The organism is Mesorhizobium sp. SP-1A, assembly GCF_032460275.1.
Taxonomy (GTDB): Bacteria; Pseudomonadota; Alphaproteobacteria; order Rhizobiales; family Rhizobiaceae; genus Mesorhizobium.
Genome location: NZ_JAVXZD010000004.1, coordinates 425,619 through 482,540 on the forward strand (window position 1 = coordinate 425,619; position 56,922 = coordinate 482,540).

Below are 56,922 nucleotides of genomic sequence, written 5' to 3' on the forward strand. Positions count from 1 at the left end.
CTCCAGACCGAGTTTCCCGACCTCAAGGTGTGGCTGACCTCCACAACCGAGCAATGGGCGGTCATCGCGGTGCAGGGTCCCAAGAGCCGTGACATCATCGCGCCGCTGGTCGAGGGCATCGATCTTTCCGACGCGGCGCTGCCGCATATGTCGGTGCGCGAAGGCAGGATCTGCGGCGTGCCGACCAGGCTGTTCCGCATGTCCTTCTCGGGCGAGCGTGGCTTCGAGGTCAACGTGCCGGCCGATCACGGGCAGGCGGTGTGGGAAGCGCTGTGGGCGGAGGGCCAGAAGCACGGCGCCTGCGCCTACGGCACGGAAACCATGCACGTGCTGCGCGCCGAAAAGGGCTACATCATCGTCGGCCAGGATACGGACGGCACGGTGACGATGAACGACGCCGGACTGGACTGGGCCGTGGGCAAGAAGAAGGCCGATTTCGTCGGCATTCGGGGCATGAAGCGGCCGGATCTCGTCGCCAAGGGCCGCAGGCAACTCGTCGGCCTGAAGACCCGGGACCCGAAGGTGGTTCTGGAAGAAGGCGCGCAGGTCGTGGAAGACCCGAAGCAGCCGGTCCCGATGAAGATGATCGGCCACGTCACCTCCAGCTATTGGTCGGAAAACTGCGGCCGTTCGATCGCCCTGGCGCTGGTGGCGGGCGGGCGCGACCGCATGGGCCAGACGCTGTACGTGCCGATGCCCGATGGCGTGATCGAGGTGGAGGTGACGGGCACGGTGTTCTTCGACGAGAAGGGGGAGCGTCTCAATGGCTAAGGCTGGGGTTAAGGCTGCCGTGACAGCCGTTTCGCAATCGACGGCCGAGCGCCGCCCGGCTTTGGCGGGGCGCGAAGCTTCCGCGACCGATGTGAAAGTGGCGGCGCTGCCGCCGGCCGAGCGCATCTCGCTGCGCGCGCCGGAGGAATCGGTCGCCTCGCTGTCGCGCGCGCTCGGCGTCACCCTGCCCAAGTCTCCGAAAACGTCGGCGACGAAGAATGGGCGCACGGCACTCTGGCTCGGTCCCGACGAATGGCTGGTCATCGACGAGGCCGGCGCCGACCCGCTTGGCGATTGCGCGAAGGCCAAGGGGCTGCATTCGGCGGTCGGCATCTCGCACCGCAACGTGGCGATTTCCGTGACCGGACCGGCGGCCGAGGCCTGTATAAGCGCCGGATGCCCGCAGGACCTGTCGCTGGCGGCGTTCCCGGTCGGCGCCTGTTCACGCACGGTGTTGGGCAAGGTCGAGATCGTGCTGCTGCGCACGGCGGAAGATGCTTTCCGGGTGGAGTGCTGGCGTTCCTTCTCGGACTATGTCTTTACTTTCCTGACGGAGGCCGCGCGGGACGCCGCAGCCTGACGCGGAACCTTCCCCGACCTGCGCCGTTGGCGCGTGGAGAACGAGGGAGACGTTTCATGGCAGGCCCATTCAAACCAGGCCTTTCCGAATCCGGCCAGAAAGCCAAGCCGAAGAAGTCGTCGGCCGTGCGTTCGCTGGAGCAGCAGCGGCACGCACAGGACATGGAAGAGGAACTGGACGAGGGGCTGGAGGACACTTTTCCGGCCAGCGATCCGGTTTCGGTCACCGGAACCGCCATCCCGGGCGGTCCGGCAAAGCCCGGCAAGTCAAAGACCGTAGCCGGGCAGAAGCCGAAGAAGCAGCCGAAATAGCGCCTCATCCTGCGGCCAACCGGGCGGAGACGAAGGCCGGACGTTGCACAGTCCGGCCCCGGGGATGGCCAGGCCGACATATAGGCGGCCCAAACGGCGCGCCGCATGCAGGCGCCGGTTCCGGCAATACCCGTCAGAAGCCGCTCGGCATGACCCAGGGATTGATGTCGATGCCGAGGCGTGGCTTGCCGGCGGCTTCCCGGTCGCCCGGCGCCTTTATGCCGGCCGGAGCGATGGTCCCGGTCGATTTGCAGTCGAGCTTGACGGAGTTGTGGGTGCAGGTGGCGGGGGCTTGCGCCTGAACCGCCTTTGCGTGTCCGCAGGCCGAGGCGCTGCCGGACAAAGCGGTCAATGCGGCGAGAGCAAGAGCGATCTTCCTCATGGGGAGTCTCCGTTGTGGAGTTTGGAAATACGCCGTACGCGTACGCAACTACGTCCATGTACGCCTTCATTTTGCGCCGCACAAGATGAAATCGTACATGTACGAGAATAATTCGGCGCCAGACCCGCGAGATCGTCCGTCAGCCGATCACCGCATTCTCGATCTGGTAGGCTGCTGATGCGAACAGCGCCGCAAGGGCTCCGCACCTCGGGGCGAGAACCGGCAATCCGATGCCTAAAAAATGGAGAAGTTTTGACGCATCCGGCGGTTGCGCACAATCGCTTCCAGGCTCAGCCAAAAGGCGGATGCGGAGTAGCGATGGGGGAATTGCGGGTGGTGCCGAAGGTTCTCAGCAGCGCGAAGATTGATCGGCCAGAGGCTGAACGTCCAGGCTGGACAGCGAGGCGAGGCTGAACTCGCACATTCTCCGCACAAAGGCTTCGACATCGCCGAACGGATAGTCCGGAAAGGTAATCAGCAGCGAGATCGTGCCGTGCCCGACCGTCCACAGCATCGTGGCGATGGCATGCGGATCGCCCTTCAGCTTGCCGGCGGCGACGCAGGCCTCGACGCGTTCGATCAGCGCCTTCATGGCAGGGTTGCCTTCCGGCGCCTCCGCGACGGTCGTTCCGGCCGGCGGCTTCGACTTCTCGGTCATGAAAACGATGCGGTACTCGTTCGGATTGCCGAGGCCGAAGGCGGCGTATTCCACCATCACCGCCTTCAGCGCCTCGATCGGATCGTCGGAGCGGTTTTCCTCGATGCGCCGGGCCAGCGTGCGGAAGGCGTCCTCGGCCAGCGCGACCAGGATCTCCTGCTTGTCGGCGAAATAGGAATAGACCGACATGGGCGCGTAGCCGACCCGGTTGGCCAGCTTGCGGATCGTCAGGCCCTCATAGCCCTCTTCCTGCACGAGCTTGTGCGCGGCGGCGATGAGTTCGGACCGCAACGCCGTCCTGTGCTGTTCTCGGCGAGCCTGCGCGGTGAGCGGCAATCCCGTCGCCTCCTGCTGTCCGGTTGTCGACAATATATACGCCGTACGGGACGCGGCAAGCCGTCTCGACCGCGCGGCGGATCAGGCGTCCTGCGCCTCAGGCTCGACGAAGGTCAGGGTGAGCCAGCGCGCGGTGAGCGCGGGCTTCGCCGATCCTTCGATCTCGATGGTGACGTCCTGCGTCATCTGCACCCAGCCGGAGGGGCGCGCCTTGACGTCGGCGAGCACGAAGCGGGCGCGAATGCGGGAGCCGGTCTTGACCGGGGCCAGGAAGCGGACCTGGTCGAAACCATGGTTGACGCCCATCTTTGCCTTCTCGATCGGCGGCAAGGTCTCGAAAGCCAATGTCGAAAGCAGCGACAGCGTGAGGAAGCCATGCGCGATGGTGCCGCCGAAAGGCGTTTCGCGCGCCGCGCGCTCCGGGTCGCAATGGATGAACTGGTGATCGTCTGTGGCATCGCCGAACAGGTCGATCATATGCTGGGTGACGGTGCGCCAGGGCGAGGCGCCGATCTCCTTGCCGGCATTCGCAAGCAATGTCTCGAGGCTGATGGGCTGCATTCGACTGTTCCCGCGTGAAACTGTGGCCGCATGTGGCTTAAGCGGCAACTATTGGATCGCGGGGCCCACGTCAAATCACTCGGCCGGCTCTACGTTGACGTAGGCTGCTTCCTCCAGTTCGCGCTTCAGCCTCGCTTCCTCGTGGACCTTCGGCGTGACGAAGCGGCCGAGCAGCAGATAGGCGACCGGGGTGAGGAACAGGGTCGAGACGGTCGCCAGCCCCAGCCCGCCGACGATCACCCAGCCGAGCGCGATGCGCGCTTCCGCGCCGGCGCCGCTCGCCAGAACCAGCGGCACGCCGCCGAGCACGGTGCAGATCATGGTCATCATGACCGGGCGCAGGCGGATGTTGGCGGCTTCCTCGATCGCCTCGCGCACGTCCATCCCGCGATCGCGCAACTGGTTGGCGAATTCCACGATCAGGATGCCGTTCTTGGCCATGACGCCGACCAGCAGCACAAGCCCGATCTGCGAATAGGCGTTCAGGCTGGTGCCTGTCAGGATCAGCGCGAAGATGGCGCAGGCCAGTCCCAGCGGCACGGTCGCCATGATGATGACGGCCGAGACGAAGCTCTCGAATTGCGCGGCCAGCACCAGCAGGATGATGACCAGCGCGAAGCCGAAGATGGTGACCATGCCGCTGTTGGTCTCGCCGAGCGTGGCGGCCTCGGCCAGCGGCACGACGCGCGCGCCGGGCGGCAGCAGCGGTGCCGCGATCTCCTGGGCGCGGGCCAGCGCGTTGCCGAGCGCGAACTCGCCGCCGAGATTGGTGGTGATGCCGACGGAGGGCTGCCGCTGCTCGCGCGTCAGCGAAGGCGGCACCGCCCGCTCGGTCAGCGTGGCGATGGTCGACATCGGCACGTAGCGGCCGTCCTGCGTCTTGAGGAAGACGTTTTCCAGATCGGTCGGGTCGTTGATCGGGTTGGTGGTGGAGACGAGCTTCACGCCATAGGCACGGTCGGCGATGTAGACGTCGCCGATGTCGTTTCCGTCCAGCATCGCCTGGAGAGTGTTTGCAAGACCGCTGATATCGATGCCGAGGTCCGAGGCGCGCTCGCGGTCGATGGCGACCGAAAGCTGCGGCTGGGTCGGGTCCACAGTCAGGCGCGGCTGGACGAAGCGCGGATCGTTGCGCATCTCGTCGATGATCTTGTCGGCGGCCTCGCCCAGCGCCTTGCGGTCGTTGCCCACCAGCGCGAATTGCAGGCCGTTGCCGGCGCCGCGGATGCCCAGGCTGTTGGGCTGGATCGGGAAGATGCGCAGGCTCGGTATGTCCTTCGCCATGTCCGCGATCTGGGCCATGATCTGTTGCTGGCTGCGGGTCCGGTTCTCCCACGGCGCCAGCGTCATCACCATGAAGCCGGTGTTGTAGGCGCCGTTGTTGCCGGCGCTTTCGAAGGTGCTCTCGATCTCGCCGGAATCGCGCAGCGGCTGGATCATCTGCTCGATGCGGCGCATCTGCGAGGCCGTGTAATCGAGGCTCACGCCCTGCGGCGCGTTGATGCGCAGCAGCACCGCCGAGCGGTCCTCGGTCGGCGTGAGTTCCTGGCGGATGCCGGTGAACATGGCGAAAGCCGTGCCGGCAAACAGCAACGCCACCAGCACCACGATCCAGGGCGCGCCCAGGCAGGCATGCAGGCAACGGCGATAGAGGCCGCCAAGGGTCGCGCCGATGCGGCGGCCGATGCCGTTTCCGCCCTCATGGTGGACGGTCGCGCCCGACAGCATGCGGGAGGCCAGCATTGGGCAGAGCGTCAACGCCACCACGCAGGACAACAGCACGGACATGGCCAGCACGAAGCCGAACTCACGGAACAGGCCGCCGGTCTGGCCCGGAAGGAAGGAGATCGGCACGAAGACGGCGGTAAGCGTCGCGGTGGTGGCGATGACGGCGAAGAACACCTCGTCGGTGCCCAGCACCGCGGCGGCCCGCGGGCCTATGCCCTCGTTGCGGCGGCGCACGACGTTTTCCAGCACCACGATGGCGTCGTCCACCACGAGGCCGGTGGCCAGCACCAGCGCCAGAAGCGTGAGGATGTTGATGGAGAAGCCGGCAAGCCAGATCGCCGCGATTGTGCCGATCATCGCCACCGGCATGGAAAGGCCGGGGATGAGCGTGGCGCGCCAGTCCAGCAGGAAGGCGTAGATGACGACGAGCACGATCGACACCGCCAGGACCAGCGCGATCTCGACCTCGTGGACGGCGCCGTTGATGAAGACGGCGTCGTCGCTGGTCACCTTGATCGACATGCCCTGCGGCAGTTCCTTCTGCAGCCGCTCGACCGCTGCGCGCACGCCGGTGGAAATGTCCAGCGTGTTGGATTCGGCCGCGCGCACGATGCCGATGCCGATGCCGGTCTTGCCGTCCGAGCGCAGCGTGGACTGGCCGATGTCGGGGCCCATGGTGACGGTGGCGACGTCGCGGATATGCGTGTCGCCGCCGATGACGATGTTCTCGAACGCCTCCGGGGTGTTCACGTCGGCGGTGGTGCGAACCACGAGGTTCTGGTTGGTGGTGTTGATCGAGCCCGCCGGCGTATCGAAGGCGACGGTGGCGAGCGCGTTGCGCAGGTCGGCCACGGTGTAGCCGAGGCTGGCCAGCCGCGCCTGGTTGACGTCGATGCGGAATATCTTCTCGCGGTCGCCGTAGACCTGCACGTCGGCGACGCCCGGCACCGAGGCCAGCGTGTCCTCGATCTGGTCCTCCACGACGGTCGTCATATCCTCCACCGCCATGGAATCGGAGGTCACGGCCAGCCGCATGACGGGGTCGGAATTGGCGTCTGCCTTGACGATGCGGGCAGGGTCGGCTTCGTCCGGCATTTGCGCGGTGACGCGGCCGACGGCGTCGCGCACGTCGGAGGCGGCGACATTGAGGTCCACGCCGTCGTTGAATTCGATGGTGACGCGGCTGCGGCCGTAGGATGAGGTGGAGGAGATCGACTTCACGCCGGAGACGCGGGCGACCGCGCCCTCGATGACGTCTGTGACCTCGCGGTCGACCGTCTCTGCGGCCGCGCCCTTGAAGTCGGTGCTGACGGTGATGACGGCACGGTCCACATCTGGCAGTTCGCGGATCTCGACGCCGTAGAAGGCCGCAAGGCCGGCCACGGCGATCAGCGTGTTCAGCACCAGGGCCAGGATCGGGCGGCGGATGAACAGGGCGGTGAAGCCGGCCTCGCCGTTCTTGCTGGTGTCGGTCATCGGGCCGGCCCGGTCACGAACCGGCAGGGGTGCCGGCGGGGCGGGCCGCGCCGGTGCGCGCGACCATCACGTCGCCGCCGTCACGCACGCTCTGCACGCCTTCCGTCACCACGATGTCGCCGCTGTCGATCTCGGCATCGACCAGAACCGTCTCGGTGTTGCGCTGGATGATGCGCACCGGCACGCGCCTGGCCTTGCCGTCCTCCACGGCCCAGACGAAGGCGCCGTCGCCGCCCCATTGCACCGCCAGCGGGCTGACGGCCGGATAGGTGTCGCCCGGGAACTTCATGACGATCTGGAACGACATGCCGGCGCGCAGCGAATCAGCGGGATTGGCGATGGTGGCCTGCACCCACAGCGTGCGGCTCTTGTCGTCGATGCGGTTGTCGATGGCCGTCACCGTGCCTTCGTAGGAATTCCTGGGGTTCGCGGTCGGCGTCGCGGTCAGCGTCGAACCGATGCGGATGGAAGACGCGAAACGCTCCGGCACCCAGAAATCGACCAGGATCGAGGAGCGGTCGTCCACGGTGGCGATGGAGGTCTGGGTGGTGACGTAGTTGCCGGCCTCGATCGGCAATATGCCGACCACGCCGGAAATCGGAGAGGTCACCGAACGCCTGTCGAGCGCCACTTGCGCGTCGTGCACCGAAAGCTCGGCGTTGCGCAGTTCCAGTTCGGCATCGGTGAGCTGCACGGCGGTCGCTGCGTTGGAGGAGCGGAGCGCGCGGATGCGGTCCACCTTGGCCTTGGCGTCGTCGCGCTGCGCCTTGGCGCGTTCGAGCGCGATCTCCTCGGTTTCGGAGTCCAGCCTGGCGATGACCTGGCCGGCCTTGATGCGCGCGCCGGACGCCACATCGAACTCGACCAGGCGGCCGGCCGTATAGGGATTGACCGACACGGTCGCCTTGGCGCGCCCGGTGCCGATGGCCTGCAGGCGGTCGTTGACGGTGGCGGAGGTCACGGGTGCCGCCACGACCGTAGCCTGGCGCGGGGCGGAACCAGCCTGCGCGGCGTTCCTGGCGTCGTCGGTCCGAGGCGTGGAAGCCACGGCCCAGTCGATGCCCCAGCGCTCGAGGATCTCGGGCGCGCCGGGGAAGAAGCGGACCCAGGCGGCGGTCGCTATCACCAGAACCACGGCGGCGATGAGAATTTGTTTCCAGGCGGCCATCGGCACTCCGGTCAGCGTAAAAGGTCGTCCACCGGAACCTCCCGTCCGGGGCAGGCGAAGCGACACCCTGACATGCACGAAACGGCGTCTTGTCCGGCCTATATGGCAACTTAGAGACGCCGACGCACATTAAATCTCGGTAAGGTTGCCTGCAAGCCGCTGGTTTATTTCCCGACCCGGCAAGCCGGCATGCGCGACTATCGCAGGTTCTCCATCTCGCGGATGCGTTCGGCGCTTTCGGTTTCCAGCCGCGAGGTGACGGCCCCGATCAGCGTCTCGGCGACCGCGAACAGGGCCGTCGAGGAATCCCAGGCCGAAGGCACCGCCGTGCGGCCGGCGATGACGTGGCGGGCGAAACGGGCGATCGGCGACAGCCACTGGTCGGTGAAGAGCACGATCTGCACGCCGCGCTCGTGCGCCTTCTCGGCAAAGCGCAGCAGGCTTTCCTGATAGCGGCGGATATCGAAGATCAGCAGCACGTCGCGCTTGCCCATGTCGATCAGACGGTCGCGCCACATGCTTTCCTGGCCGGCGAGATGGAACACGTTTGGCCGCACGATGGTCAGGTGCGCCGTCATGTAGCGCGCCAGCGGGTCGGTGAAGCGGCCGCCCATCAGGAGCATGTGGCCGCGGCGGTCGGCGAGTTTGTCGACGATCTCGGTGAACTGGCGCTCGGAGATATAGCGGAACGTCTCGCGCAGGTTCTCCATCGTCGCCTCCAGCATGGCCGGTACGGGACCGCCCGCAGGCGAGGGGGGATTGTGGGTGCGCGAGGCCGGCGACTGCAGTTGCGCGGCCAGTTCGTCCTGCAGGGCGGACTGGAAATCGGGATAGTTCTGGAAGCCGAGGCGGGCGACGAAGCGCAGGATCGTCGGCGAGGACACGCCCGCGGCCTGCGAGAATTCGGCCACCGTCTTCAGCCCGACCAGCGGGTAGTTGGCGACCAGCGCCTGGGCGGCGCGGCGCTCGCCCGTCGGCATGGTTTCGATCCGCTCGGCGATCAGTTCCGCAACGCTGGCGCTCATTGTTCCCCGCTCCCGCACGGCCGCTTGAGCGGCTCTTCAGAACACATTTGACAAACTCCGCGAAAATGTATGAAATCATCCAAACGAGCGCAATGAAACAAAATACGTATCAAAAGATACGCGCTCGAGGGGAAGGTTCGATGGGGGAACAGCGCCGGCCAGGCCATGTAGAGGCGGATTCCGTGAGGGTGACGAACCCCGGCGGAAAGGGCGCCTATGTGCTGACCTGCGACCACGCCTCGAATTTCCTGCCGCCTGAATATGGTACGCTCGGCTTGCCCGAGAGCGAACTGGGCCGTCATATCGCCTGGGACCCCGGCGCGCTGCCGGTTGCCCGCCGCATGGCGGAGATGCTCGACGCGGTCCTGATCGAGACCTGTCTGTCGCGCCTGGTGCTGGACTGCAACCGTGCGCTGGACGCGCCGGGCCTGATCCCGACGGTCAGCGAAACGACGCGGATTCCCGGCAATGCCGCCCTGTCGGCCGCCGAGCGCGAGGCGCGCATCGCCCGCTGCTGGCGGCCCTTCCACGAAGTCGTCGACAGTGTGATCCGCGACCGCCTTGCCGCCGGACTGGAGACGCGGCTGGTCTCCGTGCATTCCTTTACCCCTGTCTACAAGGATGTGGGGCGTCCCTGGCATGTCGGTATCATCCATGACGATGATGAACGGCTGGCGGCGCCGCTGGTTGCGGCGCTGAAGCGATCCGACGGCATCGTTGTGGGGGCCAACGAGCCCTATTCGCCGGCAGACGGCGTCTATTTCACGCTGGAGAAGCATGCGCGCTCGCGCGGCCTGCCCTGCGCGATGATCGAAATCCGCAACGACGAGATCGGCGACGTAGCCGGCCAGGCCGCCTGGGCGGGACGGCTGGCGGTCGCGCTCGCCGGCATAGGGAAACTCGCGAAGCCGGCCGGGGAAGCCGGCCCCGCATAGGAGCCAGAGGGGAGGGGAGCGTGCCGAAAGCCGCGCAAGCCTACGTTCGTTTCATAGACGACCTGAACCGACGGGTCGGCAGATTCTCGATGTACCTCGTGTTCGTCATGGGCGCGCTGTTGCTCTATTCGACGCTGTCGAGAGTGCTTTTCCACGTCCCGGTCAATTGGGTCCTGGAGACCACGCAATTCCTGCTGTCGGCCTATTATCTGCTTGGCGGTGCCTATACGCTGCAGCTCGACCAGCACGTGCGCATGGACCTGTTCTACGGGCGCCTCAGCCCGCACAGGAAGGCGGTGACCGACGCGATCACCATATTGTTCGTGCTGTTCTACCTGGGAGTGCTGTTCCTGGGCGGCGTATCCAGCACCCATTACGCCATCGCTTTCGGGCAGAAGAACTATTCGGCCTGGGCGCCGCCCCTGTGGCCGATCAAGATCGTGATGACGGCCGGCATCTTCCTGATGCTGCTCCAGTGCATCTCCACCTTCATCAAGGACGTCGCAGCCGCTCGCGGGAAGCCGATCGCATGAGCTCCGAATTCATCACGCTTTTCATGTTCGGCACCATGATGGTGCTGCTGTTCACCGGGCAGCGCGTCTTCGGCGTCATCGGCTTCGTCGGCGCGGCCGCAGCGCTATGGCTGTGGGGCGAGGGATCGTTCGAAATGCCCTTCAACGCCTCCTTCCAGGTGCTGAACTGGTATCCGCTGATCACCGTGCCCTTCTTCGTCTTCATGGGCTACATGCTGTCGGAATCCGGCATCGCCACCGATCTCTACCGGCTGTTCCATGTCTGGTTCGGCCCGGTGCGGGGCGGCCTGGCGCTCGGCACCATCGGCCTGATGGTGCTGATCGCCGCCCTCAACGGCCTGTCGGTCGCGGGCATGGCCATCGGCGCCACCATCGCGCTGCCGCAATTGCTCAAGCACGGCTACGACAAGGTCATGGTGACGGGCGTGATCCAGGCCGGATCGTCGCTCGGCATCCTTATCCCCCCGAGCGTGGTGCTGGTGCTTTACGCCATGATCGCGCGCCAGCCGGTGCTCAGCCTGTGGCTGGCCGGCGTGTTCCCCGGCCTGCTGATGGCGCTGATCTTCGGCATCTATATCTATGTCCGCAGCCTGATCCAGCCGGAGATCGCGCCCGCCATGCCGGCCGAGGAACGGGCGCAGATCACTTGGGCGGAGCGCATTTCGCTGCTCAAGAAGGGCATTCTGCCGCTGGCGATCTTCCTCATCATGATGGGCCTGTTCATGACCGGCACCACAAGCCTGGTGGAAAGTTCGGCCGTGGGGGCGGGGCTTTCCGTGGTGGCGGCATGGTATTCGGGCAATTTCAACCGCAAGGTGTTCGAGGATTCCACCCGCAACACGCTCGCCATCTCGTGCATGTTCATGTGGATCATTCTCGGCGCGCTGTGCTTCAGCGCCGTCTATGACGGGCTCGGCGCGGTGAAAGCGGTCAAGTCGCTGCTGCTCGACACCTGGGAGTTCAGCCCGTGGACCGTGCTGGTCCTGATGCTGCTTTCCTTCATCGTCATGGGCACGTTCCTCGACGACACCGCCATGCTGGTGATCGTGGCGCCGCTCTATATTCCGCTGGTCAAGAGCCTCGGCTTCAGTCCGATCTGGTTCGGCGTGCTCTACACCATCACCTGCCAGATCGCCTACATCACCCCGCCGTTCGGCTACAACCTGTTCCTGATGCGCGCCATGGCGCCGCCGGACATCACGCTGGTCGATATCTACCGCTCGATCGTGCCGTTCTTCTTCCTGATGGTGTTGACGCTGATCGTCATCATGATCTTCCCGCAGATCGCGCTGTGGCTGCCCGAGGTCTATTCGGGGCGGTAGCCGGCGCGGGTCCAAGGCAATGAACGAACAAGGGCAACCAGAACAAGGAGACGGACAAGATCGGAGGGAATGCAGGCGCGGCTGGCCACAGGCAACACCGCGGGCCGGCTGCGAAGGCAAGCAGAGGGTTCAACGATGATGGGAGACTTGAGATGAAAGACCGAAGCACGATCAACAAGCGCGACTTCCTGCGCAAATCGATCCTGACGGGGGCAGGGGCCGTCGGCGCGACCACGCTCGCCGCGCCCTATGTGAAGGCGCAGGCCCCGATCAAATGGCGGCTCCAGACCTATGCCGGGCCGGCATTGGCCGAACATGTCTGCAAGCCGGGCATCGATGCCTTCAACAAGGCGGCCAACGGCCAGATGGAGATCGAGCTGTACACGGCCGACCAGCTGGTGCCGCAGGGCGAGTTGTTCCGCGCCGTTCAGGCCGGCACGCTCGACGCCGCGCAGAGCGACGACGATTCGGCCGCCGCGCCGGTGGACGTGGCCGTGTTCGGCGCCTACTTCCCGTTCGCCTCGCGCTACAGCCTCGACGTGCCGGCCCTGTGGCATTGGTACGGGCTCAAGGACATCTGGGAAGAAGCCTATGGCGAGGTGAAGGGCGTGACCTGGCTGTCGTCCGGCTCGTGGGACCCGTGCAACTTCGCCACCACCAAGCCGATCAGGTCGGTGGAAGACCTCAAGGGGCTGCGCGTCTACATGTTCCCGACCGGCGGCCGCTTCATGCAGAAGTTCGGCGTCGTGCCGGTATCGCTGCCCTATGAAGACGTGCAGGTGGCGATCCAGACCGGCGAACTGGACGGCATCTGCTGGTGCGGCATCACCGAGTGCTATACGGTGGGCTGGTCCGACGTGACCAAGTACTATCTCACCAACAACATCTCCGGCGCCTGGGCCGGCTCCTACTTCGTCAACAGCGACAAGTGGGCCGAGGTGCCGGATCACCTGAAAGAACTGTTCCGGATCGCCATGGACACCTCGCACTACTACCGCCAGCACTGGTATTGGTGGGGTGAGGCGCACTATCGTACCACCGGCGGCAAGTACGAGCTGACGACCATTCCCGAGGCGGAATGGAAGACGGTCGAGGACGAGGCCGAGAAGTTCTGGGACGAAATCGCGGCCACCAGCCCGCGCTGCGCCAAGGTGGTGCAGATCCTGAAGGACTATCGCCAGACGATGCAGAAGGCGGGTCCGCCTTACCGCTACGCCTGAGCGGCGGATCGATTTGGTAAGACCCGGCCCGGCCGCCTCCTGCGGCTGGGCCCACCTGTTGAAACGAGCAAGCGGCCGCAGGCGCGGCGGAGACGACAATGGCCGGAAATCTTTCGTTCGATCAGTTGAGGAAGGCGGTCGCGGCAGGCGAGATCGACACGGTGCTCGCCTGTGCCGCCGACATGCAGGGCCGTCTTATCGGCAAGCGTTTCCTGGCGCAGTTCTTCGTCGAATCCGCGCATGACGAGACGCATGGCTGCAACTACCTGCTGACCACCGATATCGATATGGAACCGGTGCCGGGCTACAAGGTGGCGAGCTGGTCGAAAGGCTATGGCGATTTCGTGCTCAAGCCCGACCTTTCCACCATCCGTTCGGTGCCGTGGCTGGAGAAGACGGCGCTGGTGCTGTGCGACGTGCTCGACCATCACGACCACGCCGACCTGCCGCATTCGCCCCGCGCCATCCTGAAGAAGCAGGTGAAGCGGCTGCAGGAGCGCGGCTATCTCGCCTATTTCGCTTCCGAGCTGGAATTCTACCTGTTCTCGGAAACCTACGAGACGGCGCGCGCCAAGCGCTGGCAGGGGCTCGCCACCGCGTCGCCCTATATCGGCGACTACCTGATCGGCATCACCACCAAGGAAGAAGGCTATATGCGCCGCCTGCGCAACGACATGCATGCGGCGGGCATCCCGATCGAGAACTCCAAGGGCGAATGGGGGCCCGGGCAGGAAGAGATCAACGTGCGCTATGCCGAAGCGCTGGAGATGGCCGACCGCCATGTCTTTCTCAAGAACGGCGCCAAGGAGATCGCCGACATCGAAGGCAAGGCCGTGTCCTTCATGGCCAAGTACAATTACGACCTGGCCGGCAATTCCAGCCATGTCCACAATTCGCTGTGGAGCGCCGACGGCAAGACGCCGCTGTTCTTCGACAAGGACGCGCCCTGGACGCTTTCGACGCTCGGCCGTCAATGGGCGGCTGGGCAACTCAAATACGCCAAGGACTTCACCTGGTTCCTGGCGCCCTACGTCAATTCCTACAAGCGCTTCCAGGCGGGCACCTTCGCGCCGACGAAGATCATGTGGAGCGAGGACAACCGCACCGCCGGCTTCCGCCTTTGCGGCGAGGGCACCAAGGGCATCCGCATGGAATGCCGCATCGGCGGCGCGGACCTGAACCCCTATCTCGCCTTCGCGGCGCTGATCGCGGCGGGACTTGCCGGCATCGACGAGAAGTTGGAACTGGAGAAGCCCTTCGTCGGCGACGCCTATCAGGCGGCGGAACTGCCGGAAATCCCCAAGACGCTGCGCGACGCCATCGTGACGATGGAAGGTTCGGAAATGCTCAAGACGGCCTTCGGCGAGGAGGTGGTCGATCATTACGTCCACACCGCGCGCTGGGAGCAGATGGAATATGACCGCCGCATCACCGACTGGGAGCTGCATCGCGGCTTCGAGAGGTACTAGTTTGGACCGGGCGCGTCGTGATCGCTTTAGTTCGCATACCGTGGATGAGTGGCTGTCGCTCATGCCAAATGAACTGGCTATAGATGCAGTGGGCTTGTGGCAGATTATACCCTACGGGCGTCATGATTTCGGTTTTAACGGTCAGGACCTTGAAGCGTTCACTGCCGAAGCACTCTCGAATCTCTTGGCTCGTGGCGCTGTGCCTATTACGGGGCAAGATGGCAAATGGGTGATAGAACATCGGTATGGAACGGCCAATCAAGAGATCATCACAAACGTAATTGACAAATGGCTCGCTCCGGGCGCGCCCGATCCAGACGTTGAATCCGTTTGGTTTGGGCTGCCGTCGGTGGTGTTGGATTAAGATATTAGGAACAACAGCATGACTGAAACCGTCAAACTCAAATCCCCCATCGACGGCTCGATCTATGCCGAGCGGCCAATCGCCACGGACGCGCAGGTGAGCGCGGCGGTCGAGCGCGCACGCGCCGCGCAGGCCGATTGGGCGAAGACCTCGATCGCCGAACGCGGCAAATACATGCTGGCCATGCTGGAGGCGCTGGTCGGCATGAGCGACGAGATCGTGCCGGAGATCGCCTGGCAGATGGGGCGCCCGGTGCGCTACGGCGGCGAGTTCGGCGGCGTGAAGGAGCGTGTCTCCTATATGGTCGAAATCGCCGAGCAGGCGTTGAAGCCGGTTCTTGCCTCAAACCCGAAGGACGGTTTCCGCCGCTATGTGAAGAAGGAGCCGCTCGGCGTGGTGATGGTCATCGCGCCGTGGAACTATCCCTATCTTACGGCCGTCAACACCATCGTGCCGGCGCTGATGGCGGGCTCGACCGTCATCCTGAAACACGCTGCACAGACATTGCTGGTGGGCGAGCGTTTCGCGCAGGCCTTCGAGAAGGCCGGCCTGCCCAGGGGCGTGTTCCAGAACGTCGTGCTCAACCACGCCCAGACCGAGAAACTGCTCGGCTCCGGCAAGATCGACCATGTCAATTTCACCGGTTCGGTCGCCGGCGGGCGCGCCATCGAAAAGGCGGCGGCGGGCACCTTCATGACGCTGGGGCTCGAACTCGGCGGCAAGGACCCGGCCTATGTGCTGCCGGACGCCAGGCTCGACCATGCCGTGGCCAATCTGGTGGACGGCACCTTCTTCAATTCCGGCCAGTGCTGCTGCGGCATCGAACGCGTCTATGTGCACGAGAAGGTCTATGACGAGTTCGTCGAAGGCTTCGTCGCCGAGACGAAGAACTATGTCTTGGGCAACCCGCTCGAGCAGGCCACCACGATGGGGCCGATGGCGCAGGCGCGCTTCGCCGACCTGATCCGCGAGCAGAAGGCCGAGGCGCTGCGCAAGGGCGCCGCGGCGCACATCAACATGAAGGTGGACAAGGACGTCGCCGGCTCGCCCTATCTGGCGCCGGAAGTGCTGACCAATGTCGACCACCAGATGAGCGTGATGCGCGAGGAGAGCTTCGGGCCGATCGTCGGCATCATGAAGGTGCGCAACGACGAGGAGGCGATCGCGCTGATGAACGACAGCCCCTATGGGCTCACCGCCTCGATCTGGACCCGCGACACCGACCACGCCGTCGCCATCGGCGACCGGGTCGAGACCGGCACGGTATTCATGAACCGCTGCGACTATCTCGATCCTGCGCTGGTGTGGACCGGCGTGAAGGACACCGGCAAGGGCGCGGCCTTGTCGGCCATCGGCTACGACAACCTGACCCGCCCGAAGAGCTATCATCTGCGCGAGACGATCTGATGCCTGGCGTCATCCCGGCCGAGGCAGCGAAGAGCGGCTTCCGGGACGGCGCTGCCCCTACCGCCACTTCAATATCCCGCTGAAAGACCTCCCCATGACCAAACTCGTTTCCAAATGGAACTACCCCACCACCGTGCGTTTCGGCGCTGGCCGCATCAAGGAACTGCCGGAGGTGCTGGAGGCTGTCGGCATCAAGCGGCCGCTCTTCGTCACCGATCCGGGCCTGGCCAAGCTGCCGGTCGTGGCCTCGACGCTGAAGCTCCTCGACGACGCCAAGCTGCCCTACGGCGTCTTTTCCGACGTGAAGCCCAATCCGGTGGAATCCAATCTCGCCGCCGGCATCGAGGCCTTCAAGAAGGGCAAGCATGACGGCGTCATCGCCTTCGGCGGCGGCTCGGCGCTCGACCTCGGCAAGCTGATCGCCTTCCAGGCCGGGCAGACGCGACCGGTGTGGGATTTCGAGGACATCGGCGACTGGTGGACGCGGGCCGACGCCGCCAAGATCGCGCCGATCGTGGCCGTTCCCACCACCGCCGGCACCGGCTCGGAAGTGGGACGCGCCGGCGTCATCACGCATGAGGCCAGCCACACCAAGAAGGTCATCTTCCATCCCAAGATGTTGCCCGAGATCGTCATCGCCGATCCGGAACTGACCGTGGGCATGCCGCCCTTCATCACCGCCGGCACCGGCATGGATGCGCTGGCGCATTGCCTGGAGGCCTATTGCGCGCCGGGCTATCACCCGATGGCGGACGGCATCGCGGTGGAAGGAATCCGGCTGGTGTTCGAGAACCTGCCCAAGGCCTTCGCCAACGGCAAGGACCTTGTCGCGCGCGCCCATATGATGAGCGCGGCCGCCATGGGCGCCACCGCCTTCCAGAAGGGGCTCGGCGCGATCCATTCGCTGTCGCACCCGATCGGTGCGCTCTACGACACCCATCACGGCATGACCAACGCCGTGTTCATGCCCTACGTGCTCGCCTTCAACCGCGACGCCATCGAGGACAAGATCGTTCGTCTCGCGGCCTATTGCGGCATCAAGGGCGGCTATGACGGGTTCGCCAAGGCGATCCTGAAACTGCGCAAGGAACTGAAGGTGCCGAACACGCTGCCGGACCTGATCAAGGGCCTGGAAATCGACAAGAAGCGCGCCGGCCTCATCGCCGACATGGCGGTGGTCGACCCGACTGCCGGCGGCAATCCGGTCAAGCTCACCAAGAAGGCTGCTCAGACGCTTCTGGGCGCCGCTCTCGAGGGAACCCTCTAGCGTTTCGCCCGCGATTTTGAACCAGAACGAAAGACGCCTTGCCTGAAGTGAAATTTTACGCGGCAAAGCGAAGGCGGGGAGATTGCCAGTTTGCCGGAAAAGTAGTTTAGTTTCCGGCTGCGGGACGGAGGCTTGGGAGGTGCTTCTTCTTTCACATGACTGTCACTGAGTATCGGTAACCGCATCGCAGGCGCCGGGGAGGCGTCAGTTCAACGGAGAGACACATGTTCAATTTCGCGGGGAAGATCCTGTCCCTCACCGCTGTGGCGCTTCTGACCACCACGGCCATCGGCTCGGCGCAGTCGATGGACGAACTGGTCGCCGCGGCGAAGAAGGAAGGCCAGCTGACCACCATCGCGCTGCCGCATGACTGGTGCGGCTACGGCGCGCTGATCGACGGCTTCAAGAAGAAGTATCCGGAAATCACCGTCAACGAACTCAATCCGGACGCCGGCTCCAGCGATGAAGTCGAAGCGATCAAGGCCAACAAGGACAACAAGGGCCCGCAGGCCCCCGACGTCATCGACGTCGGTCTCTCCTATGGTCCGCAGGCCAAGACCGACGGCCTGATCCAGGCCTACAAGGTGTCGACCTGGGATTCGATCCCCGACAGCGCCAAGGACGCCGACGGCTCCTGGTACGGCGACTATTACGGCGTGCTCTCCTTCATGGTGAACAAGGACCTGGTCAAGACCCCGCCGGCCGACTGGTCCGACCTGCTGAAGCCGGACTATGCCAATTCCGTGGCTCTGGCCGGCGACCCGCGCGCATCCAACCAGGCCATCCAGGGCGTCTACGCCGCCGGCCTCGGCTCGGGCGCCACGGACGCCGCCTCGGCAGCCGAGAAGGGGCTGGCCTTCTTCAAGGACCTGAACGCCAAGGGCAATTTCGTGCCGGTCATCGGCAAGGCCGCGACCCTGGCCCAGGGCCAGACGCCCATCATCATCTACTGGGACTACAACGCCCTTTCGGGCCGCGACAATCTCAAGGACAACCCGCCGGTCGACGTCGTCGTGCCGAAGTCCGGCGTCGTGGCCGGCGTCTACGTGCAGGCGATCAGCGCCTATGCGCCGCATCCGAACGCGGCGAAGCTGTGGATGGAATATCTCTATTCCGACGAGGGCCAGCTCGGCTACCTGAAGGGCTATTGCCACCCGATCCGCTTCAACGATCTCGCCAAGAACGGCAAGATCCCGCAGGATCTGCTCGACAAGCTGCCGCCGGCTGCCGCCTACGAAAAGGCCGTGTTCCCGACGCTGGAAGACCAGGGCAAGGCGAAGGACGAGATCACCAAGAACTGGGACTCGGTGGTCGGCGCCAACGTCAAGTAAGCATCGCGTTTCCGGGCGGCCTTGCGGCCGCCCGGCTTCTTACGGGTTCCGCCATATGACCGACGCCGCCATCACCGATCCTGCCGCAGCCCGGAACTCCGTTCCGCCGGCGCGGACCGGCGGCATGCGCCTGCCCCTGCAGTGGCTGGGCGTCGCTCCCTTCTTCATTTTCGCGCTGATGTTCCTCATCTTCCCGACCTTCTACCTGGTCGTGGGGGCCTTCCAGAACAATCAGGGCCAATTCACCCTCGAAAACATCGGCGCGCTGTTCCAGCCGTCGATCATCGCGGCCTACTGGATCTCGATCCGCATCAGCCTGGCATCGTCTGTTCTCGGCGCGCTGGCCGGGCTTGCCATTTCGATCGCCATCGTGCGCGGCGGGCTGCCGGGCTGGGTGCGCACCACGACGATGACCTTTTCGGGCGTGGCCTCGAATTTCGCCGGCGTGCCGCTGGCCTTCGCCTTCCTCGCCACGCTCGGCCGGCTGGGCCTGATGACGATCCTGCTGCGCGACTGGCTGGGCATCAACATCTATGCGGCGGGCTTCAACATCCTGTCGTTCTCGGGCCTGACGCTGACCTATCTGTTCTTCCAGATCCCGCTGATGGTGGTCATCATCACGCCGGCCATCGACGGCCTCAAAAGGGAATGGAGCGAGGCCGCGGCGACGCTCGGCGCCACCCAGTTCCAGTACTGGCGCATGGTCGCCATTCCCGTGCTGTGGCCGAGCTTCCTCGGCACACTCGTGCTGCTGTTCGCCAATTCGTTCGGGGCCATCGCCACCGCCTATGCGCTGACGGGTTCGTCGCTCAATATCGTGCCGATCCTGCTCTATGCGCAGATTCGCGGCGACGTGCTGCACAATCCGCATCTGGGCTATGCGCTGGCCTTCGGCATGATCTTCGTGACAGGCGTCGCCAATGCCTTCTACATCTGGTTCCGCACGCGCAGCGAGAGGTGGCTGAAATGAAACGCCGCCGTATCTGGGCCTGGGTGACGTTCGTCCTCGGCGCCGCCTATTTCCTCATACCGCTGATCGGCACGCTGGAATTCTCGCTGCGCATGCGTCGCGGCGAATATTCCTTCGATGCCTACCGCGTGGTGCTGGGCGATGCGCGGTTCCAGGAAACCTTCCTCTATTCGACCGTCGTCGCCTGCTTCACCATTGTCATAGGCGTGCTGCTGGTGGTGCCGACCGCCTATTGGATCCGGCTGCGCCTGCCGCAGATCCGGCCGGTGGTGGAGTTCATCACGCTTCTGCCGCTCATCATCCCGGCCATCGTCATCGTGTTCGGCTATATCCGCATGTACGGTTCGTCCTCGCCGCTGCCGTTCCTGGCGACGAACCGCGGCGCGGATGTACTGCTCATGATCGGATACGCCACGCTGGCGCTGCCCTACATGTACCGCGCCGTCGATACCGGCCTGCGCACCATCGACGTGTGCACGCTGACGGAGGCCGCGCAGGTTCACGGCGCCGGCTGGACCACCATCATTTCGCGCATCATCCTGCCCAACGTGCTGATCGCGGTGCTGTCGGGCGCGTTCCTCACCTTCGCCATCGTCATCGGCGAGTTCACCATGGCCAGCCTGCTCAACCGGCCCGCCTTCGGACCCTATCTGCAGAACATCGGCGCCAACCGCGCTTATGAGCCGGCCGCGCTGGCGGTGATCGCCTTCGCCATCACCTGGGGCTGCATGGCGGTGATCCAGGTCCTGTCCCGTTTCGCGCCGAAATCGGCCAACAACCCGAACTGAACCGAAAGAACCCATGTCCGAAACCTTCCTCAGCATCCAGGGTGTCCGCAAGGCGTTCGGCGCCACCACGGTGGTCAAGGACTTCAACCTCGACGTCGCGCGCGGCGAGTTCGTCTCCTTCCTCGGTCCCTCGGGCTGCGGCAAGACGACGATGCTGCGCATGGTCGCCGGGTTCGAGGAGCCGTCGGCCGGGCGCATCCTGATCGGCGGCAAGGACGTCACCAACCTCAAGCCGAACCAGCGCAATATCGGCATGGTGTTCCAGGCCTATGCGCTGTTCCCGAACCTGACGGTGGCGCAGAACATCGGCTTCGGCCTCAAGGTGGCCGGGGCCGCCAAGGCCGACATCGACCAGCGCGTCAAGGAGATGCTGGCCATCATCAAGCTGGAGGAATATGGCGCACGTTATCCCTACCAGCTTTCGGGCGGCCAGCAGCAGCGCGTCGCGCTGGCGCGCGCGCTCGCGCCGCGGCCTAAGCTGCTGCTGCTGGACGAGCCGCTTTCCGCGCTCGACGCCAAGGTGCGAATCTCGCTGCGGGAGGAAATCCGCGCCATCCAGAAGAAGCTCGACATCACCACCATCTTCGTCACCCACGACCAGGAAGAGGCGCTCTCCATGTCGGACCGCGTCGTGGTGATGTACGACGGCAGGGCCGAGCAGGTCGGCGCGCCGTTCGAGATCTACAACCAGCCGGCGACCAGGTTCGTGGCCAATTTCGTCGGTACGCTGAACGTGCTGGACGGCACGGTGGTGGACCCGGCGACCGCGACCGTGAAGATCAGCGATTCCAACGTCTCGCTGAAGAAGGGATCGCTGAACGGGGCCAAGGCCGGCGACGTGCTGTCGCTGGCGTTGCGGCCGGAGGCGCTCGCGCTCGGAGCGCGCGCCGGGAATGACAGCCATCTGTCAGGCGAGATCGCCGACGTGCATTTCCTCGGCTCCGTCATCCGCGTGCGGGTGGGGGTGGGCAGCGGCGTCGTGTCGCTCGACACGTTCAATAATTCCGCCACCCCGCCGCCGAAGGTGGGCGACAAGGCCGAGATCAGCTTCTCGTCGGGCGACGTGCTGGTTCTCCACTGACAGGACCGGTCCGTCTGGCCCAAGCCGCGGCAGCGACGCTGCACATTGCAAGGTCGCCCGCGAACGGTTACTGCCGTGCCCGAAAACTGAGCCGGGTAAGCAGTGAAGCTCGTCAGCTACAATATCCAATACGGTTTCGGGGCCGACGGCCGCTACGATCTCAAACGCAGCGCACGGGTCGTCGCGGGCGCCGACATCATCGCCCTGCAGGAAGTGGAGCGGCATTGGCGCCGCACCAATGACGACGACCAGCCGGCGCTGCTTTCGCAATTGTTGCCCGGCTACCATTGGGTCTACGGTCCGGCCTTCGACATGGATGCCAGCACGCGCGAGGGCGGACGTCTCGTCAACCGGCGCAGGCAGTTCGGCACGATGTTGCTTTCGAGGCTGCCCATCGTGTGGTCGCGCCTGCATGCCTTGCCGATGCGGCGCATGGCGCGGCCGCTCAACACCCGCAACGCGGCGCTGGAATGCATGATCGAAACCCCGGCCGGGCCGATCCGTTTCCTGTCTCTGCACCTCGCCCATGTCGGCGTCGAGGAACGGCTGGAACAGATCGACTACCTGCTCGACCGGCATCGTTGCGCCCCGCTGGAAGGCGGGCCGTGGAGCGGCAGCGACGACGAGCCTGAGCGCGACTGGACGAATGGCGGCTCCGAGCCTGAAAGCCCCTCCGCGGCGATCTGGATGGGCGACTTCAATTGCGAGCCGGGCAGCGCCGAATATCGTCGCATCGTCGGCGGCGGCACGCCTTACCATCCGGGCGCGACCTATCGCGACGGCCTGGTCGACGCCGCCGCAGTGGCGCCGGAGACGACGGATTTCCACACGCATGAGAAGACGATCGCAGGCCGTCCGGCTCTGCGCCGGCTCGACCACTGCTTCGTGACGGGCTCGCTGGCCGCTCGGGTGCGGGCGGTGGGCGCGGATACGGCCGAGGGCGCCTCGGACCATTTCCCGTTGCGGATCGATATCGATCTCGAAACGCCGCTGGCGACCAGCCAAGGGGGCCGCGCATGACTCCTGCCGTCTTCCTCGCCGTGCTGTCGGCCGCCGCAATGCATGCGATCTGGAATGCGCTGGTCAAGGTGCATCTCGACCGGTTCATGTCGATCACCCTGCTGACGGTGGGCATGGGAGCGGTGGCGCTGCTGGCGGTTCCTTTCGTCGAAATGCCGAAGACGGAGGTCTGGCCCTTCATCATCGCCTCCGTGCTCTTCCATGTCGGATACCGGACCTGCCTGATCGGCGCCTATCAGGCCGGCGATTTCGCGCAGATCTATCCGCTGGCACGGGGCACGGCGCCGCTGCTCTCTTCGCTAGGCGGCATATTCGTCGTCTCAGAGGTGCCCGCGCCGCTGGCACTGGCCGGCATCGTGATGCTGTCGATCGGAACCTTCGTGATGTCGTTCCGCGGTGGCGCGCATCTGGAAAGGTTCAACCTGCGCGCCGTGGCGTTTGCGCTCGCGACGTCGGTCTTCATCGCCAGCTATACGCTCTCCGACGGCAGCGGCGCCCGGCTTGCGGCCACGGCCTCGAGCTATGCCGTGTGGCTGTTCGTCAGCGACGGGGCATTGGCGCTGGTGCTTTGCATCGTCTTTCGCGGGCCGCAATCGCTGCCGCTGCTGGCGCGGGACTGGAAAGCAGGGCTCCTCACCGGCACCTTGTCCGGTGCCGCCTACTGGATCGTCATGTGGGCGATGACCAAAGCGCCGATTGCATCGGTGGCGTCGCTGCGCGAAACCTCCATCCTGTTCGCCATGCTGATTTCGGTGTTCGCGCTGGGCGAGAAGATGACGGCCTGGCGCGGCGCGGCCGCGCTCGGCATCGTCATGGGCGTCATCGCGCTCAGGATGGGCTGACCACGCGGCCCTGTTCGGCAAGCCCGGGGCTCACTTCTCCATCCGGTAGGCGATGCCGACCGCGGTCACGCTCTGCCAGCAATGCGGGCTGAGGCTGATGCCTCCCTTCAGATATCTGACGTGGTAGATGCCGGTGGCGCCGATGCTGGCTGCTTCTTCCCTCATGCGGTCGGTGGCGTCGTCCTGGCTCGGCAGCTTGTCGAAAGGTCCTTTCTGGCACGACAGTCCTTCCACGCGCCCCTGCAGGACCGCGCCGGTCAGAAGCTGGTCCGTCGTGACGAGGGAAGCCTTGTCTGTGGGGGGGAATGTCACCCGCTCTATGGACGGAGACGCGCATCCGGACGCCATGCCGCCGACAATTGCCAGCATGATCGTCGGCCTCGATCGCTTCATACCCCAACTCCACTCTCACGCGGCGGTTCTGCAAATCCCCGGCGGGTCGGGTTCGGAGCGCAGCGTTGCCAAGGGCCTACCATGCCGCAGCCGGCAGCCACCGGCAACCACTTCCATGGCTTGCGAAGCCTACCCTGCCTGTAAATCCCGTCTTCCCTTCCGGATACAAAAATCCACCCTGGCGGGTGGCACGGGCAGAAAGTTTTTCGTCTAAGGTTCGGACGCTGCTCCGCACACGCAGCCGCCCGGCCGCCGATACCTTCCCCCAGAAGTTCCTCGCGGCCGGGCCCCTCCTTTTTCCCAGATGCCGGAATCCGGTCGCGTGGCTGCGGCCCGGCAAGGTGACGATCGTCACCATTGACCCGGCCGCTGTCTGCCCGCCTAATCCCCTGCCGGAATTGGCTCAGGGGAGTTTCATGCATACGGGTCACTGTCTATGCGGCGGCGTGCGCTATGAGGTGCGAGGCGATCTCACCGGGGCGACTGCCTGCCATTGCTCGCAATGCGCGCGCGCGAGCGGCAATTTCGCCGCGACGGCGGCGTGCCGGGCGCAGGACCTTGTCATCTCCGGCACCGACAAGCTGACCTGGTTCCGGTCCTCCGAAAACGCCCAGCGCGGATTCTGCTCGCGCTGCGGCGGCAATCTGTTCTGGAAGGCCGATTCGGGCGAGGAGGTCTATGTCACGCTCGGAACGCTCAACCGGCCGACGGGGCTGCGTCTGCAAGGCCATATCTTCGTCGGTTCGAAAGCGGATTTCTACGACCTGACCGACGGCCTGCCCCAGAAGGAAGAATATTAGGCGGCTGCCGCCGGGCAGTGATCCGGGCCGCGGCCCATGGCGGGCCAGGCTCCGCAACGCTGGATTGCCGCACTTCCAAAACGCCTGCATACTCCCTTGCCCTGCCTGGACGGGCAGGTTGCACAGGGAGGAGACAATGGCAGGTACAGCAGGCACAAATCGGCGTGATTTCCTGGCAGGCGCTTCCATTGGCGGGGCGGCTGCCCTTCTGGGCGGGTTCGGCATCAGCGAGGCCCTTGCCGCCGCGGCCGGGCGGTCGGAAAAGCCGCTCAAGGCAGCCTTTTCCAACGCCGGACTCCAGGCCACATGGTGCGCGCAGGGAAAGCAGGCCGCCGAATATTGGGGCAAGCTCTTCAACGTCGAAGTCAGTTGGTTCGACGGTGAACTCGACGCGGTCAAGCAGCGTGCGGCCATCGACAACATGGCCTCGCAGAAGTGGGATTTCGTCGCCATCCAGGCCTTCGGCATCGGCACGCTGACGCAGCCGGTCAAGAAGATGATCGATGCGGGCATCCCCGTCATCGACATGGACACGCTGATCGCCCCGCTCGACCAGATCGACATCCACTCCTTCATCGCTCCCGACAACGAGTTCATGGGCGCTTCCGTCACCCAGGCGCTGGTCAACGCGATCGGCGGCAAGGGCAAGGTCATCATGACCCAGGGCGCGCTCGGCCATACCGGCGCGCAAGGCCGCGCCAAGGGTTTCGAATCGGTGGTGAAACAGTTTCCGGGCATCGAGGTGCTGGATACGCAGCCGGCCGACTGGGACGTTTCCAAGACCGCCCGCCTGTGGGAAACCTATCTGACGAAATATCCGAAGATCGACGCCGCCTATTTCCACAATGACGACATGGCGCTGGCTGCCTACAACGTCATGAAGGCGCACAACCGCACCGACATCAAGATCGGCGGCTGCGATGCGATGCCGCCGGCCATTTCCGCCGTCGCCGACGGGCGCATGTTCGCCACCGTCCGCAACCCGTCCTGCCGCATCCATGGCGGCGCAATCATAGCGGGCGTCGCGGCGGTCACCGGCGGCGAGAAGACCGGCGAGGGCGGCATTCCGAAGAACGTCGTCGCGGACGGCCCGGTCGTCACCAAAAGCAATGCGGCCGGCATGCTGTGGATGGAGAACCATTTCCTGATCTGACCCCTCAACCTGCTGGCCGGGGCCGTACCGGCTCCGGCCGCTTTTGCGGACAGGTGAGCAGCATGGACGAGAGCGAGGCCATCCCCAGCGGCGCGCCGCGTTTGCGCATGCAGGGCATTTCCAAGTCGTTCGGCGGCGTCGCGGCGCTTCGCGACGTCGATTTCGACCTGCTGGAAGGGCAGATCCACGGGCTGGTCGGCGAGAACGGCGCGGGCAAGTCCACGCTCATGAAGATCATTGCCGGCGTGCACACCGACTACCGTGGACGCATGCTTCTGGACGGGCAGGAGGTCAGGCTGCGCTCGGCGCGCGATGCGCTGAAGGCCGGGATCGGCATGGTTCACCAGGAACTCAGTGTCGTTCCCGACCTCTCCGTCGCCGAGAACGTCTATCTCGGCCAGCAGCCGGTCAAAGGCGGCTTGATCGACTGGAAGGCGATGGAGGCCGGCGCGCGCGAGCAACTGAAGAACCTTGGCATCGACGTGGATCCCAGAACGACGATGGGGTCGCTGCCGATCGGCCTGCAGCAATTGATCGAACTGGCGCGGGTCCTCTTCTCCGGCGCCCGCATCGTCATCCTCGACGAGCCGACCTCCGCGCTTTCGCCGCCCGAGGTCAGCCGGCTGTTCGAGGTGCTGCGCGGCGTGCGCGCCAGCGGCCGCTCGGTCATCTTCATCTCGCACTTCCTCGACGATGTCCTGTCCGTTTCCGACACGGTCACGATCTTCCGCAACGGCCGGCGCGTGGTGACGGAAGCGGCCTCCGGCATAGACAAGAGCTGGGTCATCGAGCGCATGATCGGCCGCGGCCACGAGACCATCGAGGAAACCTATACCGGCACCATCTCGCTGGCGGGCAATGCGGACGCGCCGGTCGTCATGTCCGTCCGCGAGCTGGGGCAGGGCCATGCCTTCGGCGACGTGTCGCTGGACGTGCGCGCCGGGGAGGTGCTCGGGGTCTACGGTTTCATGGGATGCGGACAGCTCGAACTGGCCCGCACCCTGTTCGGCAAGCTTGCGCCCACGGCCGGGGGACTCACCGTCGACGGACGGGCCGTGCGCTTCCGCAACACGGCCGCGGCGCGGCGGGCAGGCGTCGCCTTCGTGCCGGAAAGCCGCCGCTCGATGCTGTTCTACCAGGAGCCCGTGTTCAAGAACGTCTCCATCAGCATTCTGGGCCGCATCGCGCGCCTCCTCGTGAAGCCGGGCGTGGAGCGGGATATCGCGCGCAGACAGGTCGAGGCGCTGAACATCAGGCCACCCGACGTGAGGGCGCTGCTTGCCGGCCTGTCCGGCGGAAACCAGCAGAAGGTGGCGCTCGCGAAATGGCTGACCTATCCGCCGAAGGTGCTCGTGCTGTGCGAGCCGACGCGCGGCATGGATGTCGGGGCCAAGGACGACGTGGTCAAGATCGTGCGGTCGCTGCGCGACCAGGGCCTCGGTATCGTCGTGGTCTCGGCCGAACCCGAGACCGTGCTGTCGCTCGCCGACCGGATCCTGGTGATGAAGCGGGGCCGGATCGTGCGCGAATTCGCCGACCGCACGATAAGCAAGGATCAGCTGCTTGAAGCCGCCTGAGAGAGGAACCGCACGATGGGCCTAGCGCAACAGTCTCCCGGCCGGCACGGATCATCGACAGCCTGGACCTTCGTGCGCCACCAGATGCGCAACATCGCCCCGTTCGCGACGCTGATCGCCCTTCTGGTCTTCTTCAGCATCGCCAGCCCGTCCTTCCTGACGGTCGACAACGCCTACAACATCCTGACGCAGATTTCGGTCGCCGGCATCATGGCCGTCGGCCTCACCTTCGTCATCCTGTGCGCCGAAATCGACCTGTCCTTCGCGGCGATCGCGAATGTCGCCGGGATAGCGGTCGCCTATTTCACGGTGCAGGAATCCTACGTCAACATCGCCAACGTGCCGCTGCCGGGCTGGGCGGCCATCCTGCTCGCGCTTGCCGCCTGCACCGTGCTCGGCCTCGTCAACGCCTTCGGCCTGACGGTCATCGGCATTCCCTCCTTCATCATGACGCTCGCCATGATGCAGATCGCCGCCGGCATCTGCGCCCTTCTGGTGCGGGGGCAGATCATCTACGCAGTGCCCAAATTCGTCAGCACGCTCGGCTCCGGCTCCATAGCCGGCATTCCGTGGATCGTGATCGTGCTGGCGCTTTTCCTCCTGGCAGGCCATGTGGTCCTGACCTACACGCGCTTCGGGCGCTACGTCTACATGGTGGGCGGCAACCGCGAGGCGGCGGAATATTCCGGCGTCAACGTCAAGCGCGTGCTGGCGGCGGTGCTGGTCATTTCCGCCGTCTGCGCTGGCGTGGCGGGTATGCTCGGCGTCGCCTATTTCGGCAGCGCCCAGCAGAACGAGTTCGACGGCTATCTCCTCGACGCCATCGCCGCCGTGGTGGTCGGCGGCACCAGCCTTTTCGGCGGCCGGGGCGGGATCGGCAACACCATCATCGGCCTTTTCATCCTGGGCGTGCTCAACAACGGGCTCGACCATATCGAGATCGACAGTTTCCTGAAGATCCTCATTCGCGGCATCATCCTTCTCGTCGCCCTCATCATCAACGTCTATGCGCAGAGCCTCAGGGCGGCGCAGGCGGCACGGGCCGACTGATGCCGAAAACCTGTTTCAGAGTGGCTTTAACTGGGAGAAGCTTTTTTTCCCTCTGGGATAAAATATGACTCGCAAATAGATGTTTTGCTGGTAGAGTGGTCTCCGTTTTATGGAGGTCTGCCGTGGATATTGCCGCACGGAAGAAGCAGTCGCTCTATCAACGGCTCGGAGAGGAAGAGGGCGTTCGCGCTCTGGTCGAGACGTTTTACGACGTCATCGAGCAGGACGAGGAAGCCCGGGAACTGCATCTCCTGCATTTGCGCGGGTTCGGCGTCGCCCATTCGCGCGAGGAGCAGTTCAACTATCTCAGCGGGTTCCTCGGCGGGCCGCAGCATTACGTGATGAAGCACGGCCATTCGCGGCTCAAGGAAATCCACGAGCACGTGCCGATCGGGCCGGAAATGCGCGATCTCTGGCTGAAATGCATGACCAAGGCGATCGAGAAGGTCGGCATCGAGGAGGACCTCGCCACCGTGCTGATGCGCCACTTCGCCGTCGCCGCCGAGACATCCCGAAACATGGATTGAGCGAACCGTTCGGCCCGGAGCCGAAACGGGCGGTCGTCCGGCCTCCAGCATCCGCGTTGATCGCGACAGGTATATTGCGGCAACTCACGCCTGCAACACGCACCGTCGGGCTGCTATCCAACCATTTGATAATATACGATCTGCCTATTGAACTAGGCGCCCTTATTGATCTTGGCCGCGCGAAATTTCCACAATGCCATCCTCGCCAAGCTTGAGGAGGGGACAATGCTAAGAATTGGGATGGCGATCGGAGCGATATTTTTTGCATCTGCCGCCACGGCGGCCGGCGACGTGTCCGTGAAGGAAGGGGCGCGCATCGCTATCACGAGCGGCTGTCATGACTGCCACACCGAGGGCTTTGCGGAGAGCGGCGGCCAGATCGATCCCGCAAAGGCGCTGATAGGCTCTCATGTCGGGTTCCAAGGGCCATGGGGCACGACCTATCCTGCCAATTTGCGCCTTGTTCTGTCCAAGATGGACGAGGCGCAGTTCGTTCGATTTGGCCACGAGTTTAACGCGCGGCCCCCCATGCCATGGTATGCCCTGCACGCCATGACCGACGATGAATTGCGGTCGTTCTATCAGTATGTGAAATCCCTGGGTTCGCCAGGAGAGCCTGCCCCCGACTTCGTCAAGCCAGGCCAGGCGCCTAAGACGCCATTCATCGTCTTTGCCCCGCCGCAGATGCCGGCTCAGTAGTCCAAACCAGCGATCATCGATGGATTGCCTGCTCGGCTGCGGCCGGGTGGCAAAAATGCATCAATGATTTCAAAGGGCCGAATGGTGGGCGTGACAGGGATTGAACCTGTGACCCCTACGATGTCAACGTAGTGCTCTCCCGCTGAGCTACACGCCCATCCGACGCCGCGCATACACCACTTTTGCTCCGGCGCGTCAATAGCGGCAAAAGGGAAAGACAGAGGCTTTTTTGAAAGCCCTCGAATCCGGCCGTCGCGGAGGAACGCGCCGGACGTGCCGGCGCTCGCGGCCGCTCAGGCCGCGTGCAGCATTTTCTCGACCTCGTTGACGAGATCGCGCAGGTGGAAGGGCTTCGACAGGACCTTGGCGTCGCGGGGCGCTTTCGAATCGGGGTTCAGGGCGACGGCCGCGAAGCCGGTGATGAACATCACCTTGAGGTCGGGATCGATCTCGGTGGCGCGGCGGGCGAGTTCTATGCCGTCCATTTCCGGCATGACGATGTCGGTCAGCAGCAGGGAGAAAGGCTCCTCGCGCAGGCGCTCATAGGCGCTCGCACCATTGTCGAAATCGCTCACCTGGTAGCCGGCGCGCTCAAGCGCCTTGACCAGGAAGCGGCGCATGTCGTCGTCGTCTTCCGCCAGAAGAATCCTTGCCATTTTGTCCCGTCCGAATCAGCCTTGCGAGATTGCTCCCCGAACAACCTCGTTAACCATGCTGTATATGAGCGGGGGAGGGTAAACATCAAGTGAATGGTCGTGGCCGGCGGCGCTCCCGGGCGCCGAAGCGCTGGACACGGGACCCCGGCGATGGCAGGTTCGGGGCATGATCGACTATGGTGGATGGACGGGTTCGCGTTGAGTTCGGCGGTGGAGGATTTCGCGGTCGTTCCGCCTTTCGAGATCCGCGCGGGCTGCGAGCAGCGCGTGCCCTTCGTCTTCAATTCGCCCCATAGCGGCCGGCATTATCCAGACCGTTTCCTGGCGATGACGAAGCTCGACCGCAACGCCATCCGCAGGTCCGAGGACTGTTTCGTCGACGAACTGTTCGGCGGGGCGGTGGCGCTGGGCGCGCCGATGCTGGTGGCCAATTTCCCGCGCGCCTATCTCGATGTGAACCGCGAGCCGTGGGAACTCGATCCCCGCATGTTCTGCCAGCCGGTGCCGCCTTATTGCAACATCCGCTCCGCGCGGGTGGCGGGCGGGCTGGGCACGGTGCCCAGGGTGGTCGGCGAGGGGCTGGACATATATGCCGGACGCCTGCAGCTCGGGGAAGCGCTCGACCGCATCGAGACCGTCTACAAGCCCTATCACGAGACGCTGAAGCGGCTGCTGACCGAGACGCATTCGGCGTTCGGCTTCGCCGTGCTCGTCGACTGCCATTCCATGCCGGCCGGCGTGCGCGTCGGCGACTCCGGGGTGCGGCCGGACTTCATCGTCGGCGACCGTTTCGGCACCTCGGCATCGGCCGCGCTGACAAGGGCGACGACCGGTCTGCTTTCGGCCATGGGCTACACCGTCGCGCACAACAAGCCCTATGCGGGGGGCTTCATAACCGAGCACTACGGACGCCCGGCGCGGCACCTCCATGCGTTGCAGATCGAGGTCAATCGCGGCCTTTACATGGATGAGCGCACCCTGACCAAAAGCTCCGGCTTCGACGCGCTGGCCGACGACATGACCCGGCTGGCGGCCGACCTGATGGCGCTGCCCGACCACAATTTCCTCGACCTGCCAATGGCGGCCGAATAGGCGGAACCGGCGCGCCGCACATGGCGCGGACGCAACGGTTTTGCTATGAGCCGTTGGGGCCGCCGGCCTCTGCAATATTTCCGGGAGACGATGTTGGATATCTCGATCGATTTCATGCGGCGCATCGCCGAGGCCGCCGCCGCCGAGACCCTGCCGCGCTTCCGCAGCCAGGCTACGGTGGCCAACAAGCTGGCGGGCGGTTTCGACCCGGTGACCGAGGCCGACCAGGAGGCCGAGCGGGCGATCCGGGCCCTGATTTCATCTGAATTCCCAAATCACGGCATTCTCGGCGAGGAACATGGCAGCGAGAACGTCACCAGCCGCCATGTCTGGGTCATCGATCCGATCGACGGCACCCGCGCCTTCATCTCGGGCCTGCCCACCTGGGGCACGCTGGTTGGGCTGACGGAGGACGGCGAGGCGGTTGCCGGAATGATGTCGCAACCCTTCACCGGAGAGCTGTTCTACGCCAACGCCTCCGGCGCGTATTACGAAGGTCCGGGCGGTCCGCGGCGGCTGAAGACGCGCGACACCACCCGCATCGGGGACGCGACGCTGTTCACCACCACGCCGGCCCTGTTCAACGGCGCGGCACGCGAACGTTACGATCGCTTCGAGAACGAAGTGCGGCTCGCCCGCTACGGCACCGATTGCTACGCCTTCGCCATGCTGGCCGCCGGCAATGTCGATATCGTCGCCGATCCCGGCCTGAAACCCTACGACATCGTGGCGCTGATCCCCCTCATCGAAAAGGCGGGCGGCGTCGTCACCACGTTCGAGGGCGGTCCGGCGGAACTGGGCGGCGATATCGTCGCCGCCGCCACGCCGGAGCTGCACGCGGCCGCCATGGTTGCGCTGCGCGGATAGTTTGGCGCCGACCGAGAGGCCGCGAATCGCGGCGGCTCAGCCCGCCTGGCGTCGCGGCTCGGCCGCGTCCGCGTGTCCTTGCGGCGGTTCCTCCGCGCCGTCTTCCGAGCCGGGGATGAAGGCGTCGAATGCCGCCAGCAATTGCTCGCGGTAGAGGTCGGCTTCCTGCAACAGCTCGTGGCGCGCGCCCTCCACCGTCAGCAGCGAACCCAGCCGCATATGCCGCGCATAGGTTTCGATGGCGCGGGTCGAGACGACGCGGTCGGCGCCGGCCGCGACGATCAGCGTGGGGATGAGATTGCGGGCCATGAAATCCGGATCGCCGATCCTTTCGGCGGCGTCGGCCACGGCATGGAGCCAGCGGATGGAAGGACCACCCAGCGCGAGCTTCGGAAGCGCTTCGTAGATGGCGGTGTTGCGCCGGTAGCGGTCCGCGTCGCTGGTCACCGTGTTGCTTTCGAACGAAGCCGTCTGCTTGCGGCGGGGGCCGCCGGTGGCATAGAGCCGGCCAAGCCCCAGCCAGCAGAGCAGAGAAGTGATCCGGCGCACGGTGCGCATGGCGACGGGCTGGCCGGCCAGGCCGAGGAACGGCGTCAGCAGCACCATGCGCCGCACGCGGTTTACCAGCGTGGGCGAGGCCAGCAGCGCGATCGTCGCGCCTGTGGAATGGGCGAGCACGTAATAGGGGCCACGGCAATCGGGCAGCACCACCTCCCCGAACAGGCGGTCGAGATCGTCCACGTAATCGTCGAAGCGCCTGACATAGCCGCGCTCGGCATTGCGCAGCAGCCGATCCGAGCCCCCTTGGCCGCGCCAGTCCATGACCACGCTGCCCAGACCGCGCTTTTGCAGGTCCCGCACGGTCTCGAAATATTTTTCGATGCACTCGTTGCGCCCGGTCAGGATCACGACCGTGCCCTTGAGGGGGCGGGCCGTGGCGGCAAAGCGCGCATAGCGGATCTTCTTGCCGTCGCGCGCGGTAAAATAGCCGCCGGCGCTGTGCTCGGGGATGGGATTGCCTGGGGTCTCGTAGAGGACGTCCGTCATTCGGCGCTTCGGCTGGGTTTCGGGCGCCCGCATGCGTGGGCATTTGCATCGTGATAGAAGCAAATCCGGCAAAAGCAAAGCGGCTCGCCGCCATGAGGACAAGAGCGCTGCCGGAACGAGCGAGGCCGGAAGCCGCAGACTGCGCGCTTCCGGCCCCTGTCGATCCGGGAGGAAGGGACGTTACACCCGGCTCGGACTTTGCGCGGCCCATTTCGGCGCCGCCGATCGTTTCGGGATCCTTTTTAAGCGATCCTGTCTGAATGATCGCCGAAGGCGTGGTTCATCCTGCGTTCATGAAAAGAGGTCCGAAGAAGTCTTGAATCGGCTTTTCGCGGTTCCCAAATGACTGTTGCGGCCGCCGATCTCGGGGTCGCTGGTCCCAAGCAGACGCCTCCCGGGTCGCGCCATGGGCCAAACGCAAAACTTGTTGCTCAACAGGAGAACACATCATGCGTCATGTAGACTTTTCCCCGCTCTATCGTTCGACCGTCGGCTTCGATCGGCTCTTCACCATGCTGGATTCGCTGGCCCAGCCGGAAGGCGCCCAGACCTATCCGCCCTACAATATCGAGCGCACCGGCGAGAATTCCTACAGGATTTCAATGGCCGTTGCCGGCTTCTCGGATGACGAGATTTCGATCGAGGCCCATCGCAACGTGCTGACCGTCAAGGGCGAGCGCAAGGAAGAGGGCGACAAGGAAGGCTCGGAGCTGCTTTATCGCGGCATCGCCTCGCGTTCCTTCGAGCGCCGCTTCCAGCTTGCCGACCACGTCGACGTGGTGGGCGCGACGCTGAAGAACGGCCTGCTCCACATCGATCTCAAGCGCAACATCCCCGAGGAGTTGAAACCCCGCAAGATCGCGATCAGCTCGGCTTCCGCCGAGGCCAAGCAGATCGAGGCGCAAGCCGCCGAGAAGACCCACTAATCCGGTACAGTCTCCTCCCGAGACGGAAGCGGCGCCGAAAGGCGCCGTTTCTTTTTTGCGAATGCCGGGCCGGGGTTATCCGGCAAGCAGCCTGCCGAACCCGTCGATTTCCTCCGGCGTGGTGGCGAAGCTGGTCACGAAGCGATAGAGCGACTCGCCCTCGCCGATGTGGCCGTCGAAGCCGTGCGGGCTATGCCAGTCATAGAATGCGGCGCCCAGGGCCTGCATCCGCTCGGCCTCCGACTTGCGCATGATCGCGAACACCTCATTGGCCTGGGGCAGCCAGGCCAGCCGCGCCGAAGCCGAATCCTCGATCGCGGCTGCGAGACGCGTTGCCATGGCATTGGCGTGGCGGGCCGTTTCCAGCCACAGGCCGTCGCGGAAATAGGCGTCGAACTGCGCGGCCACGAAACGCGACTTGGAGAAAAGCTGGGCGGCCCGCTTGCGCAGGAAGGCCATGTCCCGGGCGCGGTCCAGATCGAAGAGCACGACGGCCTCCGCGCACCAGCAGCCGTTCTTGGTGCCGCCGAAGGAAAGTACGTCCACGCCGCGCTTCCAGGTCATCTCGGCCGGAGAGGTGTCCAGCGCGACCAGCGCGTTGGCAAAACGGGCGCCATCCATATGCAAGGGCAGGCGATGACGCCGCGCAAGCGCCGAAATCCGCTCGATGTCCTCGAGGCTGTAAACGGTGCCGGCTTCAGTCGACTGGGTGATCGATACGGCCATCGGTCGCCCCGCATGGACGAATTCGGGCGCGAAGCGGGAGAGCGCTCGTTCGAGATCGTGCGCATCGATGCGCCCGAGAGAACCGTCCACGGCACGGAGGCGGGATCCGCCGGTGAAATATTCGGGCGCGCCGCATTCGTCCTCGATGACATGCGATTCGCGGTGGCAAAAGGCTATGCCGCCGGGCTTGTTGAAGGCTGCCAAGGACAGGGAATTGGCCGCGGTTCCGGTGGCGACGAAAAACACGGCCACCTCGCGCTCGAAAATCTCCGAAAACCTGTCGGTGACGGCCTTGTCCAGCGGCCCCTCGCCATAGGCGGGACAGAAGCCGGCGGCGCTGTCCGAAAGGCTGGCGGCGATAGCGGGATGGGCGCCCGCCCAATTGTCGGAGGCGAAGAACATGTATTTTCCTGTTGCAACTTCAGATAGCCCGAAGGACGCGACCAGAGCGTCTTTGCGATTCAGCCGCAAGGGCCGACGATCGCAATTGGTGAAGCCACGCTGTGCGAAAAACAAGACTCTTCGGGGTTTTTGCGGGAAAGTTGCGACAGATTCCGTCCTCTCGAAATTTTCTATCGCAGCGCCGTTAGAAAATTTGCAAATCGGTCTTGTGCGCGATTTCGAATTCTGCCATTAATTAGGACAGCATTGCTGTCTCATTTATCGGTGTGATGCTGGGCGGAAGGGCGTATCATGCGCCGCTTGTCCGCCCGTTTTCGTGACCGCACGGACAAGCATGCCGAAGCCTGGCCCGCAGGACCGCAACCGGCGCAAGCCGGAGCCCGCCAGACGCTTCGACGCATTGTGAAGGGGGAAGCCCCCAGCTTCCCATCGAACGCAGGGCGCCCAGGGCGCACAACGGAGAACAGGACGATGAGGCAAGCGACGCCATCTGTGACGACGGATTTCATGCCGGGCGCGCAGACCAAAGCGAGCGCCGCCGAACGCGGACTGCGAACGGGCGGCAACCTGCCGGAGCGCCAAGGCCTCTACGACCCGCGCAACGAGCACGACGCTTGCGGCGTGGGCTTCATCGCCAATATGAAGAACGTGAAGTCGCACCAGATCGTCAAGGACGGTCTGTTCATGCTGGAGAACCTGACGCATCGCGGCGCGGTGGGCGCCGACCCGCTGGTCGGTGACGGCGCCGGCGTGCTGGTGCAGCTTCCCGACCGCCTGTTCCGCGAGGAGATGGCCAAGCAGGGCATAGAGCTGCCGCCTGCCGGCCAGTATGGCGTAGGTCACTGGTTCATGCCGCAGGACGCGGCCCAGCGCGCGCATATAGACGAGATCATCCGCGAGTCGGCACAGTCGGAGGGCCTGCCGCTGATCGGCTTCCGCGACGTGCCGGTCGACAATTCCTCGCTGTCCAAGGCGCCCGAGATCGCCGAGGCCGAGCCGTTCCACCGGCAGGTGTTCATCGGCCGTACGCCCGACATCGACGACGACGAGGAATATGAGGCGCGGCTCTACCTGCTGCGCAAGGTCATCTCCGGCCGCATCTATGCCGAGAACGACAACAAGGACATCGGCGCCTATTGCGTGTCGCTGTCGGCGCGCACCGTCGTCTACAAGGGCATGTTCCTGGCCTATCAGGTCGGCGCCTATTACAAGGACCTCACCGATCCGCGCTTCGAGACCGCGCTGATCCTCGTCCACCAGCGTTTCTCCACCAACACCTTCCCGTCGTGGAAGCTGGCGCATCCCTACCGCATGGTCGCGCATAACGGCGAGATCAACACGGTGCGCGGCAACAACAACTGGATGGCGGCGCGCCAGGCCTCGGTCGATTCGGAGCTGTTCGGCAACAACATCTCCAAGCTGTGGCCGATCTCCTACGAGGGCCAGTCGGACACGGCCTGCTTCGACAACGCGCTCGAATTCCTGTTCCAGGGCGGCTACACGCTGGCGCACGCCATGATGATGCTGATCCCGGAAGCCTGGGCCGGCAACAAGCTGATGAGCGAGGACCGCAAGGCCTTCTACGAATACCACGCGGCGCTGATGGAGCCGTGGGACGGGCCGGCGGCGGTGTGCTTCACCGACGGCCGCCGCATCGGCGCCACGCTCGACCGCAACGGCCTGCGCCCGGCGCGCTACATCGTCACCGACGACGACCGGGTCATCCTCGCCTCCGAGGCCGGCGTGCTGCCGGTCGAGGAAAAGCACATCGTGCAGAAGTGGCGGCTGCAGCCCGGCAAGATGCTGCTCATCGACCTCGAGAAAGGCCGCATCATCTCCGACGACGAGGTGAAGTCCGGGATCGCCGCCAAGCACCCCTACAAGAAGTGGCTGGCCAACACCCAGCTCATCCTCGAGGAACTGAAGCCGGTGGAGCCGCGCGCGCTGCGCAAGGACGTCTCGCTGCTCGACCGCCAGCAGGCCTTCGGCTACACCCAGGAAGACCTGAAGCTGTTGATGGCGCCCATGGCCGTCACCGGCCAGGAGGCGGTGGGCTCGATGGGCACCGACACGCCGATCTCGGCGATGTCGGACGAGACGAAGCTGCTCTACACCTATTTCAAGCAGAATTTCGCGCAGGTCACCAATCCGCCGATCGATCCGATCCGCGAGGAACTGGTGATGAGCCTGGTCTCGTTCATCGGGCCGCGGCCGAACATATTCGACCTCGTCGGCTCCTCGCGGCGCAAGCGGCTGGAGGTGCGCCAGCCGATCCTGACCAATGCGGACCTGGAGAAGATCCGCTCCATCGGCCACACCGAGGAGCGCTTCGACACCAAGACCATCGACATCACCTATGCCGCGACCGAAGGTGCGGAAGGCATGCCGGCCGCGATCGAGCGCCTGTGCGAGCGCGCCGAGGCGGCGGTGGCCGGCGGCTACAACATCATCATCCTGTCCGACCGCCAGATCGGCCCGGACCGCATCGACATCCCGACGCTGCTGGCGACGGCAGCCGTGCACCATCACCTGATCCGCAAGGGGCTGCGCACCGCGGTCGGGCTGGTGGTGGAATCGGGCGAGCCGCGGGAGGTGCATCATTTCTGCTGCCTGGCCGGCTACGGCGCGGAGGCGATCAATCCCTATCTCGCCTTCGACACGCTGATCGACATGCACCGGCGCGGCGAGTTCCCGCCCGAGGTGGACGAGCACGAGGTGGTGAGCCGCTACATCAAGTCCATCGGCAAGGGCATCCTCAAGGTCATGTCCAAGATGGGCATCTCGACCTACCAGTCCTATTGCGGCGCGCAGATCTTCGACGCGATCGGCCTGAAGTCCGACTTCGTGGAGAAGTATTTCACCGGCACGGCCACGCTCATCGAGGGCGTCGGCCTGGAAGAGATCGCGGCCGAGACGGTGCAGCGCCATGCCCGCGCCTTCGGCGACGACCCGGTGCTGCGCAACGCGCTGGATGTCGGCGGCGAATACATGTTCCGCATGCGCGGCGAGGCGCATATGTGGTCGCCAGACGCCGTCGCCACGCTGCAACACGCGGTGCGCAAGGGCTCGTGGGAGACGTTCAAGGAATATTCGCGCGAAATCGACGACGAGACGGCGCGCGCGCAGACCATTCGCGGCCTGTTCAAGATCAGGAACGCCAAGGAAACCGGCCGCAAGCCGGTGCCGCTTGACGAGGTCATTCCGGCGGTCGAGATCGTCAAGCGCTTCTCGACCGGGGCGATGTCCTTCGGCTCCATCTCCAGAGAGGCGCACACCACGCTGGCGCGGGCGATGAACGCCATCGGCGGCAAGTCCAACACGGGCGAGGGCGGCGAGGAGCCGGACCGCTATTTCCCGCTGCCGGACGGCACGCCGAACCCGGAACGCTCGGCCATCAAGCAGGTGGCGTCGGGCCGCTTCGGCGTGACGGCGGAATATCTCGTCAATTCGGACATGATGCAGATCAAGGTGGCGCAGGGCGCCAAGCCGGGCGAGGGCGGCCAGCTTCCCGGCCACAAGGTGGACGCCACCATCGCCAAGGTGCGGCATTCCACCCCGGGCGTCGGCCTGATCTCGCCGCCGCCGCATCACGACATCTATTCGATCGAGGATCTGGCGCAGCTCATCTACGACCTGAAGAACGTCAATCCGGCGGCCGACGTGTCGGTCAAGCTGGTGTCGGAAGTGGGCGTCGGCACGGTGGCGGCGGGCGTCGCCAAGGCGCGCGCCGACCACATCACCATTTCGGGCTATGACGGCGGCACGGGCGCTTCGCCGCTCACCTCGCTCAAGCATGCCGGCTCGCCCTGGGAGATGGGCCTTGCCGAAACCCACCAGACCTTGGTGCTGAACGGCCTTCGCTCCCGCGTGGCGCTGCAGGTCGACGGCGGCTTGCGCACCGGACGCGACGTCATCGTCGGCGCTCTGCTGGGGGCCGACGAGTTCGGCTTCTCCACCGCGCCGCTGATCGCGGCCGGCTGCATCATGATGCGCAAGTGCCATCTCAACACCTGTCCGGTCGGCGTCGCCACGCAGGACCCGGTGCTGCGCAAGCGCTTCAAGGGCACGCCCGAACACGTCATCAACTTCTTCTTCTATGTCGCGGAAGAGGTGCGCGGATTGCTGGCCGAGATGGGCTTCACCCATATCGACCAGATCATCGGCAATACCGACCTGCTGGAGAAGCGCGAGGTCATCCGCCACTGGAAGGCCAAGGGGCTCGACTTCTCGAAGATGTTCTACAAGCCCGAGGCGCCGGCGGCGGCCACGCACTGGACCGAGCGGCAGAAGCATCCGATCGACGACGTGCTCGACCGCAAGCTGATCGAGCAGGCCAGGCCGGCCCTGGAAGCACGCCAGCCGGTGACGATCGAGGCCGAGATCCGCAACGTCGACCGTTCGGCGGGAGCGATGCTGTCGGGCGAGGTGGCCAAGCGCTTCAGGCACAAGGGCCTGCGCGAGGACACGATCTCGGTGAAGCTGACCGGCACGGCGGGCCAGTCCTTCGGCGCGTTCCTGGCGCGCGGCGTGTCGTTCGAGCTGATCGGCGCCGGCAACGACTATGTCGCCAAGGGCCTGTCCGGCGGGCGCATCGTCATCCGGCCGCCGGACGACACCAGGATCGTGGCGGAAGACTCGATCATCGTCGGCAACACCGTGCTCTACGGTGCGGTGGAAGGCGAATGCTACTTCCGCGGCGTCGCGGGCGAGCGCTTCGCCGTGCGCAATTCCGGCGCCGTCGCGGTGGTGGAAGGCGTGGGCGACCACGGCTGCGAGTACATGACCGGCGGCGTGGTGGTGGTGCTGGGCAAGACCGGGCGCAATTTCGCCGCCGGCATGTCGGGCGGCGTCGCCTATGTGCTGGACGAGGAGGGCGATTTCGCCATGCGCTGCAACATGGCCATGGTCGAACTCGAGCCGGTGCCGGAAGAAGACGACCTGATGGAGAAGATGCTGCACCATGGCGGCGACATCGACCACAAGGGCCGCGTCGACGTTTCCGGCGACATGACCAGCCATGACGAGGAGCGCCTCTACCAGCTCATCTCCAACCATGCGCATTACACCGGGTCGACGCGGGCCAGGGAAATCCTCGACCGTTGGGCGGACTACCGGCCGAAATTCCGCAAGGTCATGCCGGTGGAATACCGCAGGGCGCTGCAGGAAATGGAGCGGCTGCGCATGGGCGTGGCGGCGGAATAAGCCTCCGAGTTGCCGGGAAGCCTGGCTTCCCGGCCGCTTTCAGCAAATCGGCGCCGGTTCCGAAGGTTGCTTTGGCGGCCTTATGGGACTAACGGGTGCGGCGGCAAGCCCGCCAACTGGACTTCAGGGACTGGACAATGGGCAAGGTGACAGGTTTTCTCGAAATCGACCGGCAGGTGCACAAGTACCAGCCCGCGGCCGACCGCATCCGGCACTTCCGCGAATTCACGCTGCCGATGTCGGACAAGGAGGTCGAGAAACAGGCGGCCCGCTGCATGGATTGCGGCGTGCCCTATTGCCATGGCCCGACGGGATGCCCGGTGCACAACCAGATCCCGGACTGGAACGACCTCGTCTACAGCGGCGATTGGGCGACCGCGATCCGCAACCTGCATTCGACCAACAATTTCCCCGAATTCACCGGCCGCATCTGCCCCGCGCCCTGCGAGGAGGCCTGCACGCTGAACCTCGAGGACATTCCGGTCGCCATCAAGACGATCGAGCAGGCGCTCGCCGACAAGGCCTACGAGACCGGCTACATCCGGCCCTACCCGCCGCAGGCGAAGACGGGCAAGCGCGTGGCCATTATCGGCTCGGGCCCTGCCGGCATGGCGGCCGCCCAGCAGCTTGGCCGCGCCGGCCATGAAGTCCATGTCTACGAGCGCGAGAACCGCCCGGGCGGTCTGCTGCGCTACGGCATTCCCGACTTCAAGATGGAGAAGCACTATATCGACCGCCGCGTCGAGCAGATGCAGGGCGAGGGCGTGACCTTCTTCTGCGGCGTCAATGTCGGCGTGGACAGGAAGGTGACGGACCTGCTCGCCGAGTACGACGCCGTGCTCTATTGCGGCGGCTCTGAAACACCGCGCCCGGCGGGCATTCCGGGCGACGACCTCGAGGGCGTCCATGACGCGATGCCCTATCTGGTGCAGCAGAACAAGCGCGTCGGCGGCGAGGACATCCGCTCCGTGGCCTGGCCGTCAGAGCCTATTCTGGCCGGCGGCAAGCATGTCGTGGTGGTGGGTGGCGGCGACACGGCTTCCGACTGTGTCGGCACCGCATTCCGGCAAGGAGCCGTGCGGGTGACGCAGCTCGACATCCGCCCGCAGCCGCCCGAAAAGGAAGACAAGCTGACGGTGTGGCCCTATTGGGCGACCAAGATGCGCACCTCCTCCAGCCAGGCCGAGGGCGCCGAGCGCGAGTTCCAGGTGGCGACGCTGGAATTCATCGGCGAGGACGGACAGCTTACCGGCGTGAAATGCTGCGAGGTGGATGACAAGCGCAAGCCCGTCGCTGGCACCGAATTCGTCATCCGCGCCGACCTCGCCTTCATCGCCATCGGCTTCGCCGGTCCGCTTTCCAGCGGAGTCGTGGCCGAGATGGAAGGCCAGATGCAGGTTTCAACCGACAGCCGCCGGTCGCGCAACGTGACGGCGAACGATCGCGACTACCGCACCAGCGTCGAACGGCTCTACGCGGCCGGCGACGTGCGGCGCGGTCAATCGCTGGTGGTCTGGGCGATCCGCGAGGGCCGGCAGGCCGCGCGCTCCATCGACGAGGCGCTGATGGGCTCGACCCTGCTGCCGAGATGACCACGTCGCCGAGCGACGACCGGGTCGAAATGTCCGGCGCCTGCCATTGCGGCGGCGTCCGCTTCCATGTGCGGCTAAGCGACGGCCTGCGCACGGCGCGCCGCTGCACCTGCTCCTACTGCCGTATGCGGGGCGCGGTTGCCGTGTCGGCCGAGGTCGGCGGCGTCACCATCGATCAGGGCCAGGCCCTGTTGACCGAGTATCGCTTCAATACCGGAACGGCTCGACACTATTTCTGCTCCCGTTGCGGCATCTACACCCACCACCAGCGCCGGTCGAACACCAGCCAGTACGGCGTCAATGTCGCCTGCCTGGAAGGCGTGAGCCCGTTCGACTTTGCCGAAGTTCCGGTCAACGACGGGATCGAGCATCCGGCGGACAATGACGGCCGGTCGCGGGTCGCCGGCGTGCTGAGGTTTTTCCCTTCGGCGTAAGCGCCTTATCGACGGATCGCCGTCGTCGTGTCCGGGCCGGATCCCGCGGCGGTGCCGGATTTGCCTGTAGCCGGCGCCGCTGGCTGGGGCCGTGCGGAAAACTCGTCCGCGCGCCCCGGCGAAGGCTTGGAGGCGACGCCTTCCACCACCAGCTTCTCGGCGGGCGAGACTGGCTCGGATTTCGGGCGCGGCGCAGCCCCCAGAAGCTCGGAAGCGCCGTCGAGCGCCGGATCGTCCAGCAGCATGGGCTGGGTGCGGTCGGCGAGCGCCGGGGGTGTTCCTTCGGGCTTGGCGACCTTGGGGCTGGCAGGGGCCGGCGCGGCCGGCACGCCTGTCGGGCTTGCAAGGCCGAGCAGCTTCAGCAAAGGCTTTTCGGCATAGAAGGCGACCTTGCGCTTTCCGGCGCGCGTCAGGTTGATGCCGTCGTCGGCGCGCAGGCGCACGGGCTGGCCGCTCACGTCCGGACCGGTGCTGACGAAAGCGCCGCTCTCGTCCACGAAGCCTTCCCAGATGTCCACGAACTCGCCGCCGGAGGCTTCGGCGGCTGCCTTGTAGATATCGTTGAAGGCGAGCATGTCGGCGCTCATGCGCGACAGCTTGAAGGCAGGCATGCCGACCCACAGGAACGGCACCTTCGCGGCCGAGATCGCCTTGCCCAGATCCTTGGTGCGGGCCTCGTAGGCCATCGTCCAGACATCGGAGCGCGGCGGCTCGCGCTCGTTGCCGACCTTCATCTGCTGGCGGTCGTTGGAGCCGAGCATGACCAGCACCGCCGCCGGTTTCTCGCTTTCCAGAAGCGGCCCGATCTCCTTGGACCAGTTGTAGAAATCGTCCCGCACGAAGCCCGACGAGCCCTTGGACTTGTCCACCACCCTGATGCCGGCATTGTCGGCGAAAAGTTCCTGCAAACCCTCGGCAAGGCCGCTGGCCATGAAGTCGCCGACCACCAGGACGGTGCGGGCGTCCGGCGCTTTCTCGACCGCCTGGATCTGCGGCTCGGCCGGCTGGGCGGGCGCCGCCCGCACTTTCTTGCGGGGCTTCGGCCGCTGGAGCTGCGGCGCCGGCGGGTAGACGCGCTCGGCGCGGCGCGGAAAGAAGAGGTCGCGCAGCGACCAGCCCTGCTCCTGCGCGAAGGCCGGCGACTGCATGGCGACGACGACGGCGATCGCCGCCACCATGATCGCAACGGCCGCCAGCAGGACCGGGGTCCTCAGCAGAATGTTGCGAATGCGCGTTGCCGAAGCCAAGCCGGTCTCTCCGCCTGTCCTTTTGCTTGCAGCACGATCCCGAAAGGCGCTGCGCGATTTACGGGATCATGCCCAGGAAGCTATCGCTTCCTGAGCCATTTGAGCACTTCCAAGCTCGGATTGCCGTCCTGTTCGAGGCCGGCTTGCGCCTGGAAGCTCATGATCGCGGCCTTGGACCCTTCGCCGATCTTGCCGTCGAAGCGGCCGCTGTAATAGCCGCGCTCGGCCAGCCGCTGCTGCAGTTCCTGCTTCTCGACGAAGGACAGCTTGGTGAAGGGCCTGTTCCAGTCGTGGACCAGGCCGCCATAGCCGGCGATCTCGTCGGCGAGCAGGCCGACGGCGAAGGCATATTTGTCGGCATTGTTGTAGCGCTTGATGACCGAGAAGTTCTTGATCACCAGGAAGGCGGGGCCTTCGCGCCCGCCCGGCAGCTTCAGCTCGGCCCGGTCGGACGTATTGCGGAACGCCTTGCCGTTGGCGCGGGCGACCCCCAGTGCCTGCCATTTGGCGATCGACATGGACCCGGAGGGGAACTTGCCGCTGGCGGGCAGGGCGACCTCGTAGCCCCAGGTGCGTCCCGGCTGCCAGCCGTTCCTGTGCAGCAGGTTGGCCGCCGTGGCCAGCGCGTCGGGCACGGAATTCCAGATGTCGCGCCTGCCGTTGCCGTCCATGTCCACGGCATAGGTCTGGTAGCTGGTGGGAATGAACTGGGTGTGCCCCATGGCGCCCGCCCAGGAGCCCATCAGGTGGCTTTCGTCGATATCGCCGGTCTGGAGGATCTTGAGCGCGGCGATGAGCTGCGAGCGCGCGAATTTGGCGCGCTTGGGGTCGCCATAGCCGAGCGTGGCCAGCGAGCGGATGACGTTGCGCATGATGTCGGTGCGCTTCAGCGTCTCGCCATAGTTGGATTCCATGGACCAGATGGCGAGCAGCGTGTAGCGGTCGACGCCGAAGCGCTGCTCGATGCGGTCGAGCCATGGCTTCCATTTGCGCGCCAGCGCCTGGCCGTCGGCGACGGCCTGCTCGTGCACGCGGTTGTCGAAATAGTCCCAGGCCGGCGCGGTGAATTCGGGTTGGTAGCGGGCCTTTTGCAGGACCTCGGGATCGGGATCGCTGATGCCCCGGAAGGCGCGATCGTAGACGCCGCCCGAAACGCCCGCGCTCACGGCCGTGGCGCGGAAGGACGCGATCCAGTTCCTGAAGCCGGCATCGGCAAAAGCCGGGCCGGACGGCACGATGAGGGCCAGCGAAAGGGCCGTTGCGGCGGCAACGCCGACCATACGCCTTGCGATGGCGCGAGCGAGCATGTTGTCCTCCTATAGGGTCGCAGGAAGATCAATCATTGCAGGACCCGGTTAGGATTTGGTTTACCATGGAAACCGCCGGGAACGAAAAACAACCTTTATGCTTATAGCTTGGAGAAGGGGACTGTTCATTAATCCTCAATTCAGGCGTGAAAATGTCCCGTAAAACGGGCATTGCCGAAGAAACCCGCAACACGGATAATCGGGCATGAAAAAAGTACGCAAGGCAGTCTTTCCGGTCGCCGGCCTGGGCACGCGCTTTCTTCCTGCCACCAAGGCAATTCCGAAGGAAATGCTGACGGTGGTCGACCGTCCGGTCATCCAATATGTGGTGGATGAGGCGCGCGACGCCGGCATCGAGCATTTCATCTTCGTCACCGGCCGCAACAAGGCGGTGATCGAGGACCATTTCGACATCCAGTTCGAGCTCAACCACACGCTGGCCGAGCGCGGCAAGGACGACCAGCTTTCCCGGTTGCAGCGGCTCCAGCCGATGCCGGGGCAGACCAGCTTCACGCGCCAGCAGGTGCCGCTCGGCCTCGGCCATGCGGTGTGGTGCGCGCGCGAGCTGGTTGGAGACGAACCCTTCGCGCTGCTCCTGCCGGACATGATCACGCTGCCGGATCGCGGCTGCATGAAGGACATGGTGACGCTCTACAACGAAACCGGCGGCAGCGTCGTCGCGGTGGAGGAGTGCGATCCGGCCGAAACGCACAAATACGGCATCGTCGGGCGCGGCAAGGATATTTCCAGCGGCTTCCACATCACCGGCATGGTGGAGAAGCCCAAGCGCGGCACGGCGCCGTCGAATTTCTACATCAACGGCCGCTATATCCTGCAGCCGGAGATATTCTCCATCCTGGAGGATCAGGAGCGTGGCGCCGGCAACGAGATCCAGCTTACCGACGCGATGCTGAAACTGGAGAAGAAGCAGCCCTTCTACGGTTACCACTACAAGGGCAGGACCTTCGACTGCGGTTCGCCGGAAGGCTTCGTCGAGGCCAACGTCGCCTTCGCCCTGTGGCGCAGCGACATGAACCAGAGCATGGCCTCGTCCATCCGCACGCTTCTGGACGAAGCCGAGCCGGCGCGCCGGCAGGCTGCGGCGGGATAGAACGGGCGCGAGCGGCGCGCCTCGCGCCGCTCATCGCTGCAGGGTGAGACCGAGATAGACGCTGTTCGTCGTGCTGTCGCGATAGGGCAGGTTGCTCTTCACGCTCTCGTGCCGCACGCGCCCGGTGAGGCCGGCATAGCGGTTCATCCACCAGGTCAGGCCGGCTTCGGCGTTGTAGATGAGGTCGTGCCCGTCCGAGCCGAGATAATCGCGCCAGCCGAGGCCGAGAGCCGCCTTGGCCGTCAGGTCGGCGCGTATGCGCCGTTCCGCCGTCAACTGGCCGGAATAGAGCACCGAGCCGCTTTCGCCCGGCGTGGTCGTGTCTTCCAGGGTGGTGTCGCCGCGCAGCCCGATGATCGTGCCGCGCTCGGGCGACCACTTGAAATCGGCCTTGACCGTAGGGCTCGCGAGCGCCGCCAGTCGGTCGTCGTCGAAGGATTCCCGCAGCCAGCCGGCCGCGATCTCGCCGTTGAGCTTCTCGCCCAGGTCCAGGGCGAGGCCGGCGCGCGCGCCCACCCGGTTGGACGAGCGTTCATAGCCGCTGTCGTCGATGCGCTGGTCGAAGACGCGGCGGCCGCCCTCCAGTTCCACGAACGGGGTCAGTGCGGGCGATATCTCGTAGCCGGCGCGCAAGGTGGCCGTGTAGAGCGTGGAGTTGCGGGCCTTCTGCGAAAGCACGCCGCCGGAGGACAGGTCGGCATCCCCATAGATATCGCGGCTGACTTCCCCGGTCAGGCCGAGGCGCATCTTGCCGACGTCCTTGGTCACGCCGAGGCTGCCGTCGATGGTCTGGCGCAGGGGTTGGGAAACCGTGCCCTGAATGACCACGGGCGAGTCGGCGCCCTCGGGTGCGGCCTCATAGCCGAGCTTGGCTATGGCGCGCCAATCGTGATCCAGGTCGAGGTTCAGTTCGCCGTCCACGCGTCCGCGCGCATCCTTGACGTCGTAGCCGGAAATGGTGCGGCGGAAGGTGCCGTAGCCGGAAATCTTCGCCGAATTGGTGGCCCAGTCCGATATGCCATCCAGCCGAAGGGTGGTTTCGGAAAGCGTGGCGGGCCTGCCGCCGAAGCTCGAATCGGCGTTCGAGGTGGCGGTGACGCCCTGCTCGATCGACGGCCTGAGCGTGAACGAGCCGGCCTTTATTCCGACCGGGGCGAAGGGGTCGTCATCCGGCTTCCTGTTGCCGGCCTCGATCGCGCCCGTCCGCTCGGCGCGCGGGTCGAGCGGCTGCTTTTCATCCGCGTCCAGCGTCATGGCCCGGGGATTTGCCGGCCCCTGCGCCGTTTCGTCTTCGGCTATGGCGGCCGTCTTGGGTTTCGCCGGTGCGGCGGCATCGGCGGCGTCCCCGTCGCCGGACCGGCCAGTGCCGCCCTGCCGCTTCGGCCGCGCGGGCGTGGGGGAGACCTCGACGTCCGCGGTGTCCGGCACATCCAGGGTCGATCCGCCGGCATTGTCGCCATCGGGCACGGCGCCGGGGCTGACCGGCTGGTACGGCACGGTCGCGGCCGTGGACAGCGGATCGGTGACGGCCGAGGCGGATGCGGCCGCCCCGGCCAGCGGATCGGCGAAGGGCTGCTGGGGCAGGGCGGGATCGGTGATGGAACCGCGCAGGCCGATGCTCTGCGCCTGTACCGAAGCCGGGCGCAGAAGGGCGACGGCGGCCGCGGCCAGCAGCAATGCGCGGGCCGTCTTCCCCGTCCGGCTCTGTCGAAATCCCCGCGGCATCGTCACCATTTTCCACGGCGCGTGGCGCGCCGAAATTTTTACCGAACCGTAAATTGTGATGGTTAACGGAGGGTTGAGACGCCGCTGCCTCGAAGGTTGCGTTGGACAGCGCGCACGCAACGCGCTAATCGCATCCGACATGCAGATGAAATCATCAAAGATGCCGCTGGCGGACCCGCAATCGGCCATCGAATCGGCGCTCAGGACAGTCACCACCGAACAGGCGGGCATCGAGGCTCTCGCCGCGGCCCTGCAGGACGGGCTGGCGGAACCTTTCGCCCGCGCGGTGGAGATCATCTCGACCATCAAGGGCAGGGTGATCGTCACCGGCGTCGGCAAGAGCGGCCATATCGGCTCCAAGGTAGCGGCGACGCTGGCTTCCACCGGCACGCCGGCCTTCTTCGTCCATCCGGTCGAGGCCAATCACGGCGATCTCGGCATGATCGCGGCGGACGACGCCATCATCGCGCTGTCCTGGTCGGGAGAAAGCGCGGAGCTGAAGGGCATTATCGCCTATTCGCGCCGCTTCTCCATTCCGCTCATCGCCCTGACCTCAGGCAAGTCCTCGGCGCTGGCGCGCGCGGCGGATGTCGTGCTGCTGCTTCCCCGTGCTCCGGAGGCTTGTCCGCACGGACTGGCGCCCACCACCTCGACCTTGCTGCAACTGGTCACCGGCGACGCGCTGGCGATCGCGCTTTTGGAAGCGCGCGGTTTCACGCCCGACCATTTCCGCACCTTCCATCCCGGCGGCCAGCTCGGCGCGAACCTGACGCGCGTTGCCGAGATCATGCGCACAGGCGACCAGATTCCGCTCGCTCGCCTCGGCACCAAGATGCCCGAGGCGGTGATGACGCTGGCGCAGAAGAAGGTGGGATGCGTGTGCGTTGTGGACAATGACGGCCGGCTGGCCGGCATCGTCACCGACGGCGATCTGGCCCGCAACCTTCATCGCAACCTTGCCGAGACGATCGTGGACGAGGTGATGACGCCCACGCCCAAGACCATCGGGCCGCAGATGTTCGCCGGCGCCGCGATCGCGCTGCTGAACAAGCACAACATCAGCGCGCTGGTGGTGACGGAGGGCGACATGCCGGTCGGCATGGTGCATTTCCACGACCTGCTGCGCCTGGGCGCGGCCTGACTACTCCACCCGCTCGACCGTCAGTTCCAGATCGGTGTCTGCCGTGCCGGTGACGCGCACGCGGGTTCCGGCCGGCAGGTCAGGTCCCGAGACCCGCCAGAGCGTGTCGCCAAGCTGGATGCGGCCGCGTCCCTCGCGGATCGGTTCGGCGAGCGTCGCGGTGCGGCCGATCATCTGCTCGCCGCGGCGGTTGAGCAGCGGCTGGTCGGATTCGCCGTTGCGGCCGCGCATGATGCGCGTGCCGACATAGGCGGAGGCCAGCGACAGCAGCAGGAAGGCCACGACCTGCACCTGCCACGTCCAGAAGCCGGCATCCCACAATTGCAGCGACAGCGTTCCGATCAGCAGCGCGGCAATGCCGATCCACAGCATGAACACGCCGGGGATCAGGATTTCCAGCACCAGCAGGATCAGGCCGAGGACCATCCAGTTCCACGGACCGAGTTCGAAGACCAGATTCGCGATCATGGCCGTTGCCCGTCAGCCGGTCAGCTGTCGCTCGAACGGACCAGCGGCGGCCGCGCCGCATTCCGTTGAGGCTGCGCCGGCGCCTCGCCCTTGAACACCTCGCGGGCGATCTCGCCGATGCCGCCCAGCGTGCCGACCAGCGACGACGCTTCCATCGGCATCAGCACGATCTTGGAGTTGCCGGCCGAGCCGATCTTGGCCAGCGCTTCGGTGTATTTCTGCGCCACGAAGTAGTTGATCGCCTGCACGTCGCCCTTGGCGATGGCCTCGGAAACGACCTGCGTGGCGCGGGCTTCGGCCTCGGCCGAACGTTCGCGCGCCTCGGCGTCGCGGAAGGCGGCCTCGCGGCGGCCCTCCGCTTCGAGGATCTGCGCCTGCTTCAGGCCCTCGGCGGCGAGGATCTGGGCGCGCTTGTCGCGCTCCGCCATCATCTGGCGGGCCATGGATTCGACCAGGTTGGCGGGCGGGTTGATGTCCTTGATCTCGACGCGCGTGACCTTGATGCCCCAGGGATGGGCGGCTTCGTCCACCACGCGCAGCAGCCGCTCGTTGATGGCGTCGCGGTTGGACAGGAGCTCGTCCAGGTCCATCGAGCCCATGACGGTGCGGATGTTGGTCATGGTCAGGTTCAGGAGCGCGTTCTGCAAGCCGGCGACCTGGTAGGCCGCCTGAGGCGCGCTCAGCACCTGGAAGAAAGCCACGCCGTCCACGCCGACGATGGCGTTGTCGCGGGTGATGATCTCCTGCGTGGGAACGTCCAGCACCTGCTCCATCATGTTCATCTTCGCGCCGATGCGGTCGATGAAGGGGATGATCAGGCTGAGGCCCGGGGTCAGCGTCTTTGTGTAGCGGCCGAAGCGCTCGACCGTATAGTTGTAGCCCTGCGGCACGGTCTTGATGCCGGTGAACAGCACCAGCAGGACCAGCACCACAAGCACCGGGATGACCAGATCGAAACCCGTGAATTCCATGTGCTCTCCCCGCATCGAGCGCCCGGACAATCGCCCGGCCGCCTCCATCCTGGACAAACACTTAAGGGCGTTTCGGCGGGGTTACAATCTCGGCAAGGCCGATTGTGGAAAGTGGCCGCGGATCAGATCCAGCCGGACAGTTCCCGCCGCACCAGCGTCTCGATCACCGCCATGCCTTCGGGACTGTCGTTCAGGCAGGGAATGTGGGTGAAATTCTTGCCGCCGGCATGATGGAATATCTCGGATGCCTGGCCGGCGATCTCCTCCAGCGTTTCGAGGCAGTCCACCACGAAGCCGGGATTGAAGGCGGCGATCGATTTTACGCCGTCGCGGGCCAGCTTCTCCACCGTTTTGTCGGTATAGGGCTGAAGCCACGCCTCCGGACCGAAGCGGGACTGGTAGGTGACCATCAGCTTCTTCTCGTCCCAGCCCAGGCGTTCGCGCAGCAGGCGCGTCGTCTGCTCGCACTGCGCGGGATAGGGGTCGCCGCGCCGGGCATAGCTTTGGGGGATGCCGTGATAGGAGGCCAGCACCACCTCCGGCTCGAAGTCGAGCGTGGCGAGATGCGTCTCGATGGAGCGGGCGAGCGCCTCGATATAGACCGGCTCGCCGGCATAGGGCGGCACGACGCGCACCGAAGGCATCGCACGGAGCTTCGACAGCGCCTCGAAGAACTTGTCGTTCACGGTCGCGGTCGTGGTGGCCGAATATTGCGGGTAGAGCGGGAACATGACGATGCGCTCGCAACCCTCGGCCAGCATCCTGTCGAGCACGCTTTCGATGGAGGGGCTGCCGTAGCGCATCGCCCAATCGACATGCACGCCGGTTTCCTTCAGCGCTTCGCCGAGCTTCTCGCCCTGCGCGCGCGTGAAGGTGCGCAGCGGGGATTCGTTCTGCTCCCGGTTCCAGATCTTGTCGTACAGCGCGCCCGATTTCTTCGGCCGGGTGTTCAGCACGATGCCGTGCAGGATCGGATACCAGATGGCGCGCGGCCATTCGATGACGCGCCGGTCCGAGAGGAATTCGGCCAGATAGCGGCGCATGGAGCGCGGGTCGGTGCCGTCCGGCGTTCCGAGATTGACCAGCATGACCCCGGCCTTGCTGGAATTCGACGCGGCAGGGGCCGGTGCGGACATCGCTGCCGTGGTCGCGGTTTCTCTGCCGACGGGTTCAGAAAGCGCCATGAAATCGGTCTCCAGCGGCAAGCCGTGCAAGGCGCCGCCCGGTCATTGTTGCTCGTGTCGGACCCTCAGCCATCCGGCCAGTCTACGTCCGATCCGTTGCGCGCGAAACTATCCGCCGCCCACGGCGATGCAATGCAACGTGTGGCCGCACCCCGCAAGGGCGATGCAAACGACCGCGTGCCGGCCGTTGGTGCGGCCGGCTGGAATGCCTGCACCGGCAGACGGTCGAGCATGGACGCCGACAGGGCGGTGACGCTTATCCGCGCCGTGTCAGCACGAAGTTCTGACCGGCGGAGGAGGTGCAGTTGAGCTGGCTGGTCGACACCATCAGGCAGTTGAAGGCGATGGGCGACTGCCGGATCAGCGAGGTGCCGTGGATTTCGACCGAAGTCGCGCCCGTCATGCTGTAGCTGCCGTCCGACAGCTTCTGGCCGGTGTCGGTGGCGACGGTCTGGAAGCGTCCGGCCGAGAAGGTCGAGACGCCGGTGCCTTGTGCGTCGACCCACGAGCCCTCGACGCCCTTCGGCGCGGCCGAGATCGGGCCCGCTTCCGGGCCGGCGGTGGTGCAGCCTGCAAGGGCCGCCGCCGTCGCTGCCACAAGAGTGGCAGAAAGCATCTTGCGCACAAAATCCATGGTTGAAATCCTCTCCTCGGTCCGCCCGTTTTCAATCACCCGATTTTCGGGCGATTGCAAGATATCGGGCACGGTGGGGATAACGGTTAGCGTACCAAAATGTTGCGGAACTGCCACGGGTCCTCGGCGTCGATGTCTTCCGGGAAGAGGCCGGGGCGGCCCTCCAGCGGCGTCCAGTCGGTATAGTAGCCGTTGACCGGGCCGAGATAGGGCAATTGCACTTCGAGGCAACGGCGATAGTCGGTCTCGTCGGCCTCGACGATGCCGGCTTCCGGGTTCTCCAGCGCCCAGACCATGCCGGCAAGCACGGCCGACGTGACCTGAAGCCCGGTGGCGTTCTGATAGGGGGCCAGCCGGCGCGCCTCCTCGAGGGAAAGCTGCGAGCCGTACCAGTAGGCGTTCCTGCCGTGGCCGTAGAGCAGAACGCCGAGTTCGTCCTTGCCCTCGACCAGTTCGTCCTCGTCCAGCACATGCTGCACCGGCTGCGCCTTGCCGGCGGCGCCGAACATCTCGTCCAGCGAAAGCACGGCGTCGTTGCAGGGGTGGTAGGCGTAGTGGCAGGTCGGCCGGTAAAGCGCCTTGCCGCCGTCGCCGCGCACGGTGAAGAAGTCCGCGATGGAGATGGCCTCGTTGTGGGTGACGAGGAAGGCGTATTGCGCGCCGGGCGTCGGGCACCAGCTGCGAACGCGGGTGTTGGCGCCGGGCTGTTCCAGAAAGATCGCAGCCTTGCAGCCTTCCTTGTGCTCCTTCGCGTTGGCCGGCATCCATTTCTCGTGCGTACCCCAGCCGAGTTCCGCCGGCTGCAGGCCTTCGGCGATGAAGCCTTCGACCGACCAGGTGTTCCAGAACACGTTGAGCGGCTTCGGCTTCTTGGTCAGTTGCGTGTCGCGCTCGGCAATGTGGATGCCCTTCACGCCGGCCTTCTGCATCAGCCGTGCCCAGCCTTCGCGGTCGTGCTGCGCCGGTTCCTCGAAATCGAGGCCGAGGTCGTTCGAGAGGTTCACCAGAGCCTGCTTGACGAACCACGACACCATGCCGGGATTGGCCCCGCAGGTGGACACGGCGGTCGGGCCGCCGGGCTTGCGGCGCTTCTCCGCCAGCAGGCTTTCGCGCAGGGCGTAGTTGGTGCGCGAGGCGTTGTCAGCATCGGCGTCGAAATAGAAGCCGAGCCACGGCTCGACCACGGTATCGACATAGAGCGCGCCAAGCTCGCGGCAGAAGCGCATCAGGTCGACCGAGCCGGTATCGACCGACAGGTTCACGCAGAAGCCCTGGCCGCCGCCCCTGGTCAGCAGCGGTTCGAGCACCTTCCTGTAGTTCTCCTTGGTGATCGCTTCCTTGACGAAGGCGATGCCGCGCTCGTCGGCCAGCCTGCGATTGGCCTCGCTGGGGTCGATCACCACCATGCGGGACCTGTCGAATTTGAAATGACGCTCGATCAGCGGCAACGTTCCGCGCCCGATCGACCCGAAGCCGATCATCACGATGGGGCCGGTGATCTCACCGTAGACGGGCCATTTCTCGTTCGCCATTTATCGCCTTCTCCGCGGTTCAGCGCCTTTGCCGATAGTGGCGCGCAAAAATCACAGATCGGTGTCGGACGCCAGAAAAAATGCGCGAGGTCAGGCCGGCACGGCCAGATGCTCCAGGGTGGCGACCAGCCGGTCGCGGTCGGCGCTCAGGCCCTTGTAGTCGAGCTGGACCTGGTCCAGCGCCATGAGCTGCTCGACAAAGGAGGCCGCCAGCCTTTCCCGGTCCGGATGCCGGGCCAGCACGCGCAGCGGGTCGAGATGGATGCGGATGGTGAAGAGGATGTCGCCGGAAAGCGGCAGTTTGCGCAGCGTCTGGCGTTCCACGCGCAGGAAGGCATGCGCGTTCACGTCCCCGTCGGGGAAGTTGGAGGGCCGGGTGGTGGCGCGTACGTCGCGCTGGCTGTCGGAAAGCGGCTGGTAGAGATCGTCGCCGGCCTGGATGGACCAGTTGAAGCGTTGCACCGGCTGCTCGACGAGCAGATTGTCGAACATGCGCATGATCAGCGCATCGGGGCGCGTGCCGGGGCCGAAACCCGGCACAGGGCGATGGATTTCCTGCAGCGGCCGCCCGAATTTCTCCGCGAGCGACCAGGACGAAGGAAAGCACAGCGCGCCGGCATCGAGGCGCCAGCCGTCCTCGTGCCGGCGCATCAGGATCAGGTCTTCCTGCACCAGCAGGGAAGCGGCGACCAGCGGCGCGTCGCTGAAAGCCGGACCGTTGTCGGCGCCGATCACTTCGAGTTGGTCGCGGTCGACACGATGGGTGTCCGGACAGCGCGAGGCCAGATGCGCGCGCAGCAGGTCCAGCACCTCCTGCTGCGCCTCGCGCGTTCCCGGCTGCTCGACGAAGACCTTGTCGGCCATCTCGCCGTAGAGCCGGCGCTTCTCGGCCAGATGCGCCAGCAGGTTGGAGTCCACCTCGATCCAGTCGGCGAGGTCGAGCGGCCTCAGCCCGATGGCGAAAAGCCTGGAGGAACCGTCATAGGGCGTGTGTACGGGCAGAATGGTCACGTCGTCGCCGCTCGTTGTCCGGTTGCCGGGATAGCTTGCCCGCGTCCTGGCCGCAACACCGGCCGGTTAGGCCAGGGTGGCGGGGACGAGCCCGCGCAGCGAATTGCCGACGAACAGCGAAACGGCGGATTTCAGATCTTCCGGTCCGAACACCGTTTCATAGGCATGGCCTTCGTCCAGCATCTCGGCGCGCAGCACGCCGGCCAGCAGGCCGCAATCCAGCCGCGGCGTCGCCAATATGCCGTCGCCGAAATCGGCGAAGATGGAGGTGAAGGTGCCCTCGCACAATTCGCCGCGTTCGTTGGCCAGCAACACCTCGTCGGCCTCCGGCGCCGGGAATTCGGCCCGCGCCCGCACATAGGCCACGCGACGGCTGGTCTTGTGCCTGAGCAGCGCGTCGGAGGAATCCAGCCGCGTCCGCGCGACCCGCACCTTCCACACCCTGCCTTCCGGGGTGGGCTCGTGCGGATGGGTCGAAACCGTCGCATGGCCGTCCCGCGCAAGCAGCAGGCGCACGCGCTGCGGGTCGCGGGGTTCGCCGACCGTTTCCCGCAAGAGCGCCGCGATCCTGTCGAGGTCGCAGCTGAAGCCGAGGGCGCTTGCCGAGGCGGCAAGCCGCGCCAGATGACGTTCCAGGCGGACAAAACCGCCATCCAGGGCGCCGTCGGTGCCGCCGGCGAGACCACCATCGGGCTGCCAGCGCAGCGTTTCGATCAGCTCGAAGCCGGGGCCGTCCCCGTGGCGAAGCGTGCTTTCAAGAGGCACTCCCTGTACTCCTCTTCAGCCGTGGAATCGAATACCACCCCGCCGCCGACATTGTAGACCGCTTCTCCATCCGGAAAGAGCGAAATGGTGCGGATCGCCACCGAGAAACGCATGGTGCCGCCCGGCGCGATCCAGCCGATCGAGCCGCAATAGATGTCGCGCGGTGTGCCTTCCAGATCGTGCAATATCTCCATGGCCCGGATTTTCGGCGCGCCTGTGATGGAACCGCAAGGGAAAAGTGCGGCGAAGATGCGGCGGATGGGAAGGTCCGGCAGCAGCTTCGCGCGCACCCGGCTCACCATCTGGTGCACGGTCGGATAGGTCTCGATGCGGAAGAGTTCGGGCACGTCGAGCGAGCCGACCTCGCTGATGAGCGAGATGTCGTTGCGCAGCAGATCGACGATCATGCGGTTCTCGGCCTGGTTCTTCTCGTCCGTGCGCAGGAAGTTCTTCAGCCGCTCGTCTTCTTCCCCGGTGGCGCCGCGCGGGGCCGTGCCCTTCATGGGATGGGTCTCGATCCAGCCTTCGCCGTCCACCTCGAAGAAAAGCTCCGGCGAACGCGACAGGACGACGGGGCCGCCGAGCGCGGCCAGCGCCCCGTAGCGCACGGGCTGGCGGGTGGTCAGCGCGTCAAACGCGGCAAGCGCATCGCCCGTCCATTGGGCGTGGATCGGAAAGGTCAGGTTGCCCTGATAGCAGTCGCCTTCGCGCAGGTGCCGGTGCAGGCGCGAGAAGCGCTTCTCATAGTCCTCGAAGGACCATGTGGCGCGCGCATCGAAGATCGGGCCGTTTGTGTCGGGCCGGGAAGGGCCGTGCAAGGCGCGATCCGAGGGGGCGTCGAACACTCCGAGGCACAGAAGCGGCGCGCGCCGGCCTTCGGGAAGCAGCGGAACCAGCTTCGGCTCCAGCAGGTAGCCGGCCTCGTAGGAGAAATAGCCGGCCAGCCATTTGCCTGCCTCATGCGCGGCCTGGGCGGCTTCGAAGGCTGCCTCGAAGCTTTGCGCGTCCTCGGCGACGATGATGCGCGAAGGCTTCTCGAACAGCACTTCGCGGCCGGCGAGATCGTCCCGGAACAGGATGAAAGGGGGTGTCGGAAGATGCGCCAGCATTGATCGCCGATCCGGCAGCCACTCAATCC

The 56,922-nt window shown here is 65.4% G+C and carries 53 protein-coding genes and 1 tRNA gene (2 of these 54 running past the window's edge); 31 read left to right on the forward strand and 23 right to left on the reverse strand.

What is annotated here, in order from left to right:
- The 3 genes in view from QU595_RS20415 to QU595_RS20425 are tightly spaced (at most 56 nt apart) and all read left to right on the forward strand, a layout consistent with a single transcriptional unit that may run on beyond the window.
- A protein-coding gene (locus QU595_RS20415) for a sarcosine oxidase subunit alpha (RefSeq protein WP_315925287.1) crosses the window boundary here: on the forward strand, positions 1 to 771 show its 3' portion. It extends 2,226 nt beyond the left edge of the window; only the last 771 of its 2,997 coding nucleotides appear in the window; the start codon falls outside the window, past its left edge; its stop codon occupies positions 769 to 771.
- Positions 764 to 1,351: a sarcosine oxidase subunit gamma gene (locus tag QU595_RS20420; protein ID WP_315925289.1), complete on the forward strand. Its 588-nt coding sequence runs from the start codon at positions 764 to 766 to the stop codon at positions 1,349 to 1,351. Before QU595_RS20415 ends, QU595_RS20420 begins: the two co-directional genes overlap by 8 nt.
- A 56-nt stretch (positions 1,352 to 1,407) precedes the next feature.
- Positions 1,408 to 1,662, forward strand: coding sequence for a hypothetical protein (locus QU595_RS20425; RefSeq protein WP_315925291.1), 255 nt, complete (start codon positions 1,408 to 1,410; stop codon positions 1,660 to 1,662).
- Positions 1,663 to 1,795: 133 nt separating this feature from the next.
- Here QU595_RS20425 and QU595_RS20430 read toward each other — a convergent pair whose 3' ends face one another.
- The 6 genes from QU595_RS20430 to QU595_RS20455 all read right to left on the reverse strand — a co-directional run bounded on the left by QU595_RS20430 (position 1,796) and on the right by QU595_RS20455 (position 9,014).
- Positions 1,796 to 2,044, reverse strand: coding sequence for a DUF680 domain-containing protein (locus tag QU595_RS20430; RefSeq protein WP_315925293.1), 249 nt, complete (start codon positions 2,042 to 2,044; stop codon positions 1,796 to 1,798).
- A gap of 349 nt (positions 2,045 to 2,393) precedes the next feature.
- Complete coding sequence (locus QU595_RS20435) at positions 2,394 to 3,038, reverse strand: TetR/AcrR family transcriptional regulator (protein ID WP_315925708.1); 645 nt, start codon at positions 3,036 to 3,038, stop codon at positions 2,394 to 2,396.
- Positions 3,039 to 3,119: 81 nt separating this feature from the next.
- Positions 3,120 to 3,599 (reverse strand): MaoC family dehydratase, encoded by a 480-nt coding sequence (locus QU595_RS20440; protein WP_315925295.1) that lies wholly within the window; start codon positions 3,597 to 3,599, stop codon positions 3,120 to 3,122.
- A gap of 75 nt (positions 3,600 to 3,674) precedes the next feature.
- Positions 3,675 to 6,803, reverse strand: coding sequence for an efflux RND transporter permease subunit (locus QU595_RS20445; RefSeq protein WP_315925297.1), 3,129 nt, complete (start codon positions 6,801 to 6,803; stop codon positions 3,675 to 3,677).
- Between the two features lie 13 nt (positions 6,804 to 6,816).
- Positions 6,817 to 7,971 (reverse strand): efflux RND transporter periplasmic adaptor subunit, encoded by a 1,155-nt coding sequence (locus tag QU595_RS20450; protein WP_315925299.1) that lies wholly within the window; start codon positions 7,969 to 7,971, stop codon positions 6,817 to 6,819.
- A gap of 197 nt (positions 7,972 to 8,168) precedes the next feature.
- Positions 8,169 to 9,014 carry a MurR/RpiR family transcriptional regulator gene (locus tag QU595_RS20455; RefSeq protein WP_410000532.1) on the reverse strand — a complete coding sequence of 282 codons (846 nt, stop codon included), beginning with the start codon at positions 9,012 to 9,014 and terminating at the stop codon, positions 8,169 to 8,171.
- A 122-nt stretch (positions 9,015 to 9,136) separates the two neighbouring features.
- Here QU595_RS20455 and QU595_RS20460 point away from each other — a divergent pair, with 122 nt between their 5' ends.
- The 14 genes from QU595_RS20460 to QU595_RS20525 all read left to right on the forward strand — a co-directional run bounded on the left by QU595_RS20460 (position 9,137) and on the right by QU595_RS20525 (position 23,545).
- Complete coding sequence (locus tag QU595_RS20460; protein WP_315925303.1) at positions 9,137 to 9,931, forward strand: N-formylglutamate amidohydrolase; 795 nt, start codon at positions 9,137 to 9,139, stop codon at positions 9,929 to 9,931.
- A 20-nt stretch (positions 9,932 to 9,951) separates the two neighbouring features.
- On the forward strand, positions 9,952 to 10,464 hold the full coding sequence (locus tag QU595_RS20465) for a TRAP transporter small permease subunit (protein WP_315925305.1): 513 nt from the start codon (positions 9,952 to 9,954) through the stop codon (positions 10,462 to 10,464).
- Positions 10,461 to 11,786 carry a TRAP transporter large permease subunit gene (locus QU595_RS20470; RefSeq protein ID WP_315925307.1) on the forward strand — a complete coding sequence of 442 codons (1,326 nt, stop codon included), beginning with the start codon at positions 10,461 to 10,463 and terminating at the stop codon, positions 11,784 to 11,786. Before QU595_RS20465 ends, QU595_RS20470 begins: the two co-directional genes overlap by 4 nt.
- A gap of 152 nt (positions 11,787 to 11,938) precedes the next feature.
- Complete coding sequence (locus tag QU595_RS20475) at positions 11,939 to 13,006, forward strand: TRAP transporter substrate-binding protein (protein ID WP_315925309.1); 1,068 nt, start codon at positions 11,939 to 11,941, stop codon at positions 13,004 to 13,006.
- Positions 13,007 to 13,104: 98 nt separating this feature from the next.
- Positions 13,105 to 14,475 (forward strand): glutamine synthetase family protein, encoded by a 1,371-nt coding sequence (locus QU595_RS20480; protein ID WP_315925311.1) that lies wholly within the window; start codon positions 13,105 to 13,107, stop codon positions 14,473 to 14,475.
- A 61-nt stretch (positions 14,476 to 14,536) separates the two neighbouring features.
- Positions 14,537 to 14,839 (forward strand): hypothetical protein, encoded by a 303-nt coding sequence (locus tag QU595_RS20485; protein WP_315925313.1) that lies wholly within the window; start codon positions 14,537 to 14,539, stop codon positions 14,837 to 14,839.
- Positions 14,840 to 14,857: 18 nt separating this feature from the next.
- Positions 14,858 to 16,246, forward strand: coding sequence for an aldehyde dehydrogenase family protein (locus tag QU595_RS20490; protein ID WP_315925315.1), 1,389 nt, complete (start codon positions 14,858 to 14,860; stop codon positions 16,244 to 16,246).
- 94 nt (positions 16,247 to 16,340) lie between these two features.
- Positions 16,341 to 17,513 (forward strand): iron-containing alcohol dehydrogenase, encoded by a 1,173-nt coding sequence (locus tag QU595_RS20495; protein WP_315925317.1) that lies wholly within the window; start codon positions 16,341 to 16,343, stop codon positions 17,511 to 17,513.
- 224 nt (positions 17,514 to 17,737) lie between these two features.
- Positions 17,738 to 18,844: an ABC transporter substrate-binding protein gene (locus QU595_RS20500; protein WP_315925319.1), complete on the forward strand. Its 1,107-nt coding sequence runs from the start codon at positions 17,738 to 17,740 to the stop codon at positions 18,842 to 18,844.
- A gap of 124 nt (positions 18,845 to 18,968) precedes the next feature.
- On the forward strand, positions 18,969 to 19,814 hold the full coding sequence (locus QU595_RS20505; protein ID WP_315925710.1) for an ABC transporter permease subunit: 846 nt from the start codon (positions 18,969 to 18,971) through the stop codon (positions 19,812 to 19,814).
- Positions 19,811 to 20,602 carry an ABC transporter permease gene (locus QU595_RS20510; protein ID WP_315925321.1) on the forward strand — a complete coding sequence of 264 codons (792 nt, stop codon included), beginning with the start codon at positions 19,811 to 19,813 and terminating at the stop codon, positions 20,600 to 20,602. The genes QU595_RS20505 and QU595_RS20510 overlap by 4 nt, the downstream gene beginning before the upstream one ends.
- A 13-nt stretch (positions 20,603 to 20,615) precedes the next feature.
- Positions 20,616 to 21,683, forward strand: coding sequence for an ABC transporter ATP-binding protein (locus QU595_RS20515; RefSeq protein ID WP_315925323.1), 1,068 nt, complete (start codon positions 20,616 to 20,618; stop codon positions 21,681 to 21,683).
- 102 nt (positions 21,684 to 21,785) lie between these two features.
- On the forward strand, positions 21,786 to 22,703 hold the full coding sequence (locus QU595_RS20520; protein WP_315925325.1) for an endonuclease/exonuclease/phosphatase family protein: 918 nt from the start codon (positions 21,786 to 21,788) through the stop codon (positions 22,701 to 22,703).
- Complete coding sequence (locus tag QU595_RS20525; protein ID WP_315925327.1) at positions 22,700 to 23,545, forward strand: EamA family transporter; 846 nt, start codon at positions 22,700 to 22,702, stop codon at positions 23,543 to 23,545. The genes QU595_RS20520 and QU595_RS20525 overlap by 4 nt, the downstream gene beginning before the upstream one ends.
- A gap of 30 nt (positions 23,546 to 23,575) precedes the next feature.
- Here QU595_RS20525 and QU595_RS20530 read toward each other — a convergent pair whose 3' ends face one another.
- Positions 23,576 to 23,938: a hypothetical protein gene (locus tag QU595_RS20530; protein ID WP_315925329.1), complete on the reverse strand. Its 363-nt coding sequence runs from the start codon at positions 23,936 to 23,938 to the stop codon at positions 23,576 to 23,578.
- 416 nt (positions 23,939 to 24,354) lie between these two features.
- On the opposite strand from QU595_RS20530, the gene QU595_RS20535 reads away from it, so the two are divergent.
- The 6 genes from QU595_RS20535 (at position 24,355) to QU595_RS20560 (ending at position 29,744) form a co-directional block, all read left to right on the forward strand.
- Complete coding sequence (locus QU595_RS20535) at positions 24,355 to 24,738, forward strand: GFA family protein (RefSeq protein WP_315925331.1); 384 nt, start codon at positions 24,355 to 24,357, stop codon at positions 24,736 to 24,738.
- Positions 24,739 to 24,874: 136 nt separating this feature from the next.
- Positions 24,875 to 25,891, forward strand: a complete 1,017-nt coding sequence (locus tag QU595_RS20540) for a sugar ABC transporter substrate-binding protein (protein ID WP_315925333.1) — start codon at positions 24,875 to 24,877, stop codon at positions 25,889 to 25,891.
- Positions 25,892 to 25,953: 62 nt separating this feature from the next.
- Positions 25,954 to 27,468 carry a sugar ABC transporter ATP-binding protein gene (locus tag QU595_RS20545; RefSeq protein ID WP_315925334.1) on the forward strand — a complete coding sequence of 505 codons (1,515 nt, stop codon included), beginning with the start codon at positions 25,954 to 25,956 and terminating at the stop codon, positions 27,466 to 27,468.
- Between the two features lie 15 nt (positions 27,469 to 27,483).
- Positions 27,484 to 28,518: an ABC transporter permease gene (locus tag QU595_RS20550; protein WP_315925336.1), complete on the forward strand. Its 1,035-nt coding sequence runs from the start codon at positions 27,484 to 27,486 to the stop codon at positions 28,516 to 28,518.
- Between the two features lie 122 nt (positions 28,519 to 28,640).
- Positions 28,641 to 29,045, forward strand: a complete 405-nt coding sequence (locus tag QU595_RS20555; RefSeq protein ID WP_315925338.1) for a group II truncated hemoglobin — start codon at positions 28,641 to 28,643, stop codon at positions 29,043 to 29,045.
- 165 nt (positions 29,046 to 29,210) lie between these two features.
- The gene (locus QU595_RS20560; protein WP_315925340.1) at positions 29,211 to 29,744 is read left to right on the forward strand and encodes a hypothetical protein; all 534 of its coding nucleotides are present in this window, start codon (positions 29,211 to 29,213) and stop codon (positions 29,742 to 29,744) included.
- Between the two features lie 82 nt (positions 29,745 to 29,826).
- Here the strand turns inward: QU595_RS20560 and QU595_RS20565 are convergent.
- Together QU595_RS20565 and cpdR are read right to left on the reverse strand one after the other, a co-directional pair.
- A tRNA-Val gene (locus QU595_RS20565) sits at positions 29,827 to 29,901 on the reverse strand.
- Positions 29,902 to 30,037: 136 nt separating this feature from the next.
- The gene (gene cpdR, locus QU595_RS20570) at positions 30,038 to 30,400 is read right to left on the reverse strand and encodes a cell cycle two-component system response regulator CpdR (protein WP_018429348.1); all 363 of its coding nucleotides are present in this window, start codon (positions 30,398 to 30,400) and stop codon (positions 30,038 to 30,040) included.
- 150 nt (positions 30,401 to 30,550) lie between these two features.
- Between cpdR and QU595_RS20575 the strand changes: the two genes are divergently transcribed.
- Complete coding sequence (locus QU595_RS20575; RefSeq protein WP_315925352.1) at positions 30,551 to 31,492, forward strand: N-formylglutamate amidohydrolase; 942 nt, start codon at positions 30,551 to 30,553, stop codon at positions 31,490 to 31,492.
- 93 nt (positions 31,493 to 31,585) lie between these two features.
- Complete coding sequence (gene hisN / locus QU595_RS20580) at positions 31,586 to 32,359, forward strand: histidinol-phosphatase (RefSeq protein ID WP_315925354.1); 774 nt, start codon at positions 31,586 to 31,588, stop codon at positions 32,357 to 32,359.
- A gap of 36 nt (positions 32,360 to 32,395) precedes the next feature.
- On the opposite strand, the gene QU595_RS20585 is transcribed toward hisN, so the two are convergent.
- Positions 32,396 to 33,406, reverse strand: coding sequence for an alpha/beta hydrolase (locus tag QU595_RS20585; protein ID WP_315925355.1), 1,011 nt, complete (start codon positions 33,404 to 33,406; stop codon positions 32,396 to 32,398).
- Positions 33,407 to 33,855: 449 nt separating this feature from the next.
- Here QU595_RS20585 and QU595_RS20590 point away from each other — a divergent pair, with 449 nt between their 5' ends.
- A complete protein-coding gene (locus tag QU595_RS20590) occupies positions 33,856 to 34,332 on the forward strand; it encodes an Hsp20 family protein (RefSeq protein WP_315925357.1) in 477 nt (158 codons plus the stop codon).
- A gap of 75 nt (positions 34,333 to 34,407) precedes the next feature.
- Here the strand turns inward: QU595_RS20590 and QU595_RS20595 are convergent, their stop codons facing one another.
- Positions 34,408 to 35,460, reverse strand: coding sequence for a low specificity L-threonine aldolase (locus QU595_RS20595; protein ID WP_315925359.1), 1,053 nt, complete (start codon positions 35,458 to 35,460; stop codon positions 34,408 to 34,410).
- A 507-nt stretch (positions 35,461 to 35,967) separates the two neighbouring features.
- On the opposite strand from QU595_RS20595, the gene gltB reads away from it, so the two are divergent.
- The 3 genes from gltB (at position 35,968) to QU595_RS20610 (ending at position 42,688) form a co-directional block, all read left to right on the forward strand.
- The gene (gltB, locus tag QU595_RS20600; RefSeq protein ID WP_315925712.1) at positions 35,968 to 40,662 is read left to right on the forward strand and encodes a glutamate synthase large subunit; all 4,695 of its coding nucleotides are present in this window, start codon (positions 35,968 to 35,970) and stop codon (positions 40,660 to 40,662) included.
- A 137-nt stretch (positions 40,663 to 40,799) separates the two neighbouring features.
- Entirely contained in the window at positions 40,800 to 42,254 is a 1,455-nt protein-coding gene (locus QU595_RS20605) for a glutamate synthase subunit beta (protein ID WP_315925361.1), read from the forward strand.
- A complete protein-coding gene (locus tag QU595_RS20610; protein WP_315925362.1) occupies positions 42,251 to 42,688 on the forward strand; it encodes a GFA family protein in 438 nt (145 codons plus the stop codon). The genes QU595_RS20605 and QU595_RS20610 overlap by 4 nt, the downstream gene beginning before the upstream one ends.
- A gap of 5 nt (positions 42,689 to 42,693) precedes the next feature.
- On the opposite strand, the gene QU595_RS20615 is transcribed toward QU595_RS20610, so the two are convergent.
- The gene (locus QU595_RS20615) at positions 42,694 to 43,935 is read right to left on the reverse strand and encodes a DUF459 domain-containing protein (protein WP_315925364.1); all 1,242 of its coding nucleotides are present in this window, start codon (positions 43,933 to 43,935) and stop codon (positions 42,694 to 42,696) included.
- 80 nt (positions 43,936 to 44,015) lie between these two features.
- Entirely contained in the window at positions 44,016 to 45,242 is a 1,227-nt protein-coding gene (locus QU595_RS20620; RefSeq protein ID WP_315925366.1) for a lytic murein transglycosylase, read from the reverse strand.
- 205 nt (positions 45,243 to 45,447) lie between these two features.
- Here QU595_RS20620 and galU point away from each other — a divergent pair, with 205 nt between their 5' ends.
- Positions 45,448 to 46,353 (forward strand): UTP--glucose-1-phosphate uridylyltransferase GalU, encoded by a 906-nt coding sequence (gene galU / locus QU595_RS20625; RefSeq protein ID WP_315925368.1) that lies wholly within the window; start codon positions 45,448 to 45,450, stop codon positions 46,351 to 46,353.
- Between the two features lie 30 nt (positions 46,354 to 46,383).
- Here galU and QU595_RS20630 read toward each other — a convergent pair whose 3' ends face one another.
- Entirely contained in the window at positions 46,384 to 48,078 is a 1,695-nt protein-coding gene (locus QU595_RS20630) for an outer membrane beta-barrel protein (protein ID WP_315925370.1), read from the reverse strand.
- A 139-nt stretch (positions 48,079 to 48,217) separates the two neighbouring features.
- Here QU595_RS20630 and QU595_RS20635 point away from each other — a divergent pair, with 139 nt between their 5' ends.
- Entirely contained in the window at positions 48,218 to 49,219 is a 1,002-nt protein-coding gene (locus QU595_RS20635) for a KpsF/GutQ family sugar-phosphate isomerase (protein ID WP_315925372.1), read from the forward strand.
- On the opposite strand, the gene QU595_RS20640 is transcribed toward QU595_RS20635, so the two are convergent.
- The 9 genes from QU595_RS20640 to QU595_RS20680 all read right to left on the reverse strand — a co-directional run.
- Complete coding sequence (locus QU595_RS20640; protein ID WP_315925374.1) at positions 49,220 to 49,687, reverse strand: NfeD family protein; 468 nt, start codon at positions 49,685 to 49,687, stop codon at positions 49,220 to 49,222.
- Between the two features lie 20 nt (positions 49,688 to 49,707).
- Entirely contained in the window at positions 49,708 to 50,658 is a 951-nt protein-coding gene (locus tag QU595_RS20645; protein ID WP_315925375.1) for an SPFH domain-containing protein, read from the reverse strand.
- Positions 50,659 to 50,780: 122 nt separating this feature from the next.
- Positions 50,781 to 51,794 (reverse strand): ferrochelatase, encoded by a 1,014-nt coding sequence (hemH, locus tag QU595_RS20650; protein WP_315925714.1) that lies wholly within the window; start codon positions 51,792 to 51,794, stop codon positions 50,781 to 50,783.
- 304 nt (positions 51,795 to 52,098) lie between these two features.
- On the reverse strand, positions 52,099 to 52,476 hold the full coding sequence (locus QU595_RS20655) for a hypothetical protein (RefSeq protein ID WP_315925377.1): 378 nt from the start codon (positions 52,474 to 52,476) through the stop codon (positions 52,099 to 52,101).
- An 86-nt stretch (positions 52,477 to 52,562) separates the two neighbouring features.
- Complete coding sequence (locus tag QU595_RS20660; RefSeq protein WP_315925379.1) at positions 52,563 to 54,008, reverse strand: homospermidine synthase; 1,446 nt, start codon at positions 54,006 to 54,008, stop codon at positions 52,563 to 52,565.
- 90 nt (positions 54,009 to 54,098) lie between these two features.
- A complete protein-coding gene (locus QU595_RS20665) occupies positions 54,099 to 55,019 on the reverse strand; it encodes a DUF3445 domain-containing protein (RefSeq protein ID WP_315925381.1) in 921 nt (306 codons plus the stop codon).
- A 66-nt stretch (positions 55,020 to 55,085) separates the two neighbouring features.
- Positions 55,086 to 55,784, reverse strand: coding sequence for an aminotransferase class IV family protein (locus QU595_RS20670; RefSeq protein ID WP_315925383.1), 699 nt, complete (start codon positions 55,782 to 55,784; stop codon positions 55,086 to 55,088).
- Complete coding sequence (locus QU595_RS20675; RefSeq protein ID WP_315925385.1) at positions 55,733 to 56,893, reverse strand: aminodeoxychorismate synthase component I; 1,161 nt, start codon at positions 56,891 to 56,893, stop codon at positions 55,733 to 55,735. Before QU595_RS20675 ends, QU595_RS20670 begins: the two co-directional genes overlap by 52 nt.
- A 22-nt stretch (positions 56,894 to 56,915) precedes the next feature.
- Positions 56,916 to 56,922 carry the 3' end of a M3 family oligoendopeptidase gene (locus QU595_RS20680; RefSeq protein WP_315925386.1) on the reverse strand. Its footprint extends 1,856 nt past the window's final position, so only the last 7 of its 1,863 coding nucleotides appear in the window; the start codon falls outside the window, past its right edge; the stop codon is at positions 56,916 to 56,918.

Bases quoted from the DNA above. Each gene is read 5' to 3' on its own strand.
- QU595_RS20420 (WP_315925289.1), top strand. From the start codon at position 764: ATGGCTAAGGCTGGGGTTAAGGCTGCCGTGACAGCCGTTTCGCAATCG.
- QU595_RS20425 (WP_315925291.1), top strand. From the start codon at position 1,408: ATGGCAGGCCCATTCAAACCAGGCCTTTCCGAATCCGGCCAGAAAGCC.
- QU595_RS20430 (WP_315925293.1), bottom strand. From the start codon at position 2,044: ATGAGGAAGATCGCTCTTGCTCTCGCCGCATTGACCGCTTTGTCCGGC.
- QU595_RS20440 (WP_315925295.1), bottom strand. From the start codon at position 3,599: ATGCAGCCCATCAGCCTCGAGACATTGCTTGCGAATGCCGGCAAGGAG.
- QU595_RS20445 (WP_315925297.1), bottom strand. From the start codon at position 6,803: ATGACCGACACCAGCAAGAACGGCGAGGCCGGCTTCACCGCCCTGTTC.
- QU595_RS20450 (WP_315925299.1), bottom strand. From the start codon at position 7,971: ATGGCCGCCTGGAAACAAATTCTCATCGCCGCCGTGGTTCTGGTGATA.
- QU595_RS20460 (WP_315925303.1), top strand. From the start codon at position 9,137: ATGGGGGAACAGCGCCGGCCAGGCCATGTAGAGGCGGATTCCGTGAGG.
- QU595_RS20470 (WP_315925307.1), top strand. From the start codon at position 10,461: ATGAGCTCCGAATTCATCACGCTTTTCATGTTCGGCACCATGATGGTG.
- QU595_RS20475 (WP_315925309.1), top strand. From the start codon at position 11,939: ATGAAAGACCGAAGCACGATCAACAAGCGCGACTTCCTGCGCAAATCG.
- QU595_RS20480 (WP_315925311.1), top strand. From the start codon at position 13,105: ATGGCCGGAAATCTTTCGTTCGATCAGTTGAGGAAGGCGGTCGCGGCA.
- QU595_RS20485 (WP_315925313.1), top strand. From the start codon at position 14,537: ATGCCAAATGAACTGGCTATAGATGCAGTGGGCTTGTGGCAGATTATA.
- QU595_RS20490 (WP_315925315.1), top strand. From the start codon at position 14,858: ATGACTGAAACCGTCAAACTCAAATCCCCCATCGACGGCTCGATCTAT.
- QU595_RS20495 (WP_315925317.1), top strand. From the start codon at position 16,341: ATGACCAAACTCGTTTCCAAATGGAACTACCCCACCACCGTGCGTTTC.
- QU595_RS20500 (WP_315925319.1), top strand. From the start codon at position 17,738: ATGTTCAATTTCGCGGGGAAGATCCTGTCCCTCACCGCTGTGGCGCTT.
- QU595_RS20505 (WP_315925710.1), top strand. From the start codon at position 18,969: ATGCGCCTGCCCCTGCAGTGGCTGGGCGTCGCTCCCTTCTTCATTTTC.
- QU595_RS20510 (WP_315925321.1), top strand. From the start codon at position 19,811: ATGAAACGCCGCCGTATCTGGGCCTGGGTGACGTTCGTCCTCGGCGCC.
- QU595_RS20515 (WP_315925323.1), top strand. From the start codon at position 20,616: ATGTCCGAAACCTTCCTCAGCATCCAGGGTGTCCGCAAGGCGTTCGGC.
- QU595_RS20525 (WP_315925327.1), top strand. From the start codon at position 22,700: ATGACTCCTGCCGTCTTCCTCGCCGTGCTGTCGGCCGCCGCAATGCAT.
- QU595_RS20530 (WP_315925329.1), bottom strand. From the start codon at position 23,938: ATGAAGCGATCGAGGCCGACGATCATGCTGGCAATTGTCGGCGGCATG.
- QU595_RS20535 (WP_315925331.1), top strand. From the start codon at position 24,355: ATGCATACGGGTCACTGTCTATGCGGCGGCGTGCGCTATGAGGTGCGA.
- QU595_RS20540 (WP_315925333.1), top strand. From the start codon at position 24,875: ATGGCAGGTACAGCAGGCACAAATCGGCGTGATTTCCTGGCAGGCGCT.
- QU595_RS20545 (WP_315925334.1), top strand. From the start codon at position 25,954: ATGGACGAGAGCGAGGCCATCCCCAGCGGCGCGCCGCGTTTGCGCATG.
- QU595_RS20550 (WP_315925336.1), top strand. From the start codon at position 27,484: ATGGGCCTAGCGCAACAGTCTCCCGGCCGGCACGGATCATCGACAGCC.
- cpdR (WP_018429348.1), bottom strand. From the start codon at position 30,400: ATGGCAAGGATTCTTCTGGCGGAAGACGACGACGACATGCGCCGCTTC.
- QU595_RS20575 (WP_315925352.1), top strand. From the start codon at position 30,551: ATGGCAGGTTCGGGGCATGATCGACTATGGTGGATGGACGGGTTCGCG.
- QU595_RS20585 (WP_315925355.1), bottom strand. From the start codon at position 33,406: ATGACGGACGTCCTCTACGAGACCCCAGGCAATCCCATCCCCGAGCAC.
- QU595_RS20590 (WP_315925357.1), top strand. From the start codon at position 33,856: ATGCGTCATGTAGACTTTTCCCCGCTCTATCGTTCGACCGTCGGCTTC.
- QU595_RS20595 (WP_315925359.1), bottom strand. From the start codon at position 35,460: ATGTTCTTCGCCTCCGACAATTGGGCGGGCGCCCATCCCGCTATCGCC.
- gltB (WP_315925712.1), top strand. From the start codon at position 35,968: ATGCCGGGCGCGCAGACCAAAGCGAGCGCCGCCGAACGCGGACTGCGA.
- QU595_RS20605 (WP_315925361.1), top strand. From the start codon at position 40,800: ATGGGCAAGGTGACAGGTTTTCTCGAAATCGACCGGCAGGTGCACAAG.
- QU595_RS20610 (WP_315925362.1), top strand. From the start codon at position 42,251: ATGACCACGTCGCCGAGCGACGACCGGGTCGAAATGTCCGGCGCCTGC.
- QU595_RS20620 (WP_315925366.1), bottom strand. From the start codon at position 45,242: ATGCTCGCTCGCGCCATCGCAAGGCGTATGGTCGGCGTTGCCGCCGCA.
- galU (WP_315925368.1), top strand. From the start codon at position 45,448: ATGAAAAAAGTACGCAAGGCAGTCTTTCCGGTCGCCGGCCTGGGCACG.
- QU595_RS20630 (WP_315925370.1), bottom strand. From the start codon at position 48,078: ATGCCGCGGGGATTTCGACAGAGCCGGACGGGGAAGACGGCCCGCGCA.
- QU595_RS20635 (WP_315925372.1), top strand. From the start codon at position 48,218: ATGCAGATGAAATCATCAAAGATGCCGCTGGCGGACCCGCAATCGGCC.
- QU595_RS20640 (WP_315925374.1), bottom strand. From the start codon at position 49,687: ATGATCGCGAATCTGGTCTTCGAACTCGGTCCGTGGAACTGGATGGTC.
- QU595_RS20645 (WP_315925375.1), bottom strand. From the start codon at position 50,658: ATGGAATTCACGGGTTTCGATCTGGTCATCCCGGTGCTTGTGGTGCTG.
- hemH (WP_315925714.1), bottom strand. From the start codon at position 51,794: ATGTCCGCACCGGCCCCTGCCGCGTCGAATTCCAGCAAGGCCGGGGTC.
- QU595_RS20655 (WP_315925377.1), bottom strand. From the start codon at position 52,476: ATGGATTTTGTGCGCAAGATGCTTTCTGCCACTCTTGTGGCAGCGACG.
- QU595_RS20660 (WP_315925379.1), bottom strand. From the start codon at position 54,008: ATGGCGAACGAGAAATGGCCCGTCTACGGTGAGATCACCGGCCCCATC.
- QU595_RS20675 (WP_315925385.1), bottom strand. From the start codon at position 56,893: ATGCTGGCGCATCTTCCGACACCCCCTTTCATCCTGTTCCGGGACGAT.